Raw genomic sequence first — 57,671 nt, 5'->3', positions numbered from 1 at the left:
GCCACCGTGCAGAGTGATATTAAGATGTTACCTTATGCTGTGAAACAAGATGGTGAAGGTGTTAGTGTGAAGATGGGTGATAAAAATTATGCCCCTCAGGAAATTTCGGCCATGGTGTTAGCGAAATTAAAAGCCGATGCTGAAGCCAGATTAGGTGCACCAGTGACAGAAGCTGTCATTACTGTGCCAGCGTATTTTGATGATGCCCAACGTCAGGCCACTAAAGACGCCGGTAAAATCGCTGGCTTGGATGTCAAACGGATTATCAATGAACCAACCGCGGCGGCCTTAGCTTATGGCTTTGATAAAAAAGCCGATGAGAAAATTGCCGTCTATGATTTAGGCGGTGGTACGTTTGATATTTCCATTCTGGAAGTCGGTAACGATACCGTTGAAGTAAAAGCCACTAATGGTGATACGCACTTAGGCGGTGATGACTTTGATCAGTATTTAATTAAATGGTTAATTGATGAATTTAAGAAACAAGAAGGGATTGATCTTTCCAAAGATAAATTAGCTTTACAACGTTTAAAAGAAGCGGCTGAGAAAGCCAAGATTGAATTGTCGTCTGCGCAAGAAACGGAAATTAATCAGCCATTTATCGCGAACGATCCGTCAACTGGTCCAAAACATTTAGTCATTCGTTTAACGCGCTCTAAATTGGAAGAGTTAGTGGGTGGCTTGGTGGATAAATCCATGGAGCCAGTCAAAGCCGCTTTAAAAGACGCCGGTTTGTCAGTGGGTGATATTCATGAAGTGGTGTTAGTGGGTGGAATGACGCGTATGCCGATGGTGATTCGTAAAGTGAAAGAATTTTTTGGAAAAGAACCACACGCTGGCGTAAACCCGGATGAAGTTGTCGCCATTGGTGCTGCCATTCAGGCCGGTGTGTTACAAGGCGAAGTGAAAGATGTATTGCTACTTGATGTCACACCTTTAACCTTAGGTTTAGAAACCCTCGGCGGTGTGCGCACACCATTGATTCCACGCAATACCACCATTCCAACCTCCAAGAGCCAGGTGTTTAGTACCGCGGCTGATAATCAAACCTCAGTGGAGATTCATGTGTTGCAAGGTGAACGGGAAATGGCCGCGGATAATAAATCGCTCGGTAAGTTTGTTTTAACTGGTTTACCACCAGCGCCCCGTGGTTTGCCACAAGTTGAAGTGACGTTTGATATCGATGCTAATGGTATTCTTAATGTGAAAGCCAAAGATAAAGCCACCAATAAAGAGCAAAGTATTCGTATTACCGCTTCCACTGGTTTAAGTAAAGAAGAAGTGGAAAAGATGGCCAAAGAAGCCGAGTTACATGCCGATGAAGATCGCAAGAAAAAAGAGTTGACTGAAACTAAGAATCTGGCGGAAACGATGGTTTATACCACCGAGAAAGCCGTCAAAGAACATGGTGCTAAATTATCTCCGGAAGAAGTAAAAAACATTCAAGATAAAATGGAAGATGTTAAAACTGCTCTGTCCGGTGATGACATTGAAAAGATCAAAAAAACCTCTGATGAGTTAGCCACCGCCGCGCAGAAGATGGGTGAGGTAGCCTATAAAGCCGCGCAAGAGGCGGACAAGGGATCGCAGAAAGGCGCTGAACAAAAACCTGAAGACGCTGAAGGAAAGACAAAAGAGGGAGAGGTTGTAGAGGATGCTGAGTTTAAGGAGAAGAAGGATTAAATTGATTCATGTCTAAAGATTATTACAAAACACTCGGAATCGAAAAAGGTGCCTCGCATGATGAGATCAAAAAGGCGTTTCGAAAATTAGCGCACCAGTATCACCCGGACAAGGCGTCGGGTGATGAGGCTAAGTTTAAAGAGATTAACGAGGCTTATCAGGTGGTGGGCAATGCGGAGAAGCGCAAACAATATGATCAATACGGGGCAGACTTTGAGCAACAGGGTGGTTTTGGTGGTGGCATGAATTGGAATGATTACATGCGTCAGGCCAGGCAGCAATCGCAAGGTGGCGGTGGGTTTAGTGGAGCCAATTTTGATTTTGGTGATATCGGTGATATCTTTTCAGATTTTTTTGGCGGTGGCGGTGGTTCCAGTCGACGTCAGACAACCGGTTCGGATATTGAAGTCAAAGTGGATTTGGATTTTAAACAGGCTGTGTTTGGTTCTGAGCAAGAGATTGAAGTTTATAAAACGGCCGCTTGTGCACACTGCCATGGTGATGGCGCAGAGCCAGGTAGTAAGACCAAACAATGTGCAACGTGCGGTGGCCATGGTGTAGTTGAACAAATTCAGCGCACTATTCTTGGTGCGATGCGGTCGCGCGCCACTTGCCCGGAGTGTCGTGGCACTGGTTCATTGCCGGAGAAAAAATGTAATGAGTGTACCGGTACCGGTGTGAAGAAAAAAACGGCTAAATTTTCTGTGAAGATTCCCGCTGGCATTGATGATAACCAAATGATTCGTTTGGATGGAGAAGGGGAAATGCCAGCGTATGGCGGTAGAGCCGGTGATTTGTATGTACGGGTGCGCGTAAAACCCAGTAAAGAGTTTACCCGCAAACAATATGACATTCTCACCGAGTTGGAAGTATCTTTTGCTCAAGCGGCGCTTGGCACCCATGTTGATGTTGATACCGTCGATGGTAAGATCGAGTTAAAAATTCCAGCCGGCACACAATCGGGTAAAATATTTAGATTAAGAGATAAAGGTGTGCCACATTTAGGTAGTTCTAGTGACAGAGGTGATCAGTTAGTTACTGTAACAGTAATAACTCCAACTAAATTATCCAAGAAAGACAAGAAACTTTTCCAAGATTTAGCCGCCCTGCATGCTGAATCCGTTGATGCTGGCGGTGGCTTGTTTGGTTTTTAGTTGATTCAGATAGTTCGGCTGTGGTATACTGATCTGTGAATGAAAGACAAAACAGTTAAAAAAAATATTACAGTTGTTACTAATACCAACACGGCCACAGGCACAGTAACAAACACCAATGCGGCAACGAATTCGGGTGAAACGATTTCTTCCGCTCAGGTTAATATTGATACGGCCTTAAAGAAAATTGATTTGAATAATCCAACTTGGGATCTTTTTCTAGTTGGTTTTTTTATTGTGGGAGCTTTACTTTATGGTTTATCTCTGGGAAAAGATCGTATTATTGCCATCATGGTTAGTATTTACATGGCGCTAGCGGTAGTAGCGGCGTTACCGGATTTTGTTTTGAATATTAAAGTGAATGATAGTTACACGGTGCAGATTACGGCGTTTATTGCTGTGTTTATTGTGTTATTCTTTTTGTTATCGCGCCAAGCGGTGTTGAATGCGCTGGCTCCAAATGGAGAAGGGAAGTGGTGGCAGACTTTAGTGTTCAGCATACTCCATGTGGGTTTACTCGTGTCCGTGACACTGTCTTTTATGCCGGTAAATATCCTGAATAAATTTTCGCCTTTAACGCAATATATCTTCACTAACGAGTGGACTCATTTTGCCTGGATCGCCGCCCCGATCGTGGCTATGATTGTAGTGGGAAGAAATAGAGAGTAGGAACCTTAGGACACCATCCCCGTCCCTCGATGACTCGGGCCACCCCTTCCTATTGTAGGAAGGGGTTGAAAAAAAATCTGTCTATTTTCTTACCCCCTCCTACGATAGGAGGGTTGGGGAGGTGTTTTAGTTGCTAAGTAAATTATTCCGTATCTCTCCCACTATAACTTCAACTTCTTCGAGTGAGTTCACCCTAACTAACTGAGCCCGATATTGTGCCGCATTAGGGATACCGCGAATGTACCAACCTAAGACTTTCCTTATTTCTACAAAAGGTTTATCAACCTCACTTTCAGCAGCCAAACGAGCGTGCTGCAACATCACATTTAAAATCTCACTCTGGGTGGGCTGCCAATATTGGCCAGTAGTTAAATAATCTTTGATTTGTTTAATTAACCAGGGTTTGCCAAATGTCCCTCGGGCTACAGCGATGCCATCACAGCCAGTATAGTCTAAAGTGTATTTAGCCGCTTCGGGTGTATGGCCATGACCAGAGGCACACACTAAAAATGGTACTAATTGTTTAGCTTCTTTAATACAATCTAAATCAGCGGCCCCTTCATAAGGTTTTTCAAATGGTCGACCATGAATGGTGATATTACTCAATGGTAAATCGGAAATCTTTTTGCAAAAATCGCGTACATGAACTGATTTATAACTGACTCTAGTTTTAACAGATACGGGCATGTCTTGACCCACAGCGTCTATTACAGCCTCTATGATGGCGCGACATTTATCCAAATCACTTAGTAGAGTGCAACCACCTCCGTTCTTGGCTACTTTCGGCGCCGGGCAACCAAAGTTTATATCAACACCATCAAAACCTAATTGTTTTATTTTTATAGCTGCCTCATGAAATAAGTCTGGGTCAGCGCCAAACAACTGAGCTATAATCGGTCTCTCATTATCCTGATAAACCAATAGTTGGTCAGACTTTTCTGCACCATAATGCATGGCATCAATGGACACAAATTCAGGAAAAAGAATATCAGAGGCGAATTGTTTAACCATTAACCGGTAAGCTAAATTGGTTATGCCACTCATCGGTGCTAACCACACCACTGGTTTCGGTAAATCCAACCACGGATTCTTCATGTTTTTTTTATCAAGGGAAATACCCGTGCACCAGTTTTAGTATCCTCAACGACAAACCCATGTTGAGCAATTTTATCACGTAACTCATCGGATACTTTCCACTCTTTCGCTTCACGAGCCGTTTCTCGAGCCATAACCAATTCCATAATTTCTGCCGGAATACTGATCGGTGATTGATTAAGATGTAAGCCTAAAACTATATCCATTTCTAACATGGTGGCATGTTTGATACTGGGATCCATATTTGATCGCACCATAGTCCAAACTATAGCCAATACTTGTGGCATGTTTAGATCATCATTGATGGCTTGGGTGAATTTTTCAATGGTGACAGTATCCACTTCAGTTGGTTCCGGCCAAGTTAACATTTGGTGTCGTAATTTTTCCAGCGCTTGTTGCGCGCCGGTTAAAGCCTCAAAAGTAAAATTTAGTTTCTGGCGATAATGGGCAGTGAAACAGAAATAGCGGTAGGCGAGTGGGTCAAAACCTTTATCTTTGAGTAATTGTAAAGTTAAGAAATTCCCCTGGGATTTTCCCATGCGCTCATCATTAGTGAGCAAAAATTCGCCGTGTAACCAATAATTAACAGTTTGATGCCCAGCCGCGGCTTCGTTTTGGGCGATCTCATTGGTGTGATGGACAGGGATATGATCAATCCCACCGCAGTGAATATCAAAATGATCGCCTAAGTATTTTAAACTCATGGCTGAACACTCAATGTGCCACCCCGGAAAGCCTACTCCCCAGGGAGAATTCCATTCCATCAGGCGTTTACTATTTTTTGGACTGAGCTTCCATAAAGCAAAATCAGTGGGGTGTTTCTTTTCACCCATGGTCACTCGGTTGCCAGCCGCTAAACCTTTAATATCTAGTCTGGCTAACTTGCCGTAATCAGATAACTTACTGGTATCAAAATAAATACCGTCTTTGGTTTGGTAAGTAAAACCTTTAGCTTGTAAGGCTACTATTAAATTTACTTGTTCTTCAATATGGTCAGTGGCGCGACAAATTATCTTGGGTTCTAACAAATTAAGATCTTTACTATCTTGGAAAAAGGCTTCGGTATAAAATTTGGCAATATCCCAGACGGATTTTTTCTCCCGGGCAGCGCCCACTTCCAGTTTATCTTCACCGGCATCAGCATCATCGGTTAAATGTCCAACATCTGTAATATTCATGACATGATTCACTTCATAACCGTTATACTGCAAGACTCTTCTTAAAATATCTTCAAATATATAAGTGCGTAAATTACCAATATGGGCATAATTATAAACGGTTGGCCCACAAGTATATAAACCCACGCGGTTATGATCTAGGGGAGTGAAAGTATCTAGTTGGTGAGTAAGAGTATTATAGAGTTTCATGATTACAGTAATTTCTTTCTTTTAATATAGAGTAAAGTTAAGCCGATTCCTAAACCGGTGAGGGCAGTAAAAATGTAGAAATCTTCCGGTTGTCCGGCAAAGGGAATATCGACAGCATTCATGCCAAATAATCCGGCGATCACACCGGCGGGTAACATGAGTGCCGAAAAAACTGTGAGAGTTTTAATCACCTCATTAATGCGATAAGAAATCAACGATTGGTTGGTTTCATGTAGTGCCTCAATCGATTCTTTATATGATTCTAACTGGTTCCAGATTTCTTGGGTGTAATCGAGTAAGTCATCGAAGTAATCAATATATTTTTTATCTAATTCAACGCTGCGTAAGTGCATTAGAATTTGCCGGTGGGGTTGTACAATGCGTCTAATATCAATAATATTTTGCCGGGTAACTAAAATTTCTTGCAATAAACTTTGTTGGCCAGTTGAAAAAATCCGGCGTTCAATTTGATCAATTTCAGCATCGATATTATCTAATAGGGGATAACAATATTGAAACAAGCGTTGTAATATCTTGTACAATAAAAACTGCGGTGATGCCACCATATACTGATTGCGGGATTCTTCTGAAGCAGTACAGACTTGAAACAAATCAACAAATGGTGGAATGTCACCGCGGTGTACCGTGACGACATAATCTTTGCCTAAGAAAAAATCTATCTCACCAGATCGAATCGTATTGGTTTTACGATCAAGTAACGGAAACAACAATACCAAAAAAATATAATCAGAGTATTTATCTATTTTTGAGCGATGAGTAATAGCTAGGATATCTTCGTAATCCAACACATGAAACGGAAACTCGTTTTTCAAGAATTGCAGTGACGTCTTGGTTGGTTGTTCTAAGTCTATCCAGCGCAACCCATTATGCGTCAGCGTTTCTGGATGTAGCATGAGGGCACTCTAGCAAACGGTTTTATTGCTGTAAAGTCGAATTTGTGTTATAGTAATGGAATGTCTCACGAGCCAGCCGAAATAAAATTACCCGATCATCTTGCTCCCACAGTTAAGCCGGTTGAGGTACAAAAACCAGCGGAAGTAAAATCTACTACTGAGCAGGCCTTTGAGCAGTATAAACAAGTGAATGAGGAGAAACCAGATGAATCTCCATATGTTATCAAGCAAGCCAGACAAAAAAAAGACGAAATAATGACTGACGATACCGGTAAAAGTCAGTTGCAAGATAAATATGAAGAAGTAATGGCTGATGGGTTAGGGGATGTTTATCATACGATGACACCGGCTCAACAAGAGAAATTTCGTAAACGAGGCGAGGAGATCGCCAAAGTCATTGAAGAATTAACCGTACATTTGAAATTAACCGCGCGCAAAGTGATTGAACTCATTCGGGCGTGGTTGAAAATGATTCCTGGTATCAATCGTTATTTTTTAGAGCAAGAGGCTAAACTAAAAACCGATGAGATTATGAAACTAGGGCAAGCCGAAATGTTGCGGCGCAAACATCAATAAATTATGGTGGATTATATACAACAGTATCCAACCATCGCCTTCATGCTCTATGTCGGATTGACTGGAGTTAGTATAGTGGTACTAATTTTTCAAATCAGAAATTTTACGCGTCGTTCTGTGCATCGAGCTGATAGTATGAAACGCGCTATCTTAATGTTGCGCGTACCGAAGGAAGATTTGAAAGAAAAACAATCGGGTGATAATCCGTCTTATCGCAAACAATCAGAAGAAGCCCGCATTAGTATTGCCGAAGCGTTTTATGGTGCCATTCACCAAGTGCCGCATGAATCCAAGTGGACGGAATTTTGGTTTGGTGGTGATGATCATTTTAGTTTTGAGATTGTGGCGGATAAGGATCAATTAATCACTTATTACGCGGTTGTACCACACCGGTTTAAAACATATTTTGAACAACAGTTTCAGGCGCAATACGATGATGCCGTGATTGATGAGGTGGAAGATTATAATGTGTTTGAACCCAATGGAGTGGTAGTGGCAGCACGGCTGAGCTTGAAGAAGAGTCAGGAATTTCCGATTTTGATTTATAACAAGTTGGAAGTTGACCCGATGAATGCTTTAACGAATGTCATGTCTAAATTTGAAAAGCATGAAGGCGCCGCCGTTCAATTCATCATTCGGCCGAACCACTCGCGTTGGGCCAGAATTCCAGCCCGCATTGCCGCTGTGATGCACCAGGGTAAGAAATATGAGCAAGCCCGCGCCGAAGTAGCCGGTTTTATTTTTTATCGTTTGTGGATAGATTTAAAGTACATGTTTTTTAAGAGTCGAGCCAAACGTGAACAGGGCATAGATATTAGAACAGAGCGAGAATATCGTTTATCACCTATGGAAGAAGAAGTGGTGAAAGGCTTTGAGGAAAAAGCCGGTAATCCTGGCTTTGATGTTAATATTCGAGTAGTGGTATCGGCTTCCACCAAGGAGATTGCTGAATATAAAACCCACACTATTTTAGGTGCCTTTTCACAATACTCTGGCACGTTGTATGCGAACGAATTTAAAAATTCCAAACCGAGTGTTAATAAAAAAGAGCTTGAGCATTTTATTTATCGCACGTTTGATCAAAAGAAATCGTTTATTTTAAACACCAAGGAAATTTGCACGCTGTATCACATGCCGTTACCCACCACTGAAACGCCAAATATTCGCTGGCTGTTATCCAAAAAAGCCGCGCCGCCATTTAACATGCCCAAAGAAGGGGTGAAGTTAGGCTTTGTGGAATATCGTGGTGTCACCACTGATGTGCGCATAAAGCGGCCGGATCGGCAACGGCATATGTATGTGATTGGGCAAACTGGTTCTGGTAAATCGGTGATGTTATCGCAATTAGCCATTCAGGATGTAGAAAATGGTGAAGGCGTGTGTATTATTGATCCGCATGGTGATTTAGTCCAAGATGTGCTCGAGCACATTCCGAAAGAACGGGCTGATGATGTAGTGATTTTTTCACCCGGGGATATTGAGCGGCCAGTTGGTTTGAATATGTTGGAATATGATACTGACGAACAGAAAGATTTTGCTGTACAGGAAATGGTGGCGATTTTTTATAAATTGTTTGGCCAAGAAATGATTGGCCCGATGTTTGAACATTACATGCGTAATGCTATGTTGGCGATGATGGATGATAAAGAGGCCGGGTCGAGTTTGATCGAAATTCCGCGCATGTTTACCGATGCTAAATTCCGCAAAGAAAAATTGAAGCATGTCAAAAATTTGATTGTAAAAAATTTCTGGGAACAAGAGTATGAACAATCTCAAGCCGGACAACAAGCCGCCGATATGTTGTCTTACGTTATTTCCAAGATTGGTCGGTTCTTAACCAACGACATGATGCGTAATATTGTCGGTCAAACCAAATCCGGTTTTAATGTGCGTGATATCATGGATAATCAGAAAATATTATTGGTGAATTTATCTAAGGGTGCGATTGGTGAAGTGAACAGCAGTTTGTTAGGTTTGATTATGGTGTCCAAAATTCAAATGGCGGCCATGGGGCGCGCCAACATGCCCAAAGAACAGCGCAAAGATTTTTATTGCTACATTGATGAGTTTCAAAATTATTGTACCGACTCAATTGCGATTATTTTATCTGAGGCTAGAAAATATCGCTTAGATATGATACTGGCTCACCAGTATATTTCGCAGTTGGTGAAAGATAATGACACCCAAATTCGAGATGCGGTGTTTGGCAACGTTGGTACCAAAGTCGCTTTCCGGATTGGTGTGGAAGATGCTGAAATGATCGCTAAAGAGTTTGCTCCCGTGTTTGATGAAAACGATGTGATCAATGTGGAAAAATATACCGCTAATATTAAATTGTTGATCGATAACACCGTCTGTCGGCCATTCAACATGAAAACCATCATGCCGCCACCCGGCAATATTGAGTTGGCTAACCAGTTAAAACAGTTATCCCGCTTGAAGTTTGGCCGGGATCGCGCTATTGTGGAGGCCGAAGTTATTGAACGCGGCAAATTAGATCAATTAGGCGGCGGTTCAGACTTAACTAGTCCCGATTCATTTTTTTAAAAAATAAACAATAATAAAATAAAAACCCAATATTTATGGATACTCCCAGCCTACATGAAGTGCGTCAAGCCCTAGCCAATGCTACCTCTCAATTGCACTACGCCCAACAATTATTAGATAATATCGACAGTAGTGAGTTAGATCGTGTGAGTATGACCGGTGTAACCACTGAGCCGTCTTTTGTTGGTAATAATCAGGTGATTGAAGGTGTGTTTAATGGGCAAAATATGGTTGGCGCCGATGGTAAAGTGTATACCGTGCCATCTAATTATGCGTCTAAATCCAAGCTGGTTGAGGGCGATATCCTGAAATTAACCATTAAATCGGATGGTACTTTTATCTATAAACAAATTGGACCAGTCGAACGAAAACGCATGGTGGGCGCTTTAGTCCGGGATGATAGTACTGGCGAGCTCAGCGTTTTAGTCGGGAAGCGTTCGTACCGAGTGATTTTAGCCGCGGTGACTTACTATAAAGGTCAGCCCGGTGATGAAGTAGTGATATTGACCCCGGAAGATGGTGAGAGCCAATGGGCCGCTGTGGAAAACCTCATTCATCGTGATTCTGACGAAGAACTTTTACCCCTAGGCGATGCCGCTGAATTGCCCAGTGGGGGGTAAATCGTCTAAGACAACTACTTGACCCCCCAGTTTTTTTTGCCTATAGTAACACCCCTATGTCCATCGCCCTCTATCGAAAATACCGCCCGCAAGATTTCTCGGCTGTGATCGCTCAAGATCATATTAAGACTACTTTGCAAAATCAAATTAAACACCAGCAAATTGCGCATGCTTACTTGTTTGCTGGGCCACGGGGGGTGGGTAAAACTACCTTAGCTCGAATCTTTGCTAAAACTATCAACCAGGTGACAGATAATACGGCCACGTATATTGATATTATCGAAATCGATGCGGCTAGCCATACTGGGGTAGATAACGTGCGCGAGAATATTATTCAAAATGCTTATGTGGCACCAAGCCAGTTACCCTATAAGGTTTTCATCATCGATGAAGTGCACATGTTATCCGGCTCAGCGTTTAATGCCTTATTAAAAATCTTAGAAGAACCACCGGCTAATGTGGTGTTTATTTTAGCCACTACCGAGGTACATAAATTACCGGCCACAGTAGTATCGCGCTGCCAACGGTTTGATTTTCATGCCATCAAGTTGCTGGATATTATCAAACGGTTAGAGTGGATTTGTACTCAAGAACACGTGCAAGTTGACCAAGCGGTGTTGGAGCGCATTGCGCGTAAAGGTCAGGGAGCAGTGCGCGATGCGGAAAGTTTATTAGGCCAAGTGTTAGCGATTGGGGGTGATAAAATCACCGTTGAGCAAGCGGATATTGTCTTGCCCCGTGTGGATATGGCCATTGCGGTTGAGTTGTTTACCCATTTAACTCAACGCCAAGCTCAAGCTTTTACTAATTCAGTACAAACCGCCGTGCAAGCCGGTACACAAATGAAAGAATTATGGCAGTTGTTACTAGAATTATTCCGGCGCGGTTTGTTATTTAGTGTGGATCAGCAATTAACCCACCTCGAAGATTTAGATGTGCATAGTGGCACTCATGAACAGTTATTAGCCACACTGTCTTTACTCACCACGGCCGATTATGTGCATTTATTAAATCTGTTTATGTCTGCCGGTGATCTGTATCGCAGTAGCCCAATAACACAATTGATGATTGAAGTACCTGGTTTAACTTGGTGTACCAGTAGTGTGGTTGTAACTCAACCGAAACAAACAATTATACAAAAGAAAATCGCTCCAATCACTAATTCGGTTGTTAACAAGACACCAGTAATTTCAACTAGTGTTGAGACAACCGTTGATACAGTTTTATTACATAAAGTAAAAGAACACTGGGCCGAAGTGATTAGTAAAACCAAAGTAGTCAATCATGCCCTGGCGATTGCTTTATCAATGGCTCATGTCGCCAATGCCTATGCACCAAACCGCGTGCAGTTAGGTTTTCGCTATGATTTTCATAAAGATCAAGTCTGCAAAGTAGATTACATCACCGCCATTAGAAAAATATTATCCCAATTATTAAATCAAGACATGCAACTAGAATGTGTAGTGGGGGAGCAGTACGATATCGATGCCTCAGTACTAAACACTTTACCATCAGATAATATTGCTCAGGTTAATCCAGTTGAAATGGATAATGTGTGGGATCTAGCCCTGCAATCGGTGGGTGGTCAGAGCGGTAAATAAGCTGGCAGGCTTAGATTTTTTTTGTTATCATTGAAAGTGATAACAATGTCAATAAAGAATACAATTTATATTTTTTTTAGTGTTAGCATGTTTTTTGTGGCCGGTAATATCTGTACTGCTGAAACTAGCACCATAAAAATTGGCGATTATGCACCAGATGAAATAATTATCAAATTCAAATCTGGTAAGATTGACTTAAATAACAGTCATCAACTGAGTAGCTTTAGTAACGGAAATAAATTGACTAGTCAGGAAACGTTAAAATTTGCCAATGCTGTAGTTTTTAAGATTAAGAATGAAACTGTATTGGAAGCCATAACCAGGTTAAAAGATGATCCGAATATAGAGTCTATACAGCCTAATTTTCGTTATCGTAATTTGGCCATTGAGACGAACGATCCTTACAAGGATTATCTCTGGGGTTTAGATAATACTGGCCAAACTATAAACACTGTGTCTGGTCTACCAGACGCTGATATTGATGCGCCGGAAGCCTGGTCTATCAATGAAGGTACAAATCTAGATGTAATTGTGGCGGTAATTGATATGGGTGTGGGGTATAATCATCCAGATCTTGCTAATCACATGTGGGATGGTACATCTTGCAAAGATGAAAATGGTAACTATCTTGGTGGTTGTGCACATGGTTATGATTATGGCAACAATGACAAATATCCGTTACCCAATGATGATTCACACGGAACACATGTGGCCGGAACAATTGCTGCACTAAAAAACAATGGTTATGGAATTATGGGTGTTGCACCGAATGCGCAAATAATGGCGTTGCAGGCGACACAGCCGGATGGTTATTTCTACGATACAGAAATTATGAAATCGATTAATTTTTCTAAAGAAAATAATGCCAGCGTCATTAATGCCAGTTTTGGCGGTGGATCTTTCGCTTGTTTTTTTGTTTACGATGAATTAACTTACGAAGCGATTGATAATTTCCCTGGATTGTTTATTGCCGCAGCGGGCAATGATACTGCTGAGCATGATGGCTCAAATTATGTAGTAGTGCCAGCTGATTATGGACATCCAAGTGATTGCTGGGCAGGATTGGACAATGTAATTAGTGTGGCGGCAACTGATTCGAACGATGAGTTAGCTTTATTTTCCGATTATGGAGAAAATTTTGTCGATGTAGCGGCACCAGGAGTTGATGTGTATAGTAGTGTGGCTGAAAACTACTCTTTTTATGAAACTTTCAACACTATTACAACTGGTAATTTACCCAGTAATTGGACCATAATTAATGGTAATTGGGCTGCCGGATCGGTGGCAACATTTAATGCGGCATCTTCCTGGGGCCAGGTGCTGTACCCAGATCTCACAGGTGTGGCTACAACCGGATATTATTATGCAGCAAATAGTGATAGTTATATTTTGTCGCCACTCTATGATTTAAGCGGTGCTAGTACTGAGGCAACTTTTAATTTTCGGGCTCGCTGCGATACACAATATGTTGATATCCCGGTGGATTATATGACACTAGAATTTAGTGCTGATGGTGTCACTTTTACACCAGTCAGTGTATCTTACTATGGGGCAGAAAAATTTGATGAATATATTTTGGATAATATAGAAATGGATTCGGATGCTACCAATGATACATACCATTATTTTGATGATATTTCCTTAGATGGTTATTTGACGAGTAATTTTCAGTTTCGTTTTCATTGGGTAACAGATGGTAACGATAACACATACCGTGGTTGTATAGTAGATAACATTTCTGTAAATTATATGGGGGATGGCAGTAATAACAGCTATGATTATTACAGTGGTACTTCCATGGCAGCACCGCAGGTCGCTGGCTTAGCGGCTTTATTGATGGGGTATCGACCGATGTTAACATCTAACCAAGTAAAAACAGTATTGTTAGCCACTGGTGATACATTAGATTCATTAGTTGGCAAAACAGTTAGCGGAAAAAGAATTAATGCCTACAATGCACTGTTGCAATCCAATTTACCAGAATCTCCAACGATTAACAGTGTATTATCTCCAACTAAAGTAGGTACACAAACGCTCTCTGGTACCAAAGAAGCTAACACTGCCATTTCATTAAATGATGTCGAAATAGTTCCGCAGGATGATAAAACTGTGTGGAATTTTGTTGTTACCTTAAGTGAAGGGGATAATAATTTAATTATTCAAGCGCAGACTGCCAGTGGGCTAACAAGTATTGCAGTAGAGACAAAAATAACTTTAGATACTACACAACCAATCATTCACACTAGCGTCACAAGTGGTTATTATCGGCATCAAAAAAGACTAGTTTTGACCTGTAATGAAGCTTGTACACTATATTATACTCTAGATAATACCAAGCCCACTAGGCATAAAAGGCTATATGTACATTCATTTATCGTTAAGCGGACAAAGACAATAAAAGTAGTGGCTCTCGATCAAGTAAACAATAAATCAGACATAAGAAAAATAAAATTGCATATCCATTATGAAGATCAAAATATTTTTCCAGGTGGGGCTGGGGCGGTAGGGGTCGAACCTACGATGATGGATTCAGAGTCCATTGCCTTACCACTTGGCTACGCCCCACTAGCGCCGCTAAATATAACTTTTCTTAAGCCTGTTGGCAAGAGAGTACCGCAATAGTTGCTTACTCAATTTATAAGTAGTATCCTATCTAGTGGAGGGCATAAATATGCTCGTTTAGCATTAAACACAAAAAGTTATGAAAAAATGGTTATTGAGTTTTGGGCTAGGAACAGTTATGTTACTAGCTGGCTCATTTGTTTCGGCACAAGAAAATTCATTACGCCAAAGTTTGGCCTTTGAAGGGGGTTATCCGGAAAATGTGGTCGTGGGTTCAAGTGTGACAGCCGGAACGAATGATATGTTGTATGCCGGTTTAAATTCACCGAATGGTATTTTTTGGTCAGATGATTTTGCTGACACCTGGCATGCGCCCAGTGCTGGCTCTGATTTTGGCACCATTAGTGATGTACAAACTTCCACCACACCCGGTACCGCTTTTATGGTTGGAGGCATCAATCTTTATCGTACCCAAGATAATGGTACTACTTGGCAAGAATTATCCGCTGTTCAAAATGTGTCTCAGTTTATCGCCACTGGAACTGGCGGAGTTTTAGTGGTGCCAACGCGTGATAATCAAGTATATATCAGTAGTGACGATGGCGATAATTTTACTGCCTTAGATTTATCTGTCACTGATGTTACTGTCAGTGCCGATGGTACTATTTTGGCACTTGTGACTGTGACTGGTGATACTACCGCACTTTATACCATTACTTTATCTGGGGCGGTAAACACTGGTGTGAGTGGGACTTGGCGTTATGTCGCTGCTCACCCAACAGATCCTAACTTTATTGTACTATCCAGTTCATCTGGAGTTAGTTATAGCTCCACCGGTGCCGCCGGAGTGTTTACGGCTATGACTAACCCAGAGGGTATTAGTAATGCGCAAAAGGCGGTGATTAGAGCATCAGGGAGAATTTATTTAGGTAATGATTACAGTGATGATAACGGCACTACATGGACAAATGCCAGTATTAGAAATTGGGTGACTTTTGATGATGTCAATGGTTATGTTTATACTCAATCTGATCGTGGAGTCGGGCGTTCAAGTGATGCGGGTGTTTCATATACAGACAAAATTACCGGCATGACCGGTGTGACCGTGAACGATTTAGCCCAGGATGATAGTAAAGAAGTGGTTTGGTTGGCCGCTCAAGGTGGTTTTGCCAAATCGACCAATTTTGCTTCTAGTCTAGCCGCCGGTTCTGACCCAACCTGGGAGTTTCCAATCAATCAAAATGAGACAGTTAATACAGGCGATGCCGTTTGGGTTGACCCAAACCAATCTGACGTCGTGTTAGCCGGAGCCAGTGGTGTGATATTTCGCACGGCTGACGGTGGTACTACTTGGACAGAAGGTGATACCGGTATTGATACCACTAACGGATCAATCTTTGTTGATATTGTTGAATATGACGGCACTAGTAGTGTGTTATATGCCAGTTATCAGTATACCGAAGGTGGTAGTAATAATGATGAAATTGGTGGTGGTGTTATTCAAAGCACCGATGGGGGAATTACCTGGACAGATTTAGATATGCCGAATGTTCCAGCTGGCCCGATGGTGGTTGATTCAGATGGTCAATTAATAGTTGGTGTTGGAGTTGAGCAAACCAGTGCCGAAGCAAGTCGTGGCTTATATCTATTTAATGGTCTAGCTTGGTCACAACTTTATTCTCAGAGTGCTTTAATAACAGCCTTAGCTTACAGTAGCGATACAAATACAATTTTCGCTGTGTCATCCGGCGCCGATATCGAGGGGGAGGTATATAAATCGACTGATGCTGGTAATTGGGGACAATGGGACATTGTTGGAACCAATGATATTCCAAGTGATTTCTGGGGACAAAATGTTGTTGTCAACGCTCATAACTCTGATCAGATTTTTGTTAGTACCGCACGCCCATCCGGCACCGGTTACATTTATTCCTGTACCATCAGTACAGATGTGTGTGAGATTTATTACACAGGGTTAAAAGATGAAACCTTTAACACAATGTTGTTTGATGGTTTAGTTACTGGGTCTAATACCGGTATCTATTCCTACCAAAGTAAGGCTAATTTACGTCTGACAAAACGAACCAAACAGCGTCAGCTAGTGATACGCTTAACTGATAAATCGACCAATCAGTCGTTAAATAACCGCACCGTTAAAATCTATCGCAAAGCCAAGACAGCCGGTACATTTAAACTGATTGATAGTATGAAAATCAAAAATGGTAAAGCGCAATATTCTGTTCATGCCAAGGGTGGTATTTTCCAAGCCCGCTGGCGTGCCACCAAGGCTGATGCAAACGTTTACACGGCTAGAACGCTATCTAACAACAAGAAGTTCACCCGATTGCCGTAATTGATAGAATCCTCTATCATGGGTCGGTATGCAGGATTATAATCTAGACTATTTAAAGCAATTAGAAGCCGAAAGTATCTATATTTTCCGGGAAGCAGCCGCCGAACTGGCTAATCCAGTAATGCTGTATTCGATTGGGAAGGATTCCTCAGTGTTGTTACGCTTGGCGGAAAAGGCGTTTTATCCGGCGAAGATACCGTTTCCCTTGTTACATATCAACACTGGGTATAAGTTTCATGAGATGATTGAGTTTCGCGATTACTACACAAAAAAGATTGGCGCCAAACTAATTGTGCATAAAAATACCGAACCAGCCGCTTTAGCCATGTCTCCCGATGACGCCCATACAGATAAATACATTTACTACAAAAAAACCAAACCGTTGTTGGAGGCAATTAAACAGCATGCCTTCACTGGTGCCTTTGGTGGAGCCCGCCGGGAAGAAGAAAAAGCCCGCGCCAAAGAAAGAATCTTTTCGTTGCGTAATAAAGAAAATGTTTGGGATCCAAAAAATCAACGGCCAGAATTGTGGCATACTTACAACACCAGATTAAATGAAGGTGAAACGGTGCGTATTTTTCCACTATCGAATTGGACCGAATTAGACATTTGGTATTACATCAAACAAGAAAAAATTGAAGTGGTGCCGCTGTATTTTGCCCAGAAACGAAAAGTGATTAAACGACACGGTGTCTGGTTACGCTTAGATGAGTTTGTTCAACCCAAAGCCGGGGAGGCAGTTAAAGATATTTGGTGTCGGTATCGTACCTTAGGCTGTTCACCATCAACTGGGGCAGTTGAGTCTACTGCCACTACGCTGGATGAAATCATTGCCGAAGTGTTAGCTGCCAAAGCCTCAGAACGTCAAACCAGAGCGATTGATCATGGGTCTGAATCTGCCATGGAGCAAAAAAAGAAAGAAGGTTACTTTTAATATGGCACTAGAACTAGTTAGAATTACAACCGCGGGCAGTGTCGATGATGGTAAATCCACCTTGATTGGTCGGTTACTATTTGATTGTAACGCCATTTTTCAAGATCAACTGGATGCTATTAAGAAAGCCAGTCAAACCTCCGGTCAAGAGATAGATTTATCTTTAATCACTGACGGTTTATCGGCTGAGCGTGAACAAAAAATTACGATCGATGTCGCTTACCGTTATTTCACCACGCAGAAAAGACGTTTTATTATTGCTGACGTGCCTGGCCATGAGCAGTATACCCGCAACATGGTGACCGGTGCCTCTACCGCTGATATTGCTATCATTTTAGTAGATGCTCGGCATGGGTTGCTCACCCAAACTAAGCGACATTTGTTTGTGGCTAGTTTGTTATCTATCCCGCATATTTTAGTAGTAGTCAACAAAATTGATGATGTTGAGTATAGTCAGGAAATATTTGAGGCTATAAAAAAAGATGTTATTCAATGCGCCACTCGGTTACACATTGAAGATCTTCAGATTATGCCGATCTCAGCGTTACGGGGTGATATGGTAGTGAATCGAGGCAATAACATGAACTGGTATCAAGGGGCCACCTTGTATGATTATCTCGAGAACGTGCAAATTGTGAGCGATCGCAACTTAATTGATTTTAGATTTCCCGTGCAATACGTTATTCGGCCTAATCAAAATTTTCGTGGTTATGCCGGTAGAGTTGAAGGTGGCATTGTGCGCGTGGGGGATAAGGTGAGTATTTTACCATCGGGTAAAGCCTCCAAAATTAAGTCAGTCATCTATGATGATAAAAACCAAACCGAGGCTTTCTCTGGGCAATCTGTTGTTTTAACTCTAACTGATGAACGGGACATTTCCCGCGGTGACATGATTGTGCGCGAACAAAACGTGCCGGAAGTGGCTAATAAATTTGAAGCTACTATGTGTTGGTTTTCTGAAGAGCCCATGCAACCCAAAAGAAGCTATATTATTAAACATACCACCAGAACCACCAGAGGCCAGATTGATACGCTGCGGTATCGTTTAAACATTGATAGCTATCATCGTGAACCAGCTAAGGCGTTACAGTTTAACGAAATCGGTCGGGTGTATATCACTACTAGTCAACCGTTAATGTTTGATCCGTATTATAAAAACCGCAATACCGGTGCTTTTATTATTATTGATGAGCTCACTAATGCCACCGTTGGTGCCGGAGTAATTATCGCACCTGTTAAAGGTGTTAAAGTAGCCGTTACTAAATCAACTGTGCAAGTGAAAAAAGCCGGTCTTATTTCCGGTTCACCAAAATTCCTGAAACATGCTGCTCAACAATTAAAAAAATTAGGTGTGTCTTACGAAATTGTGTCAGCTAAAGATATTAAACATGCTCCTGTATTAGTGAAATTATTACTGAAACATAAAGTGTTCGTGTTAACTACCGTAGCATCTGTTAGGGGAGCCATTAAACTTGATAGCAAAACAGTTTTAGTGGAAACACTAAAAAAGAATAAATATCTCATCTAAACAAACACCCGGCTCAAGCCGGGTGTTTGTTTAGATACTATTTCTCGTTTTTCGAAATATCATCATCAGAATCCAGTGGTGGATAAACATCAGATGATGTTTTTTTTGCTTCTTGTAAGGCTAGAGTTAGTGCTTTAGCAGCCTCAAATGCCTTACGATGTTCTGCCAACTTTCTTGCTTTTTTAGTATCATAATCCCCAACATGTTCTTCAACTATTGGATCAACGGCCAATGGTTGTGGGCGAAATACTGGTTTGGGCTCCATGAATGTTAGTTTTTATTATATCCCAATAACTCAGGATGTTTTAACACAAATTGTGTGATCTCACCACTAGTTACTTCTTCTACTTGAGACTTGGCCAAGGCATTATTTAGTGCTTCCACTCCAGTTGCAGCGCCAGCCATAGCTAGTACTAAACTGGCAACTTTTAATCTTTTATCAGCCATGTTGCGAATTTGTTCCATTAATCCGACAGATTTTTCTGGACCAACAGCTTTAGCGGCCTCTGTCTGTAAGACTTCCATATCTATTTCTTCAACTTCTTCATCAAGACCCAACATATCCGCTATGGCTTTTTCTTCTAAATACCATTGGTCGGATTGTTCTCTTATTTCATCTTGGGTCATGTTGTTTGGAGTGATTACACCAGGTTCAAACATTGATCTAACTTTACTTACATCAACATCGGCCGGTGTAGAATCATCACTTGTAAACATAGCAGCAACTTTTTTGTCAGTTTCTTCACCTTCAGTTTCTTCGCCTTCGTTTGCTTGTGGTATTGGCACCCTATCCGTTGGAGTCTCATCATCTTCTACCAAATAATCCTTAACATCTAATTCTGTGGAGGCTTCTTCTGCCTCACTTAATTTAACTGTTGGTAGTTCTGATTCATCTACTGGTGGTCTATTTTCAGTCGTCTGAATTGCCGCCTCTTCTCGATTAATTGGTTGAGTAGTTGCAGACTCAGGATCTTCCTGTCTTTGTGGTTTAAAAATTTCCATTCTTGCAACCATATATGTATAGTTTATTTATTATATTAAATGTTATTAGAGTTGTTCATTTCATGTTTTGTTGCTTTAATGAAAGCTAGTAACATGATACGAGAGTAAATTTATCACATTTTTATGAATTTGTCAACTGGTCAAGACTTTGGAGAAAATTATATCATCAAACAAAATTTATTAACTTCACCACATCGCGGGCATGAGGTTTATTTGGTTGAAGACAAAACTACTAAAGAATTATTAGTGGCTAAGTGTGCTACCAGTAAAGAGGCTAATCAGGCTTTGTTATCGGAACAAAAAATCTTACAGGATTTATCCGGTATTCCGGGTATTCCACAATCGGTGGCTTATCACAATCAGGTGCATTTTGTTAAGTATATAGATACACAGTTTCAACTCGGACAATACGTGCGCGTGGATCGTCCGGTTGATGAGCAAATAAAGCTGTTACCGTGGGTGGAGAGGTGGTTTAAACAATGTGTGGAGATATTAAAAATGACTCACAATAAAAACATCATGCATGGTGATATGAAACCACAAAACATTGTGGTGGATAAAGATAATAAAGTGTGGTTAGTCGATTGGGATCATGCGCGGCGCTTACCGGAAACAACTCCGCAGTTACCGGTGGAGGGAACACCACAGTATATGTCACCCGAACATGTGGCGGGTAAAACTTTAGATGAGTGGGCGGATTGGTATGCGTTAGGCATGAGTTTTTTTTCAATCTGTTATGGTTCCAGATTAACGCCACGGTATAGCGCCGGTGATTTTAAACAGCGAGTCAGTAAGGATATTGTCGCGGCAATCGCGGCCGGGGAGGGTGTGAAATATAATTTATTACCAAAACCACGTTCGCCATTAGAAACTGACTTGCAATCTCAGTGGCGGAAAATGACTGAATACGATAAGACTAAACGAACTGTCTAAGTAAAGTGTGTAGAGCCGTTGGGTTAGGTACTCTTTGTTTGGCTTTAGTTGCACCGGCGCCAACTCTGATAGTTATGGCATTGTCTGGTAAAACACTAAACATGTCTTCATCGGTGGTATCATCGCCGGCGGCCAAAATATCTTTTTCCGGGTAGCGTTGTAACCAATACAGCGTGGCGCGACCTTTATTAACACTGTCTGGGACAAGTTCAATTAAACTGTGTCCAATAATAATGCGTAGATGATAACGTGTTAAATATGGAGTTAAACTAGTAACTAGTTGCTGCATACGATTTTGTCTAATATCAGGTGATACTTTTTTATTATGCCACACAAACCCATACGGTTTTTCCTCAAAGAGAGAATCACTCGTGCAAGCAACGATAGCCTGAAAACATTGGCGCACCGGATCTTTCCAATCTAACTTGATTTGCTGTGTTAAATTCCAAGGTTGGTCAGGGTCTTTTCGCCAAATCCCATGTTCGGCCGAAAGAGCACAACGTAAACCGTGAAATTTTTCATCAAGCACATCATGGGCGCGTCCACTAATAATGACGACAATATTTTTTGGATTATTAGTTAGTGCGGTAATCAACTGACGAACTCCAGCATGTTCAATTTCGTCATCTAATAATGTATGGTCATAATCTAATAAAAATAACATAGCTATAGACTAGCAAACTTAGGTATTGTACGCTACTGATATGGATCAAGCTTACCAAATAGCTCTAAATACATTGCGCGCCTGTTGTACACCAATTGGGTTTAAAGCCTCTGGCAAAATTGATGGGTATAGTGAAATCTGGGCGCGGGATAGTTTAATGGCTGCCTTAGCGGCCCAAGTATCCGGTGATACAGATTTATTAAATACCGCAAAAGCATCTATCAAAACACTCCAACATTTTCAGACGTCATTGGGCATGTTGCCAAACAATGTTGATGCCACCGCCAAACAGGCTGATTACCAAGCCACCATCGATGGAACGCTCTGGTTTGTTATTGTAGTCCATGCATTGCACTTAGAAGAATACTATCCAGCAGCAGAACAAGCTCTACAGTGGTTGTCGAATCAAGATGTGGATCAATCTGGTGTGTTATCCATACAGGAGGCCGGAGATTGGCAAGATTTATTTCCCACACACGGTAAAGTGTTATATGACAATGTTTTGTATTATTATGCTTTAAAAATAGCTGGTGACCAAACTCAGGCTAACCTTGTGCAGGAGAGCATGCAAAAATATTTTTGGACGTATGAACTTAGCTCAGTTGATACGAGTAAATTAGTTAATCCAGTTAGTTTAGAATACGCCCAGATATTTCAGCAGGAAAATGCTCAATTGGTTCATAAGTATCCGTATTTGCTGGCTTGGCGTGGGTTTCATGAAGCCGGTACTTGGTTTGATACCTTAGGTAATATGTTAGCTGTTTTATTTGATCTCACTGATACCAAGCAAACCCAGGCTATCTTTAACTATGCCGAGCAGCATGATATTTTTTTACCGTATCCGGCTAAAGCGATTTATCCAACCATTCAACCCGGGGAAACTTATTGGCGTGAGTACTTTCGTAAGCGGGATTTGAATTTGCCAAATCATTATCACAATGGTGGCAGTTGGCCGTTTATTGGTGGTTGGTCGGTGTTGACTTTATTAAAAGACAAACAAAAAAATAAAGCTGAAACACTATTAAACAAGTTGGCCGAAATAATTATACAAACCGATTGTAATGAGTGGTTAGATGGTATGACTGGTCAACCGCTTGGTCGCGCCCAGCAGGTTTGGTCGGCGGCTTTATATATTTTAGCTTATCGCGCGGTTCGAGATAAAGTGACTTTATTTTAGAAATATATTTAATAAAGGCTTGTAAACATTCATTTTTTCTGTTATAATTCAGCCGTGGATTTACGTGCCTTTCGAACTACTTTAGCGCAACACCCGTTAGCTTACATGAGTGCCGAGTTTGCTTTGGATGATCGTTTACCGATTTATTCCGGGGGTTTAGGTGTGTTGGCTGGTGATATTGTGCGCCAGGCCAATGATTTGAATTTACCGTTTGTGGCGGTTGGTTTGCTCTATAAGGCGGGGTATTTTAAGCAATCAATAACTTTAGCTGGCGAACAAAAAGAGTATTATCCAATTTTAGAATCATCGGATGCGCCGATTGAATTGGTGGTTAATACCGAAGGGGAGCGCATTTTGGTGCGTGTGCCGATTCAAGATCGGGAGGTCACTATTCAAATTTGGGAATACTGTCAGGGAGATGTGTCGGTGTATTTATTAGATACCGATGTGCCGGAAAATTCTCCCACTGATCGTCTGATTACGCAACGCCTATATGATACGCGCACTGATGTTCGGTTTTTACAAGAAATTATTTTAGGCATTGGTGGTGTGCGCGCTTTGATGGAGTTGCATATTCATCCCTCGATTTATCATCTCAATGAAAGTCATTCAGCTTTGGCTATTTTGGAAATTGCTCATCACTATATGGACGAGTATGGTATGTCATTTGATCAAGCCTATGAGTATGGTCGACAAAAAATTGTGTTTACTAATCATACCTTAGTGGCGGCGGGTAATGAATGTTTTCCAGCGACAGTTGTAACAGAGCAGTTATCTGCCTATACCAAACATATCAGTTTAGCCATGGATGATGTTTTAAAAAAAGGTCAGTTAGCAGCCGATCCAACCCAATTTAGTTTAACGGTTTTGGCTCTTAACATGGCTAGCCGCATTAATGCTGTTAGTAAACTGCACAGTGTCCGAGCTAAATTGATTTGGCCAGACAAAGACATGATCGCCATTACTAATGGTGTAAATCTGCCACATTGGGTTAACCCTGATCTTAAAGCCCAGGCACCACAGTTTGATAGTACGGCGATAAATGCTTTGCCACCGCACGAGCTTTGGCAATTACATCTGATGGCTAAGAAGAGGTTGGTGGATGAAGTTAAATTTCAAACTGGTCATGTTTTAAACCCGGACGCTTTAATTATGACCTGGGCGCGGCGCTTTGCTGATTACAAACAACCGGAGTTACTTTTTTCTGATATCGAAAAATTGCGCGCCATTGTTAATAATGCCGATAAACCAGTGCAGCTAATTATGGCCGGTAAAGCTCACCCGGGGGACGTCATTGGTCATTCTCACATTCACAATATAATAAAAATAATTAAAGACCAGAAGTTAAGTGCTAACATTGTTTTTATACAGAACTACACAATTTCATTAGCCAGTGTTTTGGTATCGGGTGTCGATCTATGGATTAATACGCCCCGCCGTGGTGAAGAGGCAAGTGGTACCAGTGGTATGAAGGCGGGAGCGAATGGTGTCTTGCAATGCTCGGTCAGTGATGGCTGGGTTGATGAAGTTGATCTGGAGGGAATTGGTTGGATATTACCTGAGGCGCAAACGGCTCTAGCGCTTTATAAAATGCTCGAAACTGATATCGTACCGCTGTACTACAACAGAAATGCTGACAAAATACCGGTGGAGTGGGTGAATCGGATGAAGTTAACCATCGGTTTAATCTGGGGTAATTTTTCTGCCGAACGGATGCTGTCTGAGTATATTGATATCATGTACCGGCCAGCCTTAGAAGCAGAAAGTATGGGAAAACACGAACATAATTGGAGACGCAATTATAGAACTAGACCAATTTAAATTATATGCGCATCGCGATTTACGCCACCAATGAATATCCTTATCCCGTACCGGCTGGATATATTCATGGAGTTGTAACTGTGGCTGGCGCTTTAGCTGATGGCCTAACTGAAATGGGGCATACTGTGGAATTTTTTTGTTCAGAAGATTCTACCACCAAGGCTAATAAAAGATCATTAGGATATAACTCATATATAAATTTACCGATGTCAGTGCCCAGTGGTAAGGCGCGCTATCAGACAAAATCCTATTACGCCCAACGCATGGCTCGAGATATGGCGCTCTATCTGCGCGATCATCCGGTGGATGTTATTCACTTACATAATGTGCGCGATGCTTTACCCTTCATGCAGTTTTTACCGGATACTCCAAAAATTGTGACGGTGCATGATAGTTTATTTATCACGCAATATAATTTTTTTCTGAGTTTGTATAAAAACTCACCGAACACATACTTTGTTAGTATCTCAAAACGGCAACAAATGGGTATGCCGGAATTATCTTTTTATGACAATGTCTATAATGGCACCGATACTAATTTATTCAAATTTAATCCATTTCCAACTAATCAGGTCTTGTTCAGTGGCAGATTTATACCGGAAAAAGGAGTAGACATTGCTTTGCAAGCGGCGCAACAAGCGCATCGACCAATTCATGTGATCGGTTTTTTTGATCCGCGCGTGGAATTGGCGAAAGAATTTAAACAATCAGTGACCGTTTTGTTACATCAACCATACGTTAAGTACACCAAGAAAGCTGATTATGCCTCATTGGCCAAATATTATGGTCAAGCGCAAGCGCTATTGTTTCCGATTCAGTGGGAAGAAGCCTTTGGCCTAGTCATGATCGAAGCGATGTCGTGTGGTACGCCGGTGATTGCTTTTAAGCGGGGTTCAGTACCGGAAATTATCAAAGATGGTAAAACTGGTTTCATTGTTAGCACCATTCCTGAAATGGTGCGCGCCATTAAAAAAGTTTCTACTATCAGCCGCCGTGAGTGTCGTGAACATGTGGTTAATAAATTTTCGTACAATTCAATGATTCAGAAATATCAATCGGTTTATGAAGCAGTTTTACAGAATAATCTAAAAAAATAATTTATGCGCATTGGTTTTTATTCGTCTAATGAATATCCCACCCCATTAGCTGCAGGGACTATTCACGGGGCGATTGCTATAGCTGACACTTTGGTTAGTGGGTTAGTGGCGCGTGGTCACCACGTTGATTATTTTTGTACTAAAGAATCACACACACTAGCCCATAAACAGTCATTAGGTTATAGAGCTTTTGTTAACTTGCCAGTTAATAAACAAGTAGCTGATGTATTTATTCGTAGTAAGCACACGGTGCTGTATTCACAGCGGATGATGCAGGATATTTACAAGTACATTCAAACCCATCCAGTAGATGTCATGCACTTTCATATTGTGCAGGAAGTAATACCATTATTAGCCTTAATGCCGGGAGTTCCAAAGATTATTACTGTGCATGAGAATTTATTTCGCACGGCCAGTGCCGCCGCCGCCTTCAATAATTATTTTTTACAACTTTTTCAAAATCAACCAGGCAATTATTTTGTTAGTATCTCAAAACGTCAGCAAGCTGCCGTACCGAAAAATATTTTTTTTGCTAAGGTTCATAATGGCATTGACACACAGGTATTCAAATTTAATCCGTCACCAAAAGACTACTTGTTTTATAGTGGGCGGTTTATTCCAGAAAAAGGCGTTGCTGTGGCTTTGCAAGCGGCCAAGTTAGCCCATTATCCGATGAAAGTAGCCGGTCTGTTTGATCCACGTCAACCGGTACCACATGATTTTAAAACCACTGTGACAAAATTATTACACAGTCAGGATGTGCAACATTATGGCAAGATTAACCAAACCCAGCTTGTCAAACTATATGGTGAGGCTAAGGCTTTACTGGTACCAATTAAATGGGAAGAACCATTTGGTTTAGTCATAGTCGAAGCTATGGCCTGTGGTACACCTGTGATTGCGTTTAAAAATGGCGCGGCTCCAGAGTTGATTCGTGATGGTAAAACTGGTTTCATTGTGCGTACCCTGCCGGAAATGGTGCGCGCGATTAAAAAGATTCCAACTATTAACCGTCAGGCTTGTCGTGACCATGTGGAAAAAAACTTTTCCGTGCCGACCATGACAAAAAATTATGAGGTTGTGTATGAGGCAGCGTTAAAAGATTTTAGAAAACGGTCATGAAACCAACCCGCGTCTTATTTGCGGCGGCGGAAATGGCGCCATTGGCTAAAGCCGGTGGTTTAGGCGATGTGATTGGGGGATTACCATTGGAACTACAAAAGCAGGTTGATCGTTTAGTAATTGCCTTACCATTTTACGAAGAAATTCCTCGACCGGCTTTACATAGTCTTGAGCGTATCACGACTTTAACAGTTAAAGTTGGTCAGCAGTCTTATAGTGTAGTTGTGTGGAAAGCGCGCTATAAAACCATGAGTCTTTTGTTATTTCAACAACCTGATTTTCTTAGTCAGGGAAAAATCTATGATGGTTTTTCGGTATTAAATCCACTTACCGGTTTAGTATCGAGCAAGGATGCTGTTGGGCAGGCACTACGGTATGTTTTTTTTAGTTATGCGGTATATGCCTTCATTTGTCAACGGCCAAAAGATTTTAATATTATACATGCACACGATTATCACATGGCTCCTTTGGTAGCTTTGTTACACAATGATCTTAATTTATCTCATCTCAAAACCATTTATACCATTCATAATCTTGGTTATGCCGGTTCATTACTAAAACCAATTTGGGAACAATTTACCCCCTCCCTATATAGATTATTTGATTTCACAGAGGCATTACGTCCGAAGGGTCCGCGCATGTCCTGGCTTGGAATTAAGTCAGCTGATTATATTACTACGGTCAGCCCACAATATGCTAAAGAAATTATTACACCGGAATATGGCAATGATTTCGAATTATTATTACAACAACGTCAATCTGATCTTTATTCTGTGTTAAATGGAATTGATACTAAGTTTTTTGACCCCACAGTAGATCCAGCTGTGCAGGTTAATTTTTCCTGGCGCACTATCAAACAACGGGAAAGAAATAAAATATTTTTACAACGCCAATGTGGTTTACCGATAAATAACAAGATTCCAGTTATCGGCATTGTTACTCGCCTCGATACACCCAAAGGCATGAATCTTATAACTCATTCCCTCACAGAATTGTCTCGTTTGCCGGTACAATATGTGATTTGTGGTAACGGTATTAAACGCTATACTACTGTGTTGCGAGCCGTAGCCAAACTTCGTCCTGAGCAATGGCATTTTCATAATAAATTTGATACCACTTTTAGCCAATATGTTTATGCCGGCAGTGATATTTTTTTAATGCCGTCACGCCATGAACCATGCGGCTTAGCGCAATTAATTGCGATGCGTTACGGTGCCGTGCCAGTAGTACGTGCCACTGGTGGTTTAAAAGACACTGTGCACGAGGGCTATAATGGGTTCGTCTTTACAAAGTATTCCAGTGCGGCCATGTTAACTACACTAAAACGAGCCATTAAAGTGTATCAACGTGAACCAGACATATGGCAACAATTAGTACTGCATGGTATGAAAGGGGATTACAGTTGGAAAAAATCCGCATTAGCTTATGCTAAACTCTATCGTAGTTTACTAAAATAATTAAATTATGTTATCCTAACCATAATTCTTAATTCTTAATTCTTAATTAATTCATATGGCATTAAATCTCAATAATCTAAACTTAGGTAACATGGCTGGAAACGTGGCCGGCAACATGGGTCGTCGCCCATACACGGTGCGAAAATCTGGTGGCATTGTAGGCAGTTTTATTGCCGCCTTATTGGGGATTGGTTTTGTTTTAATTGGTTCACCATTGGCCTTGTGGTACGCCGAGTCACAACACAAAGCGCAGGATTTTGCCACCGCCGCGCAGGTGCAATCTAATGATGTCCAACCTGGTTATGTCGCCGTTTCTGGTACGGCTACTGTGACGGACGGTTTAACTTGTCCAAACACCACTGCCGCCACTGATTGTATTTATTTAAATACGCAAACCCAACGCTTCGATAGTAAACAGGAGCGAAAATGTGGTAGTTTAAGCAGTAATGAGCGAGTGATTCAGAATTTACCGGATGAGTGTGATTCTGATGGTAAAAATTGTCAGTCGTGTTACCAAATTGAGCGCACTGATTGGAATACAATCGATACCAAGACCGCTTATCAACCATTCACGGTTGGATCTTATAGTATCCAACCATCATCTGATGTAAATTTTATTGGGACACAGGATTATACCACTACCACCAATGCCACTCCGGCGATTGGGGATCAACGTAATATCTATAAATATTATGAGGCCAGTAATGTAAAATTGGTGGCCGGTACCTCAGCTAATGGCAAAATTTCTACAGCGGCGGATAATAAGCCTTATGTTATCTCGAATGTTGATTATGCCGGTACTTTATCGGAAATAAAATCTCAAGATACTAGTACAAAATGGGGCTTACGTATTTTGTCATTTATCTTAATGGTGGTTGGTATGTCGATGATCGTTAGTCCGTTAACGGCTTTAACCAATGTTTTCCGATTTATCCCATTCATTGGTGGACGTATTGATCGTGGTTTTGATGCGATAATCGGTTTTGTGGCAGGATTGTTCGGTGCTGTGATGTGGGTTGTGCTATGGGGGGTTGTTTTACTGATAAAAAACATTTGGATCGCCTTAATTGCCGTAGTTGTATTAGTTGTAGTTATTGTTTTAGTAGCCAGAATGTTTGGAAAGAAACGCGCTACAACATCGGGAGCAACCACAACGCCAACGGGATCGTCACAAGGCTAGTGAGTGTACTCAATACAATCGCATTAGAAATAGTCGATTTATCAATTGGATAGATTTCAGCAAACGCAAACGCGGTAACGGCTACTGGCATACACACTTGAATAAAGGTAGTGTTTAACCATTGGCTATTTGGTAGTAGCCAAATGATTATACCAACAACTAACGGTACAATAATCATTTTAGCAAAAGTTAAACGAGCCGCTATTTTTAAAGTTGATTTTTTTGGATGGTTATAAGCCATAAAAGCACCCAGGGCTAACATGGCAATTGGGGAGGCGGTGGCGGCAACCATGCCACTAAGTTTAATTATGGCGTCTGGTAATACAAACTGACAGGCACTCACCAGAAAACCGACAATCGTCAGCCATAATAATGGATTTGTGAGTAAGTGTTTTATTTTGACATGGCTCATTAAACCTAAACCCAAGGTTGAAGTCATAACAACCATAGCAGCCACAATCACCGTGCCTTCAGCCGCGGCCGAAGTGCCCAGCGCCATTTGCAGTATGGGTATACCAACATAGCCGGCATTGGAAAAGTAAATGCCAATACTATAAGTGTTGCGCTGTTTGCCTCCAATAAAATGTGCCAACAACATTAAGGCCGCCCCTAAAATAATTTGAATCAAAAAAATTAAGCTATATTGTTGCCATTGAATAGTGGCAAAGGCCAAACTATTAAATACTAAAGCTGGCAAACCAATGTAATAACCATAATTATTAAACACTCCAATCCACGTTGGTGAGATGAGTTTAAAACGACCTAAAATGTAGCCAAGTAAGATTAATCCGGCGATTGGTAGCATGATGGTTAACATGGTGAAAGTCTATCATATATGATACAGTATCGTCATTATGATTGCAGTTGTTACCGGTGCGGCCAAGGGAATTGGTCGAGCTATCGCTTTAGATCTCGCGGCGCAAGGGGCTACTGTTGTGGTGCATTATAGGCATAGTGCCGAAGCCGCCAAACAAGTGTTACATCAGGTTCAAATTCATGCTCCAGCCTCACGGATGATGCAAGCCGATTTGCGCCATAATGATGAAGTGACCAGATTATTTCAGGCGATTCACCACACCTATGGGCGTTTAGATGTTCTAATCAACACAATTGGTTCTTTTGGGGTATATCATCCCATTAGTCAGGTAACACTGGAAGAATTTGATGACGTTATTTCGAGTAATGTGCGCGCAACATTGGCGTGTATGCAAGCCGCCATACCATTATTGCGCACCAGTGGGGGAGGAAGGATTATTAATTTTGGTTGTGTCACCGCTGAACAAACCTTAGCGCGAAAATATACCGTGCCGTATTACATTGCCAAAGCCGGTGTGATTACTTTAACCAAATCATACGCGTCGTTATTAGCTCATGAAAATATTACAGTGAATTGTATGTCTCCGGGTATCGTGGAAAACAGTTTGGTAACGCAAGCCTTACCAATGCAACATCCAGCCAAGTTTGAGGACATTACAACTGCTGTGCGTTGGTTAATTTCACCTGAGGCAAAATATGTGTCCGGTGCTAATCTAGAAATAGCCGGTGGGTGGTCACCTAATTTATAATATGTATATTTTAGAATGTGATCCATCACAACTCAATCATGTTATCCTAACTTATCGTCAGGCTGATAAACTTATCCGACAAAAAGTTTTAGAACAATCCAAAGCCGATCATTTATTAGCTGAGATCAGTCAATTTCTCGGGGCAGACCCAATTGAGGCTTTAGTGCTAGTAAATCAGGCTCAATCTTTTACTTTAATTAGAGTATTAGCCACCATTTTCAATGCGTTAGCTTATAGTAAGAATTTGCAATTATTTGATGGCCAAACACCAGTCAAACAACTTCAACCAACTTACAGTCAACCCGCTTTATGAATAAAGAGCGACGCGTTAAATTGTTGCATTATATTATTGCCAGCCGGTGGGTACTGCACGCTTTGTTTGCCATTTTGGGCTTAATTCAGCAAATTGCCGGCGTGGTACATTTTAATCCAATCATATTTGTTCTGTTGCTTGTGAGTTATAGTTACAATGCGATTTTTTATTTCTATTTACGTCGACCCTTAAAGCAAATTACAAATCGTGGTTTACAGATTGTTTGTATTACGCAAATTATGCTCGATCAAATTCTCTATACGATTGTGCTGTACATGACAGGGGGTATAGAGAGTTACACCTTCTTGTTTTATTTTGTGACATTATTTATGGCCATAATATTATTTAATGAAATACAAATTATCGGCTTAATGTTGTTTACAGTGTTTCTCTATATCGGCCTGTTAATCTTGGAACATAGTACCGTTTTGCCACACCTGACACCGTATAATTATGATCCGGGTTTTTTTGGAAATATCACTGCGACGGTAAATAATGGTTCAACCGTGGTATTTACTTTAATTTGTATTTCATTTTTTTCAGCTTTTATTAACAATTTAATCAAACAACGTGAGGCGGCCATTGAATCAGAACGCGATAAAGTGGTGTCGATTGTCAACAATTTAGTTGATGGCGTAATTTTATTAGATTATCGTGGTCGCGTAGTGTTAATGAATCCATATGCGCAACGTTTGTTACATATCCACACCAATCAATACGTCAACAAAATATTTTTACCTAATCAATTTCCACCAGCGTTGCATGATTTAGTAAAATTTATTCGGGGTGCCACCAAAGGCTCGGTGTATGAAAGTACGGAGATGATTATTCAAGAAGGGGATGAACATGTCATTGTGCAAGCCACAGCTTTGCAAGTGTCAGATTCTGATGGGAGTAATATTGGCGCCTTGGTAATTTTGCGTAATATCACCAAGGAGAAAGATCTGGATCAAATGAAGTCAGATTTTATTTCAGTGGCGGCTCATCAGTTGCGCACGCCGTTATCAACTTTGAAATGGTTATTTAAACTATTATTAGATGGTGATGGCGGGCCCATGACCGATAAACAACAGGATCTAATTGCGAAAGGGTATCAACGTAATGAAGAGGTGATTGAGATAGTGAACAATTTATTAGATGTGTCCGAAATTGAAGGGGGGCGTTTACCGTTAACATTTGTGGATACTTCGTTGCTTGATGTGTTGCAGGAAATAGTGACAGCCACGCGGGTACACGCTGAGCGCTTACAGGTAATGATTGAGTTTACGCCGCCGTCATCTATTCCATTACTAAAACTCGATCGGCAAAAGATTAAAATGGCTTTTCAAAATTTATTAGATAACGCTGTAAAATATTCTTCCGCTACTCAGGTAGTAACGATCACCATGGAGTTACAACGTGAAGAAGTGGTGGTGCGCGTGATTGATCATGGCATTGGGATGTCCGAAATCACCCGGGATAAATTATATACCAAGTTTTTCCGCGGGCGTGAAGCGGTTATTAAAGATCCATCCGGTTCCGGGTTAGGCCTTTATATTGTTAAAAGTATTATTGAAAAACACGGCGGCACCATTGAGTTAATCTCAGCCATTGGCCGTGGTTCGACATTTACGGTGAAACTGCCAATTACGTAAACCGAACCAACACCCCACAAAACACGAAACAACGCAGCGGACGAATAATATTCGTCCGCTGCGTTGTTTCGTGTCACCCGCGGTGTTTTGGGTATAAAAGGGTTTACATTGGAAACGTAGTGGTATATAATGGTAAAAAGTTAAACAAAGTGGTAGAAAGTGGGGATAACTTTGGGGATAACTAAGCCATTAAGTGTATAAGTCAAAGTGTAAGCTATGTTTATCGGTGAATACCAACACAATATTGATGATAAAGCCCGCTTGGCTCTCCCGGTTAAGTTTCGGGAAGATTTTGCACATGGAGCTGTCATCACTCGCGGCATTGACCGCTGTTTGTTCGTTTATTCAGCTGATGAATGGAAGAAACTCGCCGATAAGTTAGCGACTTTGCCACTAGCCCAAGCTAATAATCGTGCCTTTGCTCGTTTAATGTTAGCCGGAGCGATGGATTGTTCTTTAGATAAGCAGGGGAGAGTGGTTGTTCCGGAATATCTCCGACAATATGCCGGTATCAATAAAGCTGTAGTGGTGGCTGGTTTGTATAACCGTTTAGAAGTGTGGGATGAAGCCACTTGGAAGACTTATAAAGCCGCAACTGAAAAGGAAAGTACCAGTATTGCGGAGGCCCTTTCACAATTAGGTGTTTGAGGATCGACACTGCCGAGTGGAAATTGGCTCGGCGCTGTGGAACCTTAAAAATTGTTATGCCTACCGCACATATACCAGTCCTAGCTGAGGAGGTAATCAGGCTCCTGAACCCACAGGTGTGTGACATCATGATTGATGGCACACTCGGTGGGGGAGGTCACGCGGCTGCACTGCTGGAACGAATTCAACCCAGTGGTCAGTTGTATGGCTTCGATCAGGATCCAGCAGCTATTACCCTGGTGCAGGAGCGGTTTAGAAAACAATTTGGTTCTAGTCAGTTCATTCCAATTACGGCCAATGCCAAAACCATCGCCACAGCCTGTGCTACTTGGAGTATTACGGGTCAGGTAAACGGTGTGTTATTTGATCTTGGTTATTCATCCGATCAGTTCCAACGCGGACGAGGTTTTTCCTTCCGGGCGCTGTCTGATCCATTCGATTTACGGATGGATCCCACCTTGCCTACCACCGCGGCGGATCTGCTCAATACTGATACGTCTGCGATGCTCGTCCAGATGTTTCGGCGCTATGGTGAGTTATCAAACCCACACCGGCTGGTTCGGACGATTATTTCCAGGCGTCTGGATCGCCCGATCATTACCGTCGCTGACGTGTTGGCATGTGTGCAGCAGGCTTTTCATAGCCAGTCGAGTGATCTCCTGGCAAAAATATGGCAAGCCTGTCGCATTGCCGTGAATGATGAGTTAGAGACATTGCAAAGTATGTTAACTGCCGCGTTTACTGTCTTGTCTCCTGGTGGAAGGATGGCCGTCATAACCTTCCATTCACTAGAAGACAGGATAGTAAAACAGCAATTTATTAATTGGAGTAGTACCAAATGTGTGTGTCCACCCGAGCTCCCAGTATGCACCTGTCACCCACAGCCGGTAGCTACGCTCTTAACCAAACATCCACTGGTGCCCAGTGATACAGAAATTAGAACCAATCCACGTTCCCGTAGCGCTAAATTACGGGTTATCCAAAAAATATAAAATGCTATGACAAAAATAACTCGCCTCACTAACAGTAAATTGAGCCAACAAAAACAGGTGGTGGCTTTACCGTTGTGGCAAAACACAATTGTCATTAATCTTATTATGATTGGTTTACTCTTAATTGGTGGAGCGGCTTATTTAGTGATTGTTAATTCTACGGCGGCTGAATCTTTTACTGTGTCCGCGTTGAATCATGATATTAATCAAACCAAAGCCAATAATCAAAAGATGGAATTAGAAATTTCTGAAGTGTTAGCTTTGCCTCATGTGAGCGATATGAGTGAACGGTACCATCTAGTGGCAGCTGGTTCAGTGCATTATTTGGATGATACGTCAGCGGTCGCCTTCTCACAATAAACATCCGCGCGGCAGTCGGTATGACCGGCTCGATTATCTGCGCTTGGTTTTTGTTATGTTAGGTGGCGTGATTGCTTTACGGTTATTTATCGTGCAAGTAGTGCAACATGGTTACTATGAAGCCTTAGCGGTGGATAATCATGAGTTATTTGAAGAACTATTTCCCGAACGAGGCAGTATTTTAGTGCATGATCGCTATAGTCAAACTGGCAACGTCCCAATTGCCACCAATAAAGTATTATATGAAGTACATGCCGAACCAATTCACGTCACAGATGCTGCAGTCACGGCCGCTGACTTATCGCCATTGTTATCAATTGATAAAGCCGACATCGAAGCCAAATTAACCAAACCGAATGATCCTGATGAAATCTTAAAACGACGCGTCCCTGAAGAAGTGATGACCGCCATTAAAGAAAAAAATTTACCGGGTATTACTTTTCGGGAAGAGCAGTGGCGCTATTATTCAGAAGGTCCAGCGCTGGCGCATGTCACTGGTTACTTTGGTTATTCCGATGTTGATCGGGTTGGTCAATATGGCTTAGAGGGTTACTTTAATAAAGAATTGGCTGGTCAGGCCGGTTATGTGTCTGGCGAAAAAGATGCTTTGGGTAGATTTTTAACGATTGGTAATAATTTAATTCAGCGGGCAGTTGATGGTGATGATATTGTTTTAACGATTGATAAAAACATTCAATATAGTGCCTGTGATAAATTAGGCAAAGCCGTTGAACGTTTAGAGGCAAAAAAGGGAACATTGATTATTATGCAGCCCAGTACTGGAGCAATTATTGCTATGTGTAATTACCCAACGTATGATCCAAATAATTATAATGAAGTTGAATCGGTTGATGTATTTTCTAATGCCGCTATCAGCGATGAATATGAACCGGGTTCAGCCTTTAAAACCTTCACCATGGCGGCGGGGTTAGATACCGGTAAGGTGACACCGACTACCACCTATAATGATACCAGCGAAGTAAAAGTGGCCGGGATGCCCATTAAAAATTCAGATGGTGCCGCCCATGGCGTGCAAACCATGACGGCCGTGTTAGAAAAATCATATAATCTTGGAACGATTTTTGTGACTCAACAAATTGGCAATGCGGCTTTAAATGATTATGTTAAAGCCTTTGGGTTTGGGGATAAAACTGGTATTACTTTAGCGAATGAACGGAGTGGAGATATTTCGTCTCTAGAAACCTTGAAAGATGTCTACGCTTATACCGGTTCGTTTGGCCATGGTATTATGGTGACGCCATTGCAGTTAGTAGCTGGCTACGGTGCGGTCGCTAATCATGGTATGTTGATGAAACCATATATCGTGGAGAATCGGATTCTAGCTAGTGGAGCGGAAATACCAACTACTCCAACTGAAGTAAGACAAGTTATCAGTGCTGATGCGGCCAGAACTTTAACCGCCATGTTGGTTAGTGTAATTGATAGTGGCACAGCTAAGCCAGCCGCTGTGCCAGGCTATTATTTAGCAGGCAAAACCGGTACGGCCTTAATCGTCAGCAACGGTGTTTATAGTACATATAAGCACAACGATACTATGATCGGATTTGGACCAATGTCTGATCCACAATTTGTGATGTTGATAGAAATGAATGAACCAAAGAGCCAATATGCCGAAGGGTCAGTTGTACCGGTGTGGGGAGAAATTGCCAAAGATGTGTTAAATTATATGCAAATACCACCTGATCGAAATTAATATGCACCCAATATTATTTTCACTCCTTAAGCACTTAGCCAAGCTGATTTTATGGAAACAACACCCCATAATTATAGCCGTGACTGGAAGTGTGGGAAAAACTTCTACCAAAGAAGCCATTTTGGCTGTTTTGAAGAAAAAATATTCAGTTCGTGCCACAGTGGAAAATTACAACAATGAGATTGGTGTGCCTTTAACTATTATTGGTGCCACTAGTGGTGGACGAAATCCATTACGCTGGCTTTGGGTGTGTATTAAAGCCATTGGTTATGGGTTGTTGCCGTTACCATATCCGCGCGTACTAATAATAGAAATGGGTGCTGATAAACCGGGTGATATTAAATATCTGACACAAATCGCACCAGCGCAGATTGGTATTGTTACGGCGATCAGTGATACTCCGGCTCATCTGCAAGCTTTCTCTGATGTTAAGGCGTTAGCCGCTGAGAAACTAGTGATGTTGAGGCATTTAACCAAGTCAGATATTGCTATTGTGAATTTGGATGATGAGTTCATTAGTGCAGCGCAAGCCTCATTGTCAGCTAAAACTATAACGATTTCAGCTACTCAACCGGCTGATGTTGCAGCTGTTGAAATAGATTACAGTAAAGATCCAATGAAGTTAGCTTATGATCCAAAGGTAGCCGGAACTAGATTCAAAGTAAAATATATAGGTAGTACTGTACCGGTTTTTATTCCCGGAGCGGTTGGTAAACCAACGGTGTATAGTGCCTTATTTGCCATTGCCTGTGGATTGCAATTAGGAATTAATTTGGTTGATATAGTATCAGCTTTGCAACATTATCATGGCCCGAATGGACGCTTAAGATTATTACCCGGTAAGCAACACAGTGTTATTTTAGATGATACTTATAATTCTTCACCGGCGGCGGCGCGAGAAGCACTACGCATTTTACATGAGTTAAAAACACCGGGGCGCAGAATTGCTGTTTTAGGAGTGATGGCTGAATTAGGTAATAGTGCCAAACGATCTCATGCGGCCATCGGAAAATATTTAGCCGGTTTAGAAATAGATTTACTGGTGACAATTGGCAATGAAGGCGATTGGATAGCGGAAGCCGCGACTGACAATGGGTTTAATCCGGACATGATTCACCATTATGCTAGTGCGCAAGCCGCGGCAGGTAATGTAGCGGCCTTATTACAACCAGATGATATTATTTTAGTCAAAGGTTCACAGGTGGCGCGGTTAGAAAAAGTTGTACGAGCCTGTTTGGAAGATGAGAGCATCGCCAGTGATGTATTAGTGCGGCAGTATGGGAAGTGGGCCAAGCTATAATCTACCGGCCTGCCGGAAAGTAGCACGGATAACTTATCGGGCGTTTCGATTTTTACCACGTTATATTGTAATAGGGATAACTGAAAAACAATTAGCCTGGCGCATGGGCCGATTATTAACCGAAGCTTACTCAGAGCAACGCGCTTTTCCGGTGATTGCGGCCTTTGGGTCTTCAGCGGCTGAGCCGCATCATAAACCAACCAGTCGTCGATTACAGTTGGGCGATATGGTTAAGGTTGATGCTGGTGGAGTATACCAACATATGCGGGGTGATGTGACGCGAACTTATTTTATGGGTGCACCCACCAGTTTATTTCGCACGCGTTTTTATGCAGTGCTACAAGCCCAACGGTTAGCTTTCAAAAAAATCAAACCGGGTGTGACTGGAAATGTAGTAGATCAGGTTGCGCGCCAATATTTACAAAGCCAGCACTTAGATAAATTATTCATTCATGGTTTGGGGCACGGTGTGGGTCGAGCCATACATCAACCGCCGTTTTTATCACCGAGTCGGCGGGGGAGAAGACTCTTACAAATAGGTGACGTAATCACTGATGAACCTGGCGTGTATGAACCTGGTTGGGGTGGGATCCGGTTGGAAGATATGGTGGAAGTAACCAAAGCCGGAGGTAAATGGTTAGGCGAACCGGTACGGGGGATTGATGAAATCATTATTTGATAATTAATTTGTATGACAATCACCCAATGTAGGGACATGCCATGGCATGTCCCTACATTGGGTGATATTAAAACGGTTCCGTCACCGGTTCGGTCACAATTGGTTCATCGGTGGTGGTGACTTCACGTTTACCTTTGCCTAACATAATTAACTGTTCGGCAATAATGTTGGTAAAATATTTCGTGATGCCATCCTTTCCTTCGTAAGAATGATGATCCAATCGGCCTTCCACGTAAATGCGGTCGCCTTTTTTTAGATACTGGTGAATTCGTTCACCTAGTTTATTCCAACCAATGATGGTGTGGAAATCGGTTTTTTCTTTTAACTCTTTAGTTTTACTATCTTTCCAGGCAAAACTAGTAGCCAGACTAGTGCGAGTAATACTGGCACCAGATGGTAAAGTTTTGTGTTCTGGTTCCATAGCTAAATTACCAATTAATGATACGCGATTCAAATCCATAAGACTAATGTTAGTTTAAGACAATATTAAGATAAGCTACTGTAGATGATGAAACGCGTTTGTACATCTGGCACATCTATTATCTCTATGGTAAATGAGTGTATGACATCTACCATAGAGATAGCAGACTGGTGTTATCCGAATTGGGGTAAAAAGTTTACCTTAGTCACTTAGAAAAAAGCGCCGCCTAAGTGTTCGGTTTCACCATAAATTGTATTACTACCACACAAGGGGATAATCGGAGTGGTAGCTAGAGGCGTGTTTTCCAGCACAACTTCAATAAATTGAGGCTGTGCCAGAAAAACGTCCCTATAAGAAAACTGAGGTGTCCAGAGATAAGCACAAGAGAAATTAATTCCTTATTTGTGTTATCTAGATTTTGGACGCCTCAGTTTTCCTACGGGCATATTAGCACACTGACAGATGGTGTCAATGGTGGATAAGTCTAGACATTAATTAAATTTCTACATTAATTTCTGATAATCATTATCCTTCTCGGCCGTATCTTTTAATAATTGTCTTAAATAGTCAGCTTTGTTCACATTTTTAAATTCAGTTAGCCAAGTTAGATAATGTGAAATGGCCGGAGTTAAGCGTAAAGTAAATTTTATATTGGGGGTTTGATCCAGTTGTACAGTATGATCGATACTATGTAGGAATTTACCGATCACTTCACTGATGGTAGTGGTAGTGTAACTACGTGCGACAACTGATTTCGGTACACTAGGTTTTTGTAAGTGTAGTAACATTTCACGGGGCTCGCGATTTTTTGGATATAAACATAACGTGGGACGTTGTAAAACAATCGCTTGAGCCAGAATATAATGCAATTCATCTGATGGGTAAGAAATTTCTAAAATAATCGCATCAACTCGTTCTAGAGCGTTCCAGGAGAAGCCAGTAATCACACTGGGTAAACCCGTTGTCCGTGACCAAATATTGACATTTTTGTGTTGCAACAAACTGACAATATTGGTGGGGGCGTTGTTTACCAGGTAAATGTTCATACAATACCACCTTCGCCGTTAATATTATGCTGCATATAATCCACTAGTTCTGGTGTGGTCGGAAAATGTTTGCAGCCCACCATCAGTTTACTCAGGGCAGTAACCGGAGTGACCGGCGGTAAGGCAAACACATTGTTTGGTAACTTCTGATGTCCTAAGCCGCCTAACAAGAAAACTGGAGTATCAGTTGGCATATTAAATTGGCTGGGTAGCGCCCGATCTTGATGGGCATACATCAAAATAGCACGATAGGTATTGGGTGTTGGGATGATAACCTCAGGTTGGCGTGGCACCATGTAAACATTAGTGTCAAACCCTAAGCGTAAAATGGGTGGTTGATCATTGCGTGGTCTAGCAGCCGTTGTTACTTCGATACCAAACCGGATCGAAGCTAAATCCAATTCATTGTAAGTGGTGAAATTTTCCCAAGCCCGCACTGCCTTCACAATGCGTGAACCATAGGTAATAGAAACATCGGAGGTGTTTTGCGTGGCTAACTGGACGGCGGTAACTAAACTAGTGCGCAAACTCATTTCGCGATACATCGATTGCTCAGTATTGGAGAAATGACCCGGAAAAGAGAAAAAGTCTTCTGATAAAGTGGCACCGGTAAAAACAATCGGTTTACCTAAATTACTAAATTGGAAGGCGGTTAAATTAGCGCTGTAGATAACATTATCAATACTATGAATAACCACAAAGCCATCGTAGTCATTATAATGATCGTAAATATATTGGGTAAGATCACTACTTAATGAATAGGGAACATCACCGCCGGTAATACTGGAAAACAGATGAATATCCACCGTGGCCACTAATTGTAATTCAAAATAATGTTGTAATTGTTCAACTATATTTTTGCCGGGTAGACCACCTGTGTAGATAGCTAAAACACGCATGTCATGTATCCTTAACTATTTTCAAAAATAATGCAAGTGTAGCGCCGTCGCTAAAAAAAGTTATACACAAGGTATTTTTTTATATAATTAACAATTAATTTGGATAATTTTGTGATTTTACTGATTTTTTGTATTTGCGCCGTCGCGGAAAAGCCCTTGTGTATAAAGTTTATTTCTCTAAAATGATCTCAGTCTTTCGCTGTGTGCATTGGTTGACCAAGACGCCCAAGCAATGCCCCATCGTGCTGCAAATATAACTCATGCCTCAAGCTATATTTGATCACGATGGGCAGCGAAAGCGCTAAATTGAAAATATTTATTAATAATGCTAGTATCACATGCACAATTCTATGACAAAAACACCCCATACAAATAAAGTAACTCTTGAGGGAGTTAAAACCAGCGTGGATAATATTCAAACCAGCGTGGATAATATTCAAACAACCCTCCAGGAGTTCATGACAGCAGTAACCAATATGTCCATTCAAAATGAACAAAGATTTATTGGTATTGATGATCATTTTGTAAATATTGATAAACATTTTGTTGATATCAATAAACGATTCATGGATATAGATAAGCGTTTTGCTGACATCGATAAACGTTTTGATACTATTGAGTCCAGCATGGCCACAAAAATTGATTTAGCTGAGTTTAAAACCCAGATGGTTACTAAGTCTTATTTGGATATTAGACTTAGTACCATGGAAGGTAATATCATCAACATTTTACGGAAGGAAGATAAGAAAACAGTGGCGGTGGTAAATTTACTCAAAGATAAAAAAGTGTTTTCACCCCAGGAAGCAAAAAATATTTTGAGTTTAGAACCATTCGCTGGGTAGCAATTTAGTTACAAAAATGATATACTAATATTTATGGAAGCAATATTTCTAGCTTTAATTCAACAGTTAAATAGTGCCGTATTCGTGCTTGTTCTTATTTTAATACTAACTTTTTGGCTAGCTTATAAAAGTGGTGGTTGGGTGAAGGCATATAAAGATTTTGAGGGAAAGAGTGACAAATTTGATGTAAAAATTGATGCAATAAATTCAAATATAGCAAAAATTCAGGCTACTTCAGATCTACTTTATCAAGCACACTTAAGTACCATTAAATCCCATAGCCCAATTAGTTTAACCACCAAAGGAGCAGAAATTGCTCAAGCCATATCGGCTGAAGTAAAAGTAAACAATCATTGGACGGATATTAAACAAGCAGTCGAAAGTAAGGCTCCCACGAATCCTTACGACATTCAAACAGTAGCACTAGATGTAGCTGGAAATAATTTTGATAAAATATTCACGCTTGACGAACAAAATGAGATAAAAACTCACGCTTTTTCTATTGGTATGAACATGCTTGAGATTTATCCAATTTTAGGTCTCATCATTAGAGATAGAATTTTTCAGGAACGAGGTATAGCCTTACATGAAGTAGACGACCACACCACAAAAAAATAACCCCTGCCTATCGGCAGGCGGGCATACGTTAAAACGTGGGGGGTAATGATAGACAATTGAGCCGTCGCCGGATACTTATTGCGCTAACTAACATTCTATGACCATATATACAAGTATATAGACTATTATTAACTCTAAATTTATGACTAGATCTAAACACATAACTATCTCTACTATAGTTGTTAGTTTATTAGTACTTACGTTGGTACTACCGTCTTTAACAAACGCTATGACCGTGGTGAATCTTACCCCTAATATTATTGGTGTTAGTGAATCTGTTTATAAAGAATTATTGAATAGTCATTGTTACACTGCAAACGAAAATGTACCCAGTGATGCTGTCACAACTCCGCTAGGTAGACTTTGTGATCCCATACTTAATATCTTAGAAGGAAAAGTTATTTTACGCGCACAACACTCTGGTAAAATGTATTGGATAAATACTGCCAACGGTTTACCGATAATCAATAGATATTTACCAGATGGGTTTTATAAAGTAAAAAACAGGTATTACTGGATAGCAGACGGTTTTAAACAAAAGTTGAGTTCAAAAAACATATATTCTGCTTTTTTGGAAGCAGCAGCTGTTGGTGATTTTCGTGTTACACCGGCATCTAATTTAGATATTCAGGCTTTAGCATGCCTAGATTTTGGAGAAGGGCCTACCTGTAGTAGTATTATTAGTGGTCATGAGGAGCTATATGAGGATTTACAACAACGATTAATAGGACGGGTTATTATGGCCGTCGAAAGCGATGGTGAGTTATATTTCATTCCAGATATTAATGAGATTGACGAGTTAACGTATATGTCTAATGATCAATTACTTGTTTATATTCAAAATCATTCCATTGCTGTTAATAGAAAAATCATACGTGGAATTCCTAAACCATTATAAATAATATTAGACAGAATAATAAATCAATAACTAATTAAATCATATAATCATTAAAACAAAATTGTGTGTCTAATAGGTTTTACTTCTTGATTTAGCACATACTCCTTCATACAATTTATAATGAATATGAAGGAGTACAGCTAGCTCAGGAATCTTCTTGACTAGAGTCGTTCCTTCACAATCCAGGAGTCTTCCAATGGAACGGTACATCCGCCTCCTCATGATCAGCCTCTTTGAGCCGTCGCTGAAAAATGTTATCCACACACATTTGTATTTTATTTTACCTAATGTTAGGCTAAAATTGAGCTTTTTAGTGTTAGCGCCGTCGTTAGTTACTTATTGCACTAACTAACATTCTATGACCATAGTACAGGTATATAGACTATATTTATTTAATTCTAAATTTATGATTCAAACTAAACTAGCTTTACTAATCACCTTCGCTGCCAGCACACTACTTTTAGTCGGTTCTAGTTGTACAACTACTCAAAAAACAAATACAAATACTATTAACGATAACGTGAATACTGAAGCTGTAACTAACACCAATGATAATGTTAGTAATGACAATACTAATGTAGAGCAGGTTAGTGGTATTGATACTAGTGATTGGCAAACTTATACCAATGATGAATATGGGTTTAGTTTTAAGTATCCAAAAGAGTGGGGCAGCGTGCAAGTTTCGATAGGTGATACTGTGCCATTTCTTTTGACAATTAATTTTAGAGATGAAAATAATTTTAAGCAAGACATAATTGGCAACCCTCGTTTGGTGATATCAAGTAATAGCTTAGAAACTATAAATGCGTCTGATGCAAACAGTTGGTTCGATTACACAAAAGTTGATTTTACAAAAACAAATGATCAGTTGGCGCAAGATCTACATAGAAATCTAACTAATACAATGACGGTCGAGAAAATAACTATCGGAACCAAACCTGCTCTTAAGGTTACTGAGGATATATCAGATTTTGATGGCAGTAAAATTAATACACTACATATATTGATACCAAATTATAATGATAAACAAAATAATTTAACAATCAGTGGAGATGTTTCTATAAGTGATGACCTCTTACAAGTAGCAGATTCATTAACATTTTAAACGACCTTATGACTTATAAATCACAGAAATTTACTAGAACAATGAAATTTTACTTCTTGATTTAGCACATACTCCTTCATACAATTTCTAACGAATATGAAGGAGTACAGCTAGCTCAGGAATATTCTTGACTAGAGTCGTTCCTTCACAATCCAGGAGTCTCTCAATGGAACGGTACATCCGTCTCCTCATGATTAGTATCTTAGAGCCGTCGCTAAAAAATGTTATCCACATGCGCCTGTTATTTATTTTATCTAATGTTAGGCTCAAATTGAGTTTTTTATAGTTAACGCCGTCGCTGAATACTCATTGCACTAAATAACATTCTATGACCATAGTACAAGTATATAGACTATTATTAACTCTAAATTTATGTTTAAAACTAAACTATCTTTACTAACCACTTTAGTTGCCTGCACACTACTTTTAGCTGGCTCTAGTTGTACAACTACTCAAAAAACAAATATAAATACCAATGCAGTTACGGTAAACACAAATACAACAAACGATAATACTAACGTAGTTGTTACGGACTCAAATGACAATATCAATGGTGTAGTAACCAATGAGAATACTAATACAGAACAGGTGAGTGAAGTGGATACAAGTGATTGGTTAACATACACGAATGATGAATATGGGTTTAGTTTTAAATATCCAGTGGGCATTAATGTAACTGTTCAAGAAACTGATCTGGTGTCAAAGATTTTACCAGGAAAAAAAGTATCTGTTGTTCAGGTAGCAAAGGAAGGGGAAATACTGCTTACAATTTTTCCCGAAAGAAACATTGACCATGGCGTTCCGGGGTTAGAACAAAAAATGGTCATAATAGGAGGAAAATCTGGAACTGAACTCTTTTCTGATATTAGTAGTGAGTATTGGGTTAATAATTATCCTTTAGTAGATGCACACTTTACAATATTATCAAATAACACTAAACAAGAAGATAAAAAACAAGTTGAATTGATTATATCTACTATTACATTTAATTTCTGATTTAACACCGGTCCATCTATTTCAACTAGATGGGCTCTGCTAGCTCAGGAATCTTCTTGACTAGAGTCGTTCCTTCACAATCCAGGAGTCTTCCAATGGAACGGTACATCCGCCTCCTCATGATCAGCCTCTTCGTGATGTTCGGGTTCGCCGATCTGGTCGCCTGCAGCTTCGGCGATTGTGATCCATCACTGCCGGGTGCTGAATGTGGTGACAATGTCAGTGCATCTGGTCGATCGGGTATTTCTCTCAAGGCCACTGGCTATACGGGTCCCGAGCTCAAGATGCCGATGCAGCCTGGCGATCTCATTCGGTGCAACGTGGAAGCTGGTGGTGTGGTTGCCGAGATTCTACATGGTGGCATCGATTCATGGCATACTGATGCCAACAATGGCTACTATGCCATCGACTTCTAAGATCGCTACAGTGGTGATCCTGCTGTGGCAGTCGCCGCTGGCACGATCATTGACATGGTAACGACTGGCTGCACTCAGGGCAAGGCGAGCGAAGGTCATTTTGCTTGCTACGTCAAGCTCGACCACAGTGACGGATATACCACTCTCTACTACCACCTCGCTGCGGATTCAATTCCGTCTTCGCTCTACATCGGCAAGACCGTGGCACAGGGCGAAATTCTCGGTGCGATTGGCACGACGGGAGATTCAACTGGTACCCATCTGCACTTCTCCATCAAGTACAACGGCAGCGGCTACAGCTACACCAGTGAGCTTGATGGAGTTGAAATGGAAGGTATCCAGTTTGTGGATTACGTTGCAGGCAACTACTACGAATCTACAAACGACGGATCTTCCTCAGCCACTACCTCCACTACTACCACCACTCACCTCATGACTGTCGAACCTAACAGCAGTGGCAAGTTCGACATCTACGGTTACGAGGTGACGGGTTCGGGTGAGGATACTGCACTGTCCGGTAACTACTTCTCCTACACCAACACTGGCTCTACTGCCACCATTCTGTCCTGGCTCTCCGGAGACATGAATAGCGATGGCTGGGATGACTTGGTGCAAGTGCGGATCAAGCCTGGTTACACCTACACCAATGTCTACCTGTCCAATGGGGAAGGAGAGCTCAACACTCAGACCCGCTGGAAGAAGACGTCCGGTGAAGCGGTCAAAGCGTTCTTGGATGATGTGGACGGAGATGGGCGCGCGGATCTGATTCTGGTCTTCGCCAACACCGACGGCACTCTGACTTGGAAGTACTTTCTCAACGACAGCGATAACGGTCGGTTCGGTGACGCGGTCACCTGGAGCACCAGCTTCGGAACCACCAGTAGTGTCGTCTTAGTTGGCGACTTCAACGGCAACGGTGAGGCGGAAGCCTTCGCTGGTTCGGGGAGCACTCTGACCTGGCAACGTCTGAGCAGTTCTGGCAGCGTGACCAACATCAGCACTGGTTGGGCATTGCCCACGGATGAGTTCGTTGTCGCCGACACTAATGGTGACGGTAGCGATGAGATCATTCGCATCGACGAACGTGACTCCAGTGTGGAAATTGAAGCTGGTCACTATAACAACAGCACGAGTACCTTCACCATCGCAGTGATGGGTACCGATGTCGGTGGTACGGATGGTGACTATACCATCTATCCTCTGGACTACCTCGACGCCTACGCCGATCTGATTCGTTCCAACGGTACAACTCTGTATCTGGCACGGAGCAATGCCGGCAACAGCTTCGAAGAGCAGGTGGATCAGTCTCAATTGATCACTGGTTTGAGTTCAACCTACGGCCGGCCTCATATTCTGTTCGGAAACTTCGGTGTTCGGACGAGTACAGAGGTTCGATCACTCAACGGCATGGCGATCGATCCAATGGATGAGGACGATACGACTAGTACGAGTGACACCACCGACGAGAGCGATACCTCCTGCGACATCGACGGTGACGGCCAGACGGCCACGGGCTGTGGTGGAAATGACTGCAACGACAGCAACACAGCCATCTACTATGGAGCACCAGAGATCTGTGGCAACGGAACGGATGATGACTGCGTTGGGGGCGATGTGCCCTGCGCCGAACTCTACTGTTCCGATGGCATGGACAATGATCTGGATGGGCTAGTGGACTGTGGAGACTCCGACTGTGCGTCGAGCAGCTCTTGCAGTACGCCCACTGCCAGCGACTACGACGGCGACGGTTACGATGATACTGTCGATTGTGGTTGGTGGAGTGCGTCCATCTATCCCGGTGCGCCTGAATTGGCCGACTGGGTCGACAACGATTGTGATGGAAGCACGGACGAGAGCTGTGACTACGGTTGCGGTGGCGCCTACTGGGATGGCTGCACCGACGACTACGAAAGTTACTACTCGACCGGTTCGCTAACCTATGTCTGCGGCTCCAGCGCGGCAGATTCGGACGGCGACGGCTACGATGACTCCTTCGACTGTGCCTGGTGGGATGCAACTACCTACTCGGGCGCACCAGAACGGGGTGACTGGAACGACAACAACTGTGACGGCACGGTGGACGAAGGTTGTGATGGCAGCTGCTCTGGCTACTACGCCGGCGGTTGTCACGACGACTACGAGTGGTGGTATCTCGGTACCGCTACCTCAGCACCGCCCTGCTAGTCAGATACATTCAGTACCAGACCAGATCGGTTGTTGAACAGCAATGTTCGCCAGCTGTCGTCTGTGTACTGCCGAAGCTCAACGTTGACGCGACTACACATCGTGTTAACTAAGAGCTTCTTTCGTTTTTGTATATTTGAAAAAGTGGCGTAGTAGAGTTTACTCATCCGAAGTTCCTTCTTAGGAACGCAGGTGAGCTGTCGCTGAAAAATGTTATCCGGCATTGTATTTTTTTGAGAAGCATCAAAGAAAATTCCAAAATGGTCTTGATAAGTAGCTGTGGACTATGGACAAAATGTATGCATCGTATTAGTATGTATATACCTTATTAAACGATGTATAAAAGTAATAACATTATGCCTTCATTAATCAGCTATCTATTCATAATCTTAGCCACGGTATCAAACTTTTTTGGAGGACTTACTCAACCAAACTACAATGCCACTTTGTCTGCCATCCAATGGAATGATGGTGTGCCGCTAATTATGATTCATAGTAATGACAAGTTGGATATATTTTCAGGAGATGGAAAGATGCACACTACCTACAAATCTGACTCCAGTACAGAATTTTTGTCACCGCAAAAATTATTAGTAGGTGACACTGGTCTTTATTACATAACTCCAGAAGGTAGCCAGTTAATTGAGCAGTCAGCTGATAGAACGTACCAGTACTTATCACTTTCACCGCAGCAAGATTTTTTAGAATACAATCCAGTCGATTCTTCAATTCACTGTATCAGCACATTTGATTTCCAAACTTTAGGACCGTGTGTTGACGTGACGGCTCTCCTGTCGCAAAAATTTGATTGGAACACAGAAGCCTACATTGATACATTTTGGGATAGTAATTGGGATAAAACACACGACCAATACATCATTCGCGTTCGTAGTAAGTTACTATATGATCTGTTACCCAGTGGATCTGAAAATATGCCACCAGTGCAAGTACAACGTGAACTTGCTAGGTTCAGCTACGATCCAAACACCCAAACTGTCCAAACGTTATCATTAGATCAACCTATTATGCTTAAAACTCCCGATATCTTTATCACAGCTTCAGACCAACCACTCCTAGAGTATTTTCAGCCAGGTGCTGACATTACCATTACCAGTAATCCATTCAATCAATCAGTCGGTATTGCACAACGTTCAACGAATACTCGTGCGAAGCTAACTGATGTTTCTTTCTTTGATGATATGCCTGGGTTTAGTGTGGTTACTTACAAACAATAATACTAGACCATCTTGTTAACTAACTGGCTTTAGAGCCTGCTCCTACGAAGCTCTGTCCTACGAGCGTAGTAGAGTTTACTCATCCGAAGTTCCTTCTTAGGAACGTAGGTGAGCCGTCGCTAAAAATTGTTATCCACAAGCAAGTCGTTGCACTCAGTCATAATAAAGTGTGGTTTTTTGCCGTTGCGCCGTCGCGAAAAAGGTCTTGTAAAAACGAAATATTATACTTAGTATTTTATAAATGGAAATAACTGATGAAAAATTAGCATCAACTAAAACAGATGCAGAATCTTTTTATAAAACTATTAGACAAATAGATTGTCCTTACTTTCATACGCCGGTATCTTTCAATGCCAAGGGGATTGAACATCTCAAATTTAAGAAAAAAGGTAAGGCTAGATTAAAACTAGATCAATACATTCGTTTTCGGTTGTTAAAATTGGCTCCTGTGATTATACAAAAATCACATACCTTGCAAGAATTTTTTGAAACGAATCATCTGGAGCAAATGAATACAAATTCTCAATGGCAATATCGTATGGTCAATGTAAAATATTAAAAATACATCAAACAAAAAAATACTCCACATTGGAGATTTAGAAGGGGATTGATTGTATTATAACTTGTTTTGTTATTTACTGAGACTTGTTTACGGTTTTATGTATTCAACCGTGAGAGGGCCTAAACCCTAACAAGCTCAGTAAAAAAAGTATATCATAAAACTTTTTTGTTTGTCAACAGCTGTAATAATGCTGCAAAAAATGGATCGCTGAAAAGATGAATACAAATGAAAGCCCTGAAAAAAGATAGTGGACAGAAGAACCAACTCAAACTAACCCACACGTTAAAACGTGGGGTTAGTGACCAACATTAGAGTTTACTCACCCGAAGTTCCTTCTTAGGAACGTAGGTGAGCCGTCGCTGAAAAATGTTATCCACAAGCAGGTCGTTGCACTCTGTCGTAATAAACTGCAGTTTTTTGCCGTTGCGCCGTCGCGAAAAAGGCCTTCACAAAATCTGGCACTACTTTACACTTTAAATAATCAAATATGTATAACCTGAACAATTATAAATCAATTTTGCTGATTGTGGTGATAGTCCTCATTACCTCTTTCATTGGGGTTAATTTGTTCTCTGATAAAAATAGAACCAGTCAAAATGACGATCTTTTGTCTACCGTATTGGACAAAGGAGAAATTCGCGCTGGCTATGTAGTAGATCCACCGGCCATGATCAAAGATCCAAATACTGGTGAGCTGTCTGGTATTTTTCACGATGCACTTGAGGTGGCTGGTGAAAATTTGGATCTCAAAATTAATTGGGTTGAAGAGGCTGGTTGGGGAACAATGATAGAGGGATTAGACGCTGGTCGTTACGATGTGATCGTGACAGACTTATGGCCTAATGCCGCCAGAGCAAAGAATATAGATTTTACAATCCCGCTTTATTACAGCGCGGTTGGTGTGTATACACGCCCAGATGAAAATCGTTTTGCTGATCTAGTCGATATCAATAACCCAGATATTACGGTTGCGACGATAGATGGTGAAATGTCGGCTTTTATCACTCAATCAAATTTTCCTGACGCAACTGTTATTTCGTTGCCGCAAGATACTCCTGTCTCACAATTACTTCTTAATGTCATAACGCATAAAGCGGATGTGACTTTTGTTCAGCCGGCTATTGCTGAAGAATTTTTGGCGAATAATCCGGGTTCGGTAAAAAATATAACTAAAGATGATCCGATTCGATCTTTTGGTAATACAATGGGAATACCAAAAAATCAAGCTGGATTTGAGTCAATGATGAATACGGCGCTCGAAGAACTATTGAATAACGGGAAAATAAATGAATTAATACATCAGTACGAAAAGTATCCAGGATCCTTTTATCCAGTCGTCAAACCATATACCGTACCATAGCGAACATGTTTGACACGATCGCACATATCATTATTCAATATCGGGAGGGTCTCATCTCAGGCATCCTTGTTAGTTTGGCGTTAGTTGCAATTGTTTGGACGACAGGTTTAGTTTTTGGTGTATTGTTTGGCTGGTGGGCACATCAAAAAAAAGGTGTAGGCTCTTGGCTCAAAGTGTTTTGGTTTCTAATCTCAAGTAGTCCAATTTTAGTTATTTTGTTTTGGTTGCACTTCCCCTTGCAAGCCATGTTAGGAGTTGTCATCAAACCATTTATTACCGCAGCAGCTGGTCTTTCGGTTGTTAATATTGTTTTTGTTGCAGCCATAATAAAAGATAGTTTGGATGGACTGCCGAAACAGTATTTTATTGCCGGTAAAGTCAGTGGGCTAAGCGAAAAAGAAATATTTACTAAAATTAAATTTCCGTTGATGATGCGTGCCGTTATTCCGCAATTGCTTTTTCTGCAAGTGGCGATGTTGCAAGCCACAATTTTCGCCAGTTTAATTTCTGTTGAAGAGATTTTTCGTGTTGCTCAAAGAATCAACTCCATGATCTACAAACCAGTCGAAATTTATACAACCCTGGCCTTATTTTTTATCGCTATTTGTTTGCCACTTAATGTACTGGCTTATTGGCTGAAAAAAACTTATACCAGAAATCATTCCGAGAAGTAATATGATGCACGCAACTCATATCACCAAGATAATAGCTGGTAAGAAAATATTAAATAATGTTTCCCTATCCTTGGAAAGTGGTGAGATCATTTCTATTGTTGGTCCGAGTGGGGCTGGTAAAACGACTTTTTTGCGCGCCATTTCTTTAATTGATTTTCCGGATGCAGGATCATTGAAAATTGATGAAGACAATTATCAATTTCCGATTCGACAAGATGAATGTATTAAATTTCCATATCCAAATTTGACTATTGTTTTTCAGCAACTTTTCATTTGGCCGCATTTAACTATTAGGCAAAATCTAACGCTACCTTTGCGCAAGAATATCAATGAAAAGCATTTTGCAGAAATGGTCGATCTATTTCAGATGGATTCATTTTTAGAGCGCTACCCAAACGAAGTATCAATCGGAGAATGCCAGCGAGCGGCTCTGGTACGCGCTTTGCTCCTTAAACCAAATTACCTTTTACTTGACGAAGTAACTTCCGCGTTAGATATCGAACAATCTTATCTGATTCTTGCCCATCTTAAACAGATTGCCAACCGAGGAGTTGGAATAGTTATTGTGAGTCATGCGTTACACCTAGCAAGTAAAATTAGTGACAAAGTAATTTTTCTGGATGCGGGTAGTATTGTGGAAGAGGGAACTGGTGATATTTTAATTAATCCAAAAACTGAGCGATTAAAAAAATTCGTCAACGTTGCTCGGCAAGTTATTTAATACAACTTCGTAATAATAATAATTGATCTCTATGCTCACTTCAAAACAACTGGCCAAGATCACACGCCTGCAAAAAACTAAACAAAAACAATCGCGCACTATACCTAACAAAGGCATCATGATTAATTATTGTGAAAAGAAATTTATTGTTTATCGCACTGTGTTTGTACCGTATGAGGATTCAATTCTGCTCGTTAAAAAATATATGATTAAACCCGGTGAGCGTGTGTTGGATATCGGCACTGGCTGCGGAGTGATTGCTGTATTTTCTGCATACAAAGGAGCCAGTAAGGTGGTGGCTGTAGATACCAATTCTGTGGCAGTACGAGCTACGAACCAGAACGCTCACACTCATGGCTTCACAAAGATCATTGATGCGCGCTGTTCCGATCTATTCAACAAATTAGAGACCGGTGAAAAATTTGACGTTATTACTGTAAATTTGCCCTACCGTAACAAAGCCGCCAAGGATCTTGTGGAAGCTTCATTCTGGGACTCTGGGTTCCGAACCTATAAAAGATTTTTTTCAGAAGTAAGTAAGTACCTCAACCGCAACGGAAGAATTTATCTGGCACAAGCCAACTATGGAGACATTGCGATGATGAAGCGTTTAGCCAAAGCGGCGAGTTTTACAGTTAAACTCATTGGCAAAAAGACAATGCCCAAGGGAGATCCTAGGGTATTTTATGTCTTTGAAATAAAACGATCTGCACAAAAAATTAAAGTCGCCGGACCGATTAAAATGCCAGCCCTAGTAGGAAAGCAATCTGTAGCGCATTTCAAATTATACCTTTTAAGATTACGTAACGGAGATTATTACGCTCTAGAGAAAGGTCGCGTCAAAGGGACTGACTGGCCATTGGTTCGCATTCATTCGGCTTGTAATACTGCACAGATATTTCATTCCCAGCGTTGCGACTGTCATGCGCAACTACAGATGGCGATGGAAGTAATCCACCGCGCGCGTAAAGGTCTTATTATCTATGTGGTCAACCACGAAGGCAGAGGGGTTGGCGCCTTTAACCACATCCGCGTGTATCAAAAGCAAGACGAAGGTTATGATACGATTCATTCTTATCTCACATTGGGTTTGCCAGTCGATTCCCGCGATTACAGCGAGATCGAAGATGTTCTGAAGTGGTTTAAATTAAAACAGATTCGTCTTCTCACGAATAACCCAAAAAAGATATCCGCTTTGGAAAAGATGAATATTGAGATCCGGCGTGAACCACTCATCACTAAATTACATAAATATAATAAGTCGCAGATTGAGTTCAGAATCAAAAAACTTGGTCACTTAATTCCTCTCTCAAATAAACGGATCTAATGACTAAACCATTTCCCCAAACACCATATTTTACCCATTCTGACCTCCATCTTTTTGAGTTACCTCAGATATTTACCGCCGGTTCAATCTGGCTTGAGTCAAATATGGAGCACCAGGTTGCAACATTTGATCTCTTTGTCAGAAGCTTGCCGAAGAACAGAAATTTTTTATTGATGGGAGGCACAGAGGAAATAGTGCGTGGCATACTGAATTGGCGGTACACAGGTGACGAAGTAAGGTACTTACAAAAAAATAACATCATCACTCCTCGTTTTGCACGGTATCTGCGAGGCTTTCATTTCACCGGAGATGTCTATGCCTTGCCAGAGGGCACGGTATTTTTTCCGGATGAGCCAGTCGTGCGTATCACCGCACCGATCATTGAAGGAAATCTAATGACGATGTTCTTGATTAACGCCTTTACAAGTAATACCATTTTTTTATCAAAGGTGATCAGAGGAGTAATAGCAGCCAAAGACAAGAAATTTCTTGCATCGGCCAGTTTACGAGCTCAATCTAACGAATCTGCTTTTAAATTCGGCCGGGCAACTTATATTGCGGGTGGGCATGGTGCTAATATGATTCCGGCTTTCTGCAGGAAATATGATCTACCGTTTAGTGATCCTTCCAGAAAGACCTATCATGCTTTGATCAAATCTTTTTCTACCGAGACGGCAGCGATGAGCCGGGCAGCAGAAATTTTTCCAAATACGATGGATTTTATGGTTGATACCTACAATTTTGATAGAGGATTACAGCATGCTATCCAAGTTGCTAGTGAATTGAAGCGAAAGAAAAATTCAATAAAAGGCATCACCATTGACAGTGGTGATTTATACAAGCGTTCTGTGCAAGCAAGGAAACTGTTAGACAAAGCGGGTCTTAAAGAAGTAACGATAACGGTCGCGAGTAATTTAGATGAATGGAAAATAGACAATTTGTTGAGTCGAAGTGCACCGATAGACAAATTCATGGCTCTCACAGAAATGATAGCGTCAAAGGACGCTCCAAGCTTAGAAGCTGTTTATAAGTTAGCTGAGCTGCAGATAGGGCAGACAGTGGTTCCAAAAGCCAAGTTGGCTTCAGATAAGAGTAACTATCCTGGTAAAAAACAAGTGTTTCGAGTGTATCAAGATGGTGTGATGCAAAAAGATATCATCGGGCTTGAACATGAACAGTTGGGACGACCGCTGTTGAGAAAAATGGTAGAGCATGGAAAACTGATCTGTCGGTTGCTGACACTCAATGAAATTCGCCATTATGTTTTAACCCAGCGAGAAGAATTGCCGTCGCGCTTATTAAGCATCAAAAGAAATTATGCTTTTCCGGTTGGAGTGAGCCGTCAGGTTAATATACTCATGAATAAGGTTAGAAGGGCGCATATGTAGCAAAACGACATTTTTTAGAGCCGTCGCTAAAAAATGTTATCCACATATATCTAGAATTTATTTTGGCTAATTTTAGCTAAAAAATCAATGTTTTACTGTTAGCGCCGTCGCTACAGGATCATTGCACTTTTTAGGATAAGGAGTAAGACAAGATCATACTATGCGAATCCTAATTAAACGTAATATTATTGAACTCATTGGCCTTAGCTGGGTGGTAATATTGTCGGTTGGTATAGCCTATGGTTTGGAATGGATAGTAGTGCACTACAGCACGATTACTGCGGCATCAGCTCACTTGTTATTCGCGTTAACCTTGCCGCTTGTTTTATTTATCTTACAACAAGGCATGCGTAAATTGATGCACCAACCGCGGTTGGCTGGGGGAGTAAACATTGTTTTACCTAAAACGTTAGATGTAAATCCAGAAACCTTGCGGTCAGTGGAGGGGATTACTAAAAAGTTACAGGATCATTTTAGGCAAATGTATGCCATCAACCAAATCCATGTTTGTATATTTGATTGGAAACGGAAGCAGTATCAAGCGGTGTTTGATAAGTTCAGTTATTTGTTGCCACAAAATCACGCCTTGGTGTATTTTGCAAAACATTTTCACAGCATCTATACCACCGAGCGGCGCTCACCGTTGGCTGATGAAATGTCTGACGTGATGCATGCCGAGATGCTCGTGTTTATGCAAAAACACAAATTCGCCTTCATGTTACCACTCTACACCACCACCGATGTCTACGGTTTCGCCTTTTTCCGCCTGGATGAAATCAAAGATTCAAAATTATTAATCGAGGCTGATCAACCCTGCGTGAATCAAATCGGTTTAAAGTTTGGCCAGCAGTTACAACAGGTTTTAATTTACGATGCGATTGTGCTACATAATCAAAAACGAGTATGAATACTTTACGCGCCATGTTTTCAAATAAATCAGATAAGGTGTTGTTGGTATGGTTTTTATTATTAACTGGTTCAATAATTTCTTTAAATTTGTTTCATTGGTCATACAATGGTTATGGTTTAATATTTGTTTTTTTTCAAGCAGGTTTACCCTGTATTGGGACAATGATTGGATTTTACAGAATGAAACAATGGGGAGGATATAAAAGTATTGTTGGTAAATCATTATTTTTTATCAGTGTTGGTTTACTTTTTTGGTCTTTAGGAACGTTCATTTGGGTATATTACAATATGTTTTTATATGTAGAAGTACCATATCCATCATGGATGGATTTAGCCTATTTTCAAGTGCCTATTTTTTTGGGGATTGGTATTATTATGTTGGCAAATTTAACATCTATTCAAACACAAGTAAGGAAAACAAAAGAGAAAATATATTTCTTTCTAATCCCAATTTTAATGGCCATTGTAACTTATTACTTTATTTTTATGCAGTTACATGGAGGTGCAATCGCACTGTCTGATGGAGCTATAAAAATATTTCTAGATCTATATTACCCAGGAGGAGATATAGCAATATTAACTATCTTGATTATATTTTCAGGTTTAGAATTTAACTATATTGGAGAAAGATTAAAGTTACCCGTAACATTAGTCATTATCGGGTTAGTCGTTAATTATGTTGCAGATTTTTGCTTTTCTTATAGTACCTCAGTAGGCACTTACTACAATGGTAATTTTGTTGATTTATTATTTGGTATAGCCATGTTCACCTTATCATTAAGTGTTAGTAATTTACATCCTAAGTTGTT

The 57,671-nt window shown here is 41.1% G+C and carries 53 protein-coding genes and 1 tRNA gene (1 of these 54 running past the window's edge); 42 read left to right on the top strand and 12 right to left on the bottom strand.

Going from position 1 to position 57,671, the window contains the following annotated elements; translation table 11 throughout:
- The 3 genes in view from dnaK to WCV88_01365 are tightly spaced (at most 39 nt apart) and all read left to right on the top strand, a layout consistent with a single transcriptional unit that may run on beyond the window.
- Positions 1-1,683, top strand: partial view of a molecular chaperone DnaK gene (dnaK, locus tag WCV88_01375; GenBank protein ID MFA6474834.1) — the 3' portion only. The gene continues 237 nt to the left of window position 1, outside the view; the window shows 1,683 of its 1,920 coding nt (coding positions 238-1,920); its start codon lies off the left edge, out of view; its stop codon occupies positions 1,681-1,683.
- A gap of 8 nt (positions 1,684-1,691) precedes the next feature.
- Positions 1,692-2,837, top strand: a complete 1,146-nt coding sequence (gene dnaJ / locus WCV88_01370; protein MFA6474833.1) for a molecular chaperone DnaJ — start codon at positions 1,692-1,694, stop codon at positions 2,835-2,837.
- Positions 2,838-2,876: 39 nt separating this feature from the next.
- A complete protein-coding gene (locus tag WCV88_01365; GenBank protein MFA6474832.1) occupies positions 2,877-3,506 on the top strand; it encodes a hypothetical protein in 630 nt (209 codons plus the stop codon).
- 126 nt (positions 3,507-3,632) lie between these two features.
- Here the strand turns inward: WCV88_01365 and WCV88_01360 are convergent, their stop codons facing one another.
- From WCV88_01360 to WCV88_01350, 3 genes are read right to left on the bottom strand one after another with little or no spacing between them, the layout of a single operon-like run.
- Positions 3,633-4,601 carry a tRNA-dihydrouridine synthase gene (locus WCV88_01360; protein MFA6474831.1) on the bottom strand — a complete coding sequence of 323 codons (969 nt, stop codon included), beginning with the start codon at positions 4,599-4,601 and terminating at the stop codon, positions 3,633-3,635.
- Entirely contained in the window at positions 4,598-5,968 is a 1,371-nt protein-coding gene (gene cysS, locus WCV88_01355) for a cysteine--tRNA ligase (protein ID MFA6474830.1), read from the bottom strand. The genes WCV88_01360 and cysS overlap by 4 nt, the downstream gene beginning before the upstream one ends.
- Before the next feature lie 2 nt (positions 5,969-5,970).
- The gene (locus WCV88_01350) at positions 5,971-6,882 is read right to left on the bottom strand and encodes a magnesium transporter CorA family protein (protein ID MFA6474829.1); all 912 of its coding nucleotides are present in this window, start codon (positions 6,880-6,882) and stop codon (positions 5,971-5,973) included.
- A gap of 60 nt (positions 6,883-6,942) precedes the next feature.
- On the opposite strand from WCV88_01350, the gene WCV88_01345 reads away from it, so the two are divergent.
- The 4 genes from WCV88_01345 to dnaX are packed head-to-tail and all read left to right on the top strand — an operon-like array spanning position 6,943 to position 12,226.
- Entirely contained in the window at positions 6,943-7,458 is a 516-nt protein-coding gene (locus WCV88_01345; GenBank protein ID MFA6474828.1) for a hypothetical protein, read from the top strand.
- Positions 7,459-7,461: 3 nt separating this feature from the next.
- Positions 7,462-10,005 (top strand): type IV secretion system DNA-binding domain-containing protein, encoded by a 2,544-nt coding sequence (locus WCV88_01340; GenBank protein ID MFA6474827.1) that lies wholly within the window; start codon positions 7,462-7,464, stop codon positions 10,003-10,005.
- 35 nt (positions 10,006-10,040) lie between these two features.
- On the top strand, positions 10,041-10,625 hold the full coding sequence (locus WCV88_01335; GenBank protein MFA6474826.1) for a hypothetical protein: 585 nt from the start codon (positions 10,041-10,043) through the stop codon (positions 10,623-10,625).
- Positions 10,626-10,681: 56 nt separating this feature from the next.
- On the top strand, positions 10,682-12,226 hold the full coding sequence (gene dnaX, locus WCV88_01330) for a DNA polymerase III subunit gamma/tau (protein ID MFA6474825.1): 1,545 nt from the start codon (positions 10,682-10,684) through the stop codon (positions 12,224-12,226).
- 1,781 nt (positions 12,227-14,007) lie between these two features.
- On the opposite strand, the gene WCV88_01325 is transcribed toward dnaX, so the two are convergent.
- Both WCV88_01325 and WCV88_01320 read right to left on the bottom strand, forming a co-directional pair.
- Positions 14,008-14,148, bottom strand: a complete 141-nt coding sequence (locus WCV88_01325; protein MFA6474824.1) for a hypothetical protein — start codon at positions 14,146-14,148, stop codon at positions 14,008-14,010.
- 572 nt (positions 14,149-14,720) lie between these two features.
- Positions 14,721-14,791 (bottom strand) — tRNA-Gln (locus WCV88_01320).
- A 136-nt stretch (positions 14,792-14,927) separates the two neighbouring features.
- Here WCV88_01320 and WCV88_01315 point away from each other — a divergent pair.
- From WCV88_01315 to WCV88_01305, 3 genes are read left to right on the top strand one after another with little or no spacing between them, the layout of a single operon-like run.
- Positions 14,928-17,141, top strand: coding sequence for a hypothetical protein (locus WCV88_01315; GenBank protein ID MFA6474823.1), 2,214 nt, complete (start codon positions 14,928-14,930; stop codon positions 17,139-17,141).
- Between the two features lie 28 nt (positions 17,142-17,169).
- Positions 17,170-18,075 (top strand): sulfate adenylyltransferase subunit CysD, encoded by a 906-nt coding sequence (cysD, locus tag WCV88_01310; protein ID MFA6474822.1) that lies wholly within the window; start codon positions 17,170-17,172, stop codon positions 18,073-18,075.
- Position 18,076: 1 nt separating this feature from the next.
- Complete coding sequence (locus WCV88_01305) at positions 18,077-19,603, top strand: GTP-binding protein (GenBank protein ID MFA6474821.1); 1,527 nt, start codon at positions 18,077-18,079, stop codon at positions 19,601-19,603.
- A 37-nt stretch (positions 19,604-19,640) separates the two neighbouring features.
- On the opposite strand, the gene WCV88_01300 is transcribed toward WCV88_01305, so the two are convergent.
- Positions 19,641-19,868, bottom strand: coding sequence for a hypothetical protein (locus tag WCV88_01300; protein MFA6474820.1), 228 nt, complete (start codon positions 19,866-19,868; stop codon positions 19,641-19,643).
- Between the two features lie 5 nt (positions 19,869-19,873).
- Positions 19,874-20,617 (bottom strand): hypothetical protein, encoded by a 744-nt coding sequence (locus WCV88_01295; GenBank protein MFA6474819.1) that lies wholly within the window; start codon positions 20,615-20,617, stop codon positions 19,874-19,876.
- A 111-nt stretch (positions 20,618-20,728) separates the two neighbouring features.
- Here WCV88_01295 and WCV88_01290 point away from each other — a divergent pair, with 111 nt between their 5' ends.
- Positions 20,729-21,538, top strand: coding sequence for a protein kinase (locus tag WCV88_01290; GenBank protein ID MFA6474818.1), 810 nt, complete (start codon positions 20,729-20,731; stop codon positions 21,536-21,538).
- Here the strand turns inward: WCV88_01290 and otsB are convergent.
- The gene (gene otsB / locus WCV88_01285; protein ID MFA6474817.1) at positions 21,522-22,202 is read right to left on the bottom strand and encodes a trehalose-phosphatase; all 681 of its coding nucleotides are present in this window, start codon (positions 22,200-22,202) and stop codon (positions 21,522-21,524) included. The genes WCV88_01290 and otsB overlap by 17 nt on opposite strands.
- A gap of 40 nt (positions 22,203-22,242) precedes the next feature.
- Between otsB and WCV88_01280 the strand changes: the two genes are divergently transcribed.
- Genes WCV88_01280 through WCV88_01255 form a run of 6 tightly spaced genes read left to right on the top strand, consistent with a single transcriptional unit; the run spans position 22,243 to position 30,056 of the window.
- Positions 22,243-23,379: a glycoside hydrolase 100 family protein gene (locus WCV88_01280; protein MFA6474816.1), complete on the top strand. Its 1,137-nt coding sequence runs from the start codon at positions 22,243-22,245 to the stop codon at positions 23,377-23,379.
- A 54-nt stretch (positions 23,380-23,433) separates the two neighbouring features.
- Positions 23,434-25,200, top strand: a complete 1,767-nt coding sequence (gene glgP, locus WCV88_01275) for an alpha-glucan family phosphorylase (GenBank protein MFA6474815.1) — start codon at positions 23,434-23,436, stop codon at positions 25,198-25,200.
- Positions 25,201-25,205: 5 nt separating this feature from the next.
- The gene (locus WCV88_01270; protein MFA6474814.1) at positions 25,206-26,297 is read left to right on the top strand and encodes a glycosyltransferase family 4 protein; all 1,092 of its coding nucleotides are present in this window, start codon (positions 25,206-25,208) and stop codon (positions 26,295-26,297) included.
- Between the two features lie 3 nt (positions 26,298-26,300).
- A complete protein-coding gene (locus tag WCV88_01265) occupies positions 26,301-27,419 on the top strand; it encodes a glycosyltransferase family 4 protein (GenBank protein MFA6474813.1) in 1,119 nt (372 codons plus the stop codon).
- Complete coding sequence (locus WCV88_01260; protein ID MFA6474812.1) at positions 27,416-28,876, top strand: glycogen/starch synthase; 1,461 nt, start codon at positions 27,416-27,418, stop codon at positions 28,874-28,876. Before WCV88_01265 ends, WCV88_01260 begins: the two co-directional genes overlap by 4 nt.
- Positions 28,877-28,931: 55 nt before the next feature.
- Positions 28,932-30,056 carry a TMEM43 family protein gene (locus WCV88_01255; GenBank protein ID MFA6474811.1) on the top strand — a complete coding sequence of 375 codons (1,125 nt, stop codon included), beginning with the start codon at positions 28,932-28,934 and terminating at the stop codon, positions 30,054-30,056.
- Here the strand turns inward: WCV88_01255 and WCV88_01250 are convergent.
- Entirely contained in the window at positions 30,007-30,873 is an 867-nt protein-coding gene (locus tag WCV88_01250) for an AEC family transporter (protein ID MFA6474810.1), read from the bottom strand. The two genes, WCV88_01255 and WCV88_01250, sit on opposite strands and share 50 nt — an antisense overlap.
- A 37-nt stretch (positions 30,874-30,910) precedes the next feature.
- Between WCV88_01250 and WCV88_01245 the strand changes: the two genes are divergently transcribed.
- The 9 genes from WCV88_01245 (at position 30,911) to WCV88_01205 (ending at position 39,261) form a co-directional block, all read left to right on the top strand.
- Complete coding sequence (locus WCV88_01245; protein ID MFA6474809.1) at positions 30,911-31,621, top strand: SDR family oxidoreductase; 711 nt, start codon at positions 30,911-30,913, stop codon at positions 31,619-31,621.
- 1 nt (position 31,622) lies between these two features.
- Positions 31,623-31,934, top strand: a complete 312-nt coding sequence (locus WCV88_01240) for a hypothetical protein (GenBank protein MFA6474808.1) — start codon at positions 31,623-31,625, stop codon at positions 31,932-31,934.
- Positions 31,931-33,568: an ATP-binding protein gene (locus WCV88_01235; GenBank protein ID MFA6474807.1), complete on the top strand. Its 1,638-nt coding sequence runs from the start codon at positions 31,931-31,933 to the stop codon at positions 33,566-33,568. Before WCV88_01240 ends, WCV88_01235 begins: the two co-directional genes overlap by 4 nt.
- 216 nt (positions 33,569-33,784) lie before the next feature.
- A complete protein-coding gene (mraZ, locus tag WCV88_01230) occupies positions 33,785-34,216 on the top strand; it encodes a division/cell wall cluster transcriptional repressor MraZ (GenBank protein ID MFA6474806.1) in 432 nt (143 codons plus the stop codon).
- Positions 34,217-34,272: 56 nt separating this feature from the next.
- The gene (gene rsmH, locus WCV88_01225; protein MFA6474805.1) at positions 34,273-35,208 is read left to right on the top strand and encodes a 16S rRNA (cytosine(1402)-N(4))-methyltransferase RsmH; all 936 of its coding nucleotides are present in this window, start codon (positions 34,273-34,275) and stop codon (positions 35,206-35,208) included.
- A 6-nt stretch (positions 35,209-35,214) separates the two neighbouring features.
- On the top strand, positions 35,215-35,568 hold the full coding sequence (locus WCV88_01220; protein ID MFA6474804.1) for a hypothetical protein: 354 nt from the start codon (positions 35,215-35,217) through the stop codon (positions 35,566-35,568).
- Positions 35,569-35,623: 55 nt separating this feature from the next.
- Positions 35,624-37,282 carry a penicillin-binding protein 2 gene (locus WCV88_01215; protein MFA6474803.1) on the top strand — a complete coding sequence of 553 codons (1,659 nt, stop codon included), beginning with the start codon at positions 35,624-35,626 and terminating at the stop codon, positions 37,280-37,282.
- A 1-nt stretch (position 37,283) separates the two neighbouring features.
- Positions 37,284-38,582 (top strand): UDP-N-acetylmuramoyl-tripeptide--D-alanyl-D-alanine ligase, encoded by a 1,299-nt coding sequence (gene murF / locus WCV88_01210; GenBank protein ID MFA6474802.1) that lies wholly within the window; start codon positions 37,284-37,286, stop codon positions 38,580-38,582.
- Positions 38,560-39,261 carry a M24 family metallopeptidase gene (locus WCV88_01205; GenBank protein ID MFA6474801.1) on the top strand — a complete coding sequence of 234 codons (702 nt, stop codon included), beginning with the start codon at positions 38,560-38,562 and terminating at the stop codon, positions 39,259-39,261. The genes murF and WCV88_01205 overlap by 23 nt, the downstream gene beginning before the upstream one ends.
- Positions 39,262-39,328: 67 nt before the next feature.
- Here WCV88_01205 and WCV88_01200 read toward each other — a convergent pair whose 3' ends face one another.
- The 3 genes from WCV88_01200 to WCV88_01190 form a co-directional block, all read right to left on the bottom strand.
- A complete protein-coding gene (locus tag WCV88_01200) occupies positions 39,329-39,721 on the bottom strand; it encodes a single-stranded DNA-binding protein (GenBank protein MFA6474800.1) in 393 nt (130 codons plus the stop codon).
- Between the two features lie 464 nt (positions 39,722-40,185).
- Positions 40,186-40,728: a hypothetical protein gene (locus tag WCV88_01195; protein ID MFA6474799.1), complete on the bottom strand. Its 543-nt coding sequence runs from the start codon at positions 40,726-40,728 to the stop codon at positions 40,186-40,188.
- Positions 40,725-41,627 carry an asparaginase domain-containing protein gene (locus WCV88_01190; GenBank protein ID MFA6474798.1) on the bottom strand — a complete coding sequence of 301 codons (903 nt, stop codon included), beginning with the start codon at positions 41,625-41,627 and terminating at the stop codon, positions 40,725-40,727. Before WCV88_01190 ends, WCV88_01195 begins: the two co-directional genes overlap by 4 nt.
- 350 nt (positions 41,628-41,977) lie before the next feature.
- On the opposite strand from WCV88_01190, the gene WCV88_01185 reads away from it, so the two are divergent.
- The 16 genes from WCV88_01185 to WCV88_01110 form a co-directional block, all read left to right on the top strand.
- Positions 41,978-42,469 (top strand): hypothetical protein, encoded by a 492-nt coding sequence (locus tag WCV88_01185; GenBank protein ID MFA6474797.1) that lies wholly within the window; start codon positions 41,978-41,980, stop codon positions 42,467-42,469.
- Between the two features lie 33 nt (positions 42,470-42,502).
- A complete protein-coding gene (locus WCV88_01180) occupies positions 42,503-43,087 on the top strand; it encodes a hypothetical protein (protein ID MFA6474796.1) in 585 nt (194 codons plus the stop codon).
- Between the two features lie 229 nt (positions 43,088-43,316).
- Positions 43,317-43,985 carry a hypothetical protein gene (locus WCV88_01175; GenBank protein MFA6474795.1) on the top strand — a complete coding sequence of 223 codons (669 nt, stop codon included), beginning with the start codon at positions 43,317-43,319 and terminating at the stop codon, positions 43,983-43,985.
- Positions 43,986-44,391: 406 nt separating this feature from the next.
- Positions 44,392-45,090, top strand: coding sequence for a hypothetical protein (locus tag WCV88_01170; protein ID MFA6474794.1), 699 nt, complete (start codon positions 44,392-44,394; stop codon positions 45,088-45,090).
- Between the two features lie 372 nt (positions 45,091-45,462).
- On the top strand, positions 45,463-46,086 hold the full coding sequence (locus WCV88_01165) for a hypothetical protein (protein ID MFA6474793.1): 624 nt from the start codon (positions 45,463-45,465) through the stop codon (positions 46,084-46,086).
- Positions 46,087-46,181: 95 nt separating this feature from the next.
- Positions 46,182-46,502, top strand: a complete 321-nt coding sequence (locus tag WCV88_01160; protein ID MFA6474792.1) for a hypothetical protein — start codon at positions 46,182-46,184, stop codon at positions 46,500-46,502.
- Between the two features lie 24 nt (positions 46,503-46,526).
- A complete protein-coding gene (locus WCV88_01155) occupies positions 46,527-48,686 on the top strand; it encodes a MopE-related protein (protein MFA6474791.1) in 2,160 nt (719 codons plus the stop codon).
- A 356-nt stretch (positions 48,687-49,042) separates the two neighbouring features.
- Positions 49,043-49,921, top strand: coding sequence for a hypothetical protein (locus WCV88_01150; protein MFA6474790.1), 879 nt, complete (start codon positions 49,043-49,045; stop codon positions 49,919-49,921).
- A 241-nt stretch (positions 49,922-50,162) separates the two neighbouring features.
- Positions 50,163-50,480 carry a hypothetical protein gene (locus WCV88_01145; protein ID MFA6474789.1) on the top strand — a complete coding sequence of 106 codons (318 nt, stop codon included), beginning with the start codon at positions 50,163-50,165 and terminating at the stop codon, positions 50,478-50,480.
- Between the two features lie 490 nt (positions 50,481-50,970).
- On the top strand, positions 50,971-51,843 hold the full coding sequence (locus tag WCV88_01140) for a transporter substrate-binding domain-containing protein (GenBank protein ID MFA6474788.1): 873 nt from the start codon (positions 50,971-50,973) through the stop codon (positions 51,841-51,843).
- 5 nt (positions 51,844-51,848) lie between these two features.
- Positions 51,849-52,517 (top strand): ABC transporter permease subunit, encoded by a 669-nt coding sequence (locus WCV88_01135; GenBank protein MFA6474787.1) that lies wholly within the window; start codon positions 51,849-51,851, stop codon positions 52,515-52,517.
- Between the two features lies 1 nt (position 52,518).
- Positions 52,519-53,238, top strand: a complete 720-nt coding sequence (locus WCV88_01130) for an ATP-binding cassette domain-containing protein (protein MFA6474786.1) — start codon at positions 52,519-52,521, stop codon at positions 53,236-53,238.
- Between the two features lie 31 nt (positions 53,239-53,269).
- The gene (gene ribA / locus WCV88_01125) at positions 53,270-54,565 is read left to right on the top strand and encodes a GTP cyclohydrolase II RibA (protein ID MFA6474785.1); all 1,296 of its coding nucleotides are present in this window, start codon (positions 53,270-53,272) and stop codon (positions 54,563-54,565) included.
- On the top strand, positions 54,565-55,953 hold the full coding sequence (locus WCV88_01120) for a nicotinate phosphoribosyltransferase (GenBank protein MFA6474784.1): 1,389 nt from the start codon (positions 54,565-54,567) through the stop codon (positions 55,951-55,953). Before ribA ends, WCV88_01120 begins: the two co-directional genes overlap by 1 nt.
- Positions 55,954-56,113: 160 nt before the next feature.
- Positions 56,114-56,860: a hypothetical protein gene (locus WCV88_01115; GenBank protein MFA6474783.1), complete on the top strand. Its 747-nt coding sequence runs from the start codon at positions 56,114-56,116 to the stop codon at positions 56,858-56,860.
- Positions 56,857-57,671, top strand: an 815-nt coding sequence (locus WCV88_01110) for a hypothetical protein (protein MFA6474782.1), incomplete at its 3' end; no start/stop codon positions are given. The genes WCV88_01115 and WCV88_01110, both read left to right, overlap by 4 nt.

The sequence above is a fragment of the Patescibacteria group bacterium genome, from assembly GCA_041665365.1.
In the GTDB taxonomy this organism is placed as follows: domain Bacteria; phylum Patescibacteriota; class Patescibacteriia; order UBA9570; family UBA9570; genus UBA9570.
This window is presented reverse-complemented; position numbering and strand designations above follow the sequence as displayed.

Bases quoted from the DNA above. Each gene is read 5' to 3' on its own strand.
- WCV88_01235 (MFA6474807.1), top strand. From the start codon at position 31,931: ATGAATAAAGAGCGACGCGTTAAATTGTTGCATTATATTATTGCCAGC.
- WCV88_01340 (MFA6474827.1), top strand. From the start codon at position 7,462: ATGGTGGATTATATACAACAGTATCCAACCATCGCCTTCATGCTCTAT.
- WCV88_01170 (MFA6474794.1), top strand. From the start codon at position 44,392: ATGATTCAAACTAAACTAGCTTTACTAATCACCTTCGCTGCCAGCACA.
- cysD (MFA6474822.1), top strand. From the start codon at position 17,170: ATGCAGGATTATAATCTAGACTATTTAAAGCAATTAGAAGCCGAAAGT.
- WCV88_01200 (MFA6474800.1), bottom strand. From the start codon at position 39,721: ATGGATTTGAATCGCGTATCATTAATTGGTAATTTAGCTATGGAACCA.
- WCV88_01305 (MFA6474821.1), top strand. From the start codon at position 18,077: ATGGCACTAGAACTAGTTAGAATTACAACCGCGGGCAGTGTCGATGAT.
- WCV88_01345 (MFA6474828.1), top strand. From the start codon at position 6,943: ATGTCTCACGAGCCAGCCGAAATAAAATTACCCGATCATCTTGCTCCC.
- WCV88_01315 (MFA6474823.1), top strand. From the start codon at position 14,928: ATGAAAAAATGGTTATTGAGTTTTGGGCTAGGAACAGTTATGTTACTA.
- cysS (MFA6474830.1), bottom strand. From the start codon at position 5,968: ATGAAACTCTATAATACTCTTACTCACCAACTAGATACTTTCACTCCC.
- dnaX (MFA6474825.1), top strand. From the start codon at position 10,682: ATGTCCATCGCCCTCTATCGAAAATACCGCCCGCAAGATTTCTCGGCT.
- WCV88_01215 (MFA6474803.1), top strand. From the start codon at position 35,624: ATGTTAGGTGGCGTGATTGCTTTACGGTTATTTATCGTGCAAGTAGTG.
- WCV88_01270 (MFA6474814.1), top strand. From the start codon at position 25,206: ATGCGCATCGCGATTTACGCCACCAATGAATATCCTTATCCCGTACCG.
- WCV88_01150 (MFA6474790.1), top strand. From the start codon at position 49,043: ATGCCTTCATTAATCAGCTATCTATTCATAATCTTAGCCACGGTATCA.
- ribA (MFA6474785.1), top strand. From the start codon at position 53,270: ATGCTCACTTCAAAACAACTGGCCAAGATCACACGCCTGCAAAAAACT.
- WCV88_01290 (MFA6474818.1), top strand. From the start codon at position 20,729: ATGAATTTGTCAACTGGTCAAGACTTTGGAGAAAATTATATCATCAAA.
- WCV88_01295 (MFA6474819.1), bottom strand. From the start codon at position 20,617: ATGGTTGCAAGAATGGAAATTTTTAAACCACAAAGACAGGAAGATCCT.
- WCV88_01145 (MFA6474789.1), top strand. From the start codon at position 50,163: ATGGAAATAACTGATGAAAAATTAGCATCAACTAAAACAGATGCAGAA.
- WCV88_01175 (MFA6474795.1), top strand. From the start codon at position 43,317: ATGACCGTGGTGAATCTTACCCCTAATATTATTGGTGTTAGTGAATCT.
- WCV88_01160 (MFA6474792.1), top strand. From the start codon at position 46,182: ATGGAACGGTACATCCGCCTCCTCATGATCAGCCTCTTCGTGATGTTC.
- WCV88_01115 (MFA6474783.1), top strand. From the start codon at position 56,114: ATGCGAATCCTAATTAAACGTAATATTATTGAACTCATTGGCCTTAGC.
- WCV88_01260 (MFA6474812.1), top strand. From the start codon at position 27,416: ATGAAACCAACCCGCGTCTTATTTGCGGCGGCGGAAATGGCGCCATTG.
- WCV88_01245 (MFA6474809.1), top strand. From the start codon at position 30,911: ATGATTGCAGTTGTTACCGGTGCGGCCAAGGGAATTGGTCGAGCTATC.
- WCV88_01135 (MFA6474787.1), top strand. From the start codon at position 51,849: ATGTTTGACACGATCGCACATATCATTATTCAATATCGGGAGGGTCTC.
- otsB (MFA6474817.1), bottom strand. From the start codon at position 22,202: ATGTTATTTTTATTAGATTATGACCATACATTATTAGATGACGAAATT.
- WCV88_01365 (MFA6474832.1), top strand. From the start codon at position 2,877: ATGAAAGACAAAACAGTTAAAAAAAATATTACAGTTGTTACTAATACC.
- WCV88_01250 (MFA6474810.1), bottom strand. From the start codon at position 30,873: ATGTTAACCATCATGCTACCAATCGCCGGATTAATCTTACTTGGCTAC.
- WCV88_01255 (MFA6474811.1), top strand. From the start codon at position 28,932: ATGGCATTAAATCTCAATAATCTAAACTTAGGTAACATGGCTGGAAAC.
- WCV88_01185 (MFA6474797.1), top strand. From the start codon at position 41,978: ATGACAAAAACACCCCATACAAATAAAGTAACTCTTGAGGGAGTTAAA.
- WCV88_01280 (MFA6474816.1), top strand. From the start codon at position 22,243: ATGGATCAAGCTTACCAAATAGCTCTAAATACATTGCGCGCCTGTTGT.
- WCV88_01335 (MFA6474826.1), top strand. From the start codon at position 10,041: ATGGATACTCCCAGCCTACATGAAGTGCGTCAAGCCCTAGCCAATGCT.
- WCV88_01165 (MFA6474793.1), top strand. From the start codon at position 45,463: ATGTTTAAAACTAAACTATCTTTACTAACCACTTTAGTTGCCTGCACA.
- WCV88_01140 (MFA6474788.1), top strand. From the start codon at position 50,971: ATGTATAACCTGAACAATTATAAATCAATTTTGCTGATTGTGGTGATA.
- WCV88_01195 (MFA6474799.1), bottom strand. From the start codon at position 40,728: ATGAACATTTACCTGGTAAACAACGCCCCCACCAATATTGTCAGTTTG.
- WCV88_01190 (MFA6474798.1), bottom strand. From the start codon at position 41,627: ATGCGTGTTTTAGCTATCTACACAGGTGGTCTACCCGGCAAAAATATA.
- WCV88_01180 (MFA6474796.1), top strand. From the start codon at position 42,503: ATGGAAGCAATATTTCTAGCTTTAATTCAACAGTTAAATAGTGCCGTA.
- WCV88_01300 (MFA6474820.1), bottom strand. From the start codon at position 19,868: ATGGAGCCCAAACCAGTATTTCGCCCACAACCATTGGCCGTTGATCCA.
- mraZ (MFA6474806.1), top strand. From the start codon at position 33,785: ATGTTTATCGGTGAATACCAACACAATATTGATGATAAAGCCCGCTTG.
- WCV88_01130 (MFA6474786.1), top strand. From the start codon at position 52,519: ATGATGCACGCAACTCATATCACCAAGATAATAGCTGGTAAGAAAATA.
- WCV88_01360 (MFA6474831.1), bottom strand. From the start codon at position 4,601: ATGAAGAATCCGTGGTTGGATTTACCGAAACCAGTGGTGTGGTTAGCA.
- dnaJ (MFA6474833.1), top strand. From the start codon at position 1,692: ATGTCTAAAGATTATTACAAAACACTCGGAATCGAAAAAGGTGCCTCG.
- rsmH (MFA6474805.1), top strand. From the start codon at position 34,273: ATGCCTACCGCACATATACCAGTCCTAGCTGAGGAGGTAATCAGGCTC.
- WCV88_01205 (MFA6474801.1), top strand. From the start codon at position 38,560: ATGGGAAGTGGGCCAAGCTATAATCTACCGGCCTGCCGGAAAGTAGCA.
- WCV88_01220 (MFA6474804.1), top strand. From the start codon at position 35,215: ATGACAAAAATAACTCGCCTCACTAACAGTAAATTGAGCCAACAAAAA.
- murF (MFA6474802.1), top strand. From the start codon at position 37,284: ATGCACCCAATATTATTTTCACTCCTTAAGCACTTAGCCAAGCTGATT.
- WCV88_01265 (MFA6474813.1), top strand. From the start codon at position 26,301: ATGCGCATTGGTTTTTATTCGTCTAATGAATATCCCACCCCATTAGCT.
- WCV88_01350 (MFA6474829.1), bottom strand. From the start codon at position 6,882: ATGCTACATCCAGAAACGCTGACGCATAATGGGTTGCGCTGGATAGAC.
- WCV88_01120 (MFA6474784.1), top strand. From the start codon at position 54,565: ATGACTAAACCATTTCCCCAAACACCATATTTTACCCATTCTGACCTC.
- WCV88_01240 (MFA6474808.1), top strand. From the start codon at position 31,623: ATGTATATTTTAGAATGTGATCCATCACAACTCAATCATGTTATCCTA.